Here is a 56449-nt window from a genome sequence, read left to right as displayed (position 1 = left end):
AGTAACATTGTTTAACGTCTTATAGACGTGAAGCGAATACGAAGCCTTCGCAATGGCTCTAATTTGGTTGCTCATTTTACCCCTCTTCGTCTGGTTCGCCTAGTAAGCCTAATGTCTCTTCGTCTTCTTGTTCTAGTTGTTCGTCTAAGTCTTCGTCTATGCTTGTGCTCTCTGGCTCTGTCTCTGCTTTAGGCTCTGTGACTAGACCGATAGCGTTTAGGCTCTCTCTAGAAGGCTCTTCTTTTTCTCTGCTTTCGGTGCTATCCACTCAAAAGGCTTAGAATCTTGCACGAACTTAGGAAACCCGATTAGAGTATCTAGCGCAGTGTAGAGAAAAACGCCTCTAGGCAGATTAAGAACATCTTGTGCATGTTTGCTATGCCTTAGCAGTCTGCGAATCTTAAGTTCGTAATCGTCTAGGCTAACACTACCGATTAGAAGGCGTGTTCTACCTCTAATCTTAGTGTTTAGGTCTTGCAGTCTCTGAGAGCATAGCACGAAGTGAAGTTCTAGGTTACGAGCCACTGAGAAGATTTTTCCAAGTCTGTTAAAGACGTTTTTTGATATGGTGCTACTGTCGAAGACGTTCTGAGACTCTTCGATTATGAAAACTATTCGCTCCTTTTTGCTGTAGTTCTTGTACTTCCGAAGGTATGCCTTACGATAGAAATAGTTAACGACTGAGTAGATAAAGAACGCTTGCCTTTCAATGTCTGATATTTCGCTCGTAAACACTATTCTTTATTGCTCTCTAAGGCTAGGCGAATCTCAGAGCCTCTTCGTACTGCGTAGTCTCGTTCGTGCACTAGGAAATAGTTATTATCGTTAACGCAGTGGTTAGTCTCTAGCACGTCTGAATCGTGCACTCTGAAGTATGGTACAGCGTTAAACTCTAAGGCGAACTTAGGAAAATCTTCGAAGACTATTACACGAGTGTCTTCTAAGGTGCTCAGTGAGAATCATTAGAGCGTTAGTTTTTCCTATGCCTTTATTCGCAATTAAGAGAAGGTCTCCGTACGTTAGCAAATCGTCTGTGAGAATTTTTAGTTCGTTATTTTGTTGCTTCTCGCTCATTGCTCTGCTTGTGGTTGAATGGCTTGATCTATCCATTTGATTTCCCTCATTGAACCAATAGGTTCTATAAATGCCGTTTCTAATAAAGCTATTTTAAGCTCTGTTCAACAAGAAGACGCTCAAAACGAGCCTCTTTTTCTTAAGGTTCTGTATCGCACATAGGCGAGTGTTTTGAGCCTAAAATTTCGGAAGGCTTTTCAACGGATAAGAGGGTCAGCGTCTGAGTGGTTCAATGAGGGTTTCAGAATGGATTAGATTCTAAAACTCTCGCTCAGACGCTAACCGTATATGACATTAGAGCCTAGAGCGTCTTTAAAGCGTTATGCACCATGTGTTCAGCAGTGAAACAAGAAAATTCCAGGCTCTGAAAAAAGTCGAAGTTTCTAAAGTGGTAGGAGAGTATGTTACTCCATTTCCTCTCGTTTCTCTATCCCTGTTTTTCTTCCATACAATATGTTATGCAGAATATAATGGCAATTTGCACATAGAACATACGTTTTCCCTTTTTCAAGCCATTCTATCTCTTTATTTTTGGTAGGTTTGACGATAAATCTTTGATGGTGATTCATCAACGCAATAGGGTTTATATTGTATCCACAAAACTCACATTGTTTCTTTTCTTCTTCAGTCATGTCTTTACCCTTCACGATTCTTAATTAGCTATCTTGGTTCGGCTATAAGACTGCCGCAGTCAAGTTTCTGAAGCGACGGAATAACAAGGCTCTATCTGTTGATTCCTTTTTTCGGTTTCTTGTCTGTTTTTCTCCAATAATAACTCCGCATCTCTTCATCATAAATGTCCAAAATTATTTTTTCTTTCAGAATGTATTCCCATACGTGTCCACATTCAAGACAGAAATATACATCAATGTCTTTCTCTTCGCTCGCCAACAGTGGTTTCACTGTAGCATGGCAATTGATACAAGTGCGATAATCTGCCACAAGTTTGTCTTCATTACTTCTCTTTGTGATTCTCATATTACCTCTTCTCAGTTCTAAATTAGTTCTTCTAGTTCTGCTATAAGTTTTCCGCATTGCCACCAACACATAAGTTTGGTCCGAGTCTATGCTGGCTTGGAAACGCCAAATGGATGTTGAAGGGCATGACGAAAGCGATTACGCACGCAACATGTACATAACGTCTGCTAGGTACGGCTTAGGTGTAGTAAACGCTAACGCTATTCGCCTACTCAATAACTGTTAGGCATAAAGGCGAATACGTTCTACACTCTCTTTTTCTCTATTCCAACACAAACTGTTAACCTAACTTCTCTCTTCTACCATGAGTTAATGCAATACCTAATGTTGCTTAGCGCCCGCTATGACACGAAAAGCCAGAAATACGTGATAGCTGAACATATACATTGGGTTGAAACCATGGGCAAGTGCTGGGGTTGTGGAGCAGAAGACGTTCCTTTGGACCTAGTACGCTCTCAAGATGGATGGTATTGTGGGGTATGCAGGGCTAGGATTAAAGCAGAGCATGCCAAGCAGGAATACTATGAAGAGCAGAAACGAAAATTAGAAGAACGCTAAGCAGTAGGTCCTAGCCGTGTTAATATCGTAAGCGTCTCTCTCTGGTTGTTTTGTTGCTAGCCACTTGTGGAATTCCTCTATAAGTTGCTCGTATCTCTGTGCTCTCTGTTTTGCGCTAACTAGGTCTTCGTTAGGTCTAGGTGTTACGTCTTCTTTTCGCTCTGCTAGAATCGTCTCCATGTCTTTCTTATACCACTCACAAAAAAGCGTTAAGCCACGTCTGTAATTTCGCATAGTCGAAATCCCAACAGAACTAAGGAATTTCTCCACTATTTCACCGCTCATTCTTCTCTCACTCTCCTTTTTAGTTCTGTTGTTACTTCAATGTTGTTCCGTTCTACAAAAGAAGAAGGCGCCATACCCCTTATGCCTTCTTTTTACCATGTTGTGGGCGCGTTGCATGGCTGAGGGCAATGTGGTCGTCGTCGTCAGTCTGTTCCTAGTGACATCCTCATCTAGAACGTTGGCGAGCTGCGGACTGAAAATTCGGAAGAAAGAGAGCATCGCTTATGGTCTTCTTTGTTTGCATAAAACATAACTATGCATGCTGTTACCATTATTGTTGCTATGTGTCCATCATCAACTGGGATTGCAAAGCGTTCCAAGGCTGTGCCTAAGGCTGAGCTCCTTGATGTGCAAGGGGTTAGGAAGGATTTTCCAATTCTGAAATCTGGCGTAATCTATCTGGACAGCACAGCAAGCAGTCTTACTCCTGAACCTGTTTTGGCAAAAATCCTTGAGTTTTACCGTGAGTATCGGGCAAATGTGGAGCGTGGCGTTCACCGTTTATCAGTGAAGGCTAGTGAGGAGTGTGAGCAAGCGAGGAAGAAAGTTGCTGATTTCATCAACGCTAAGTCCACTTCAGAAATTATCTGGACTCGCAACACTACTGAAGGCATTAACCTAGTTGCCAGCGGGTTGAAGTGGAAGAAAGGCGACAAAATTGTGACGACAGTGTTGGAGCATCATTCCAACTTTATTGTGTGGCTTCGTGTCAGAGACAGAAGCGGCGTAACAATCGAGTTAGTGACGCCTCGCAAGCCTGTTGTGAAAGGCATTTTGGATCTGGCTGACTTTGAGAAACTGGTTAATGACAACACGAAACTGGTTGCGGTTGCACACGTGTCGAATGTGTTGGGCGTGGTTCTTCCAATCAGAGAGATCGCGGAGATTGCCCATGAACATGGCGCTTACGTGCTGGTTGATGCAGCACAGTCTGTGCCTCACATGAAGGTTGATGTGCAGAAGCTGGATGTCGATTTCCTAGCGTTTAGTGGACATAAAATGTGTGGACCAACAGGCTCTGGCGCTATTTACATGAAACAAGAGTTGACTGAGAAAGTGGAGCCGCTGATCATTGGTGGCGGCTCAATAAGGGAAGTCGGCACTGATTACTATAAGCTTGATGCGAGTCCCAGACGTTTTGAAGGTGGCACGATCGACATAGCTGCTGTGATTGGTTTAGGCGCTGCAGTCGATTACCTGTCTAAGATAGGGGTGGACAAGATTGAGGCGCATGAAAAGCTGCTTGTCCGCTGCATGTACGACGGTCTGACAGCGTTGCGCAATGTTGAGGTCTACGGTCCTGAGCCTGATAAGCGAGTGGGGATCGTACCATTCAATGTGGGCGACTTGAACCCTCACGATGTGGCTCTGGCACTGGACGTTTCTGCAAATATTATGGTTCGCTCAGGGCACCACTGTGCGCAGCCTTTGACCAAAACTGTGTTATGCAGGCAGGGCACAGCACGAGCTTCATGCTACTTGTATAACACTCTAAATGAAATTGAAGTGTTTGTGTCTGCTGTGAAAGAAATCGCAGACACAATGACGAAGTAATTGCGCAGTCCTTACGCGGGCGACTGCGCGCGTGCTGACGACGCGAAATTCCTCGCAAGTTGTAAATTCTCACATGCTACAAGAACTGAGAAACGTGGTTCACTTGTCTAAGGCTGAGCTGATGGAGAAGATTGCCGGCGAGGTTAGAGTCTGTGTCAAGTGTCCTCTTTGGAAAGGGCGCAAGAAGGCGGTTGCTGGCGAGGGCAATATTGACGCCGCGGTTGTTTTTGTGGGTGAGGCGCCGGGGCATTGGGAAGATGTTAAGGGTTTGCCTTTTGTGGGCGCTGCTGGCAGAGTTCTTGACGGGCTTCTGAAGGGTATAAGTCTTCCACGTGAACGCGTTTTCATCACTAATGTTGTGAAATGCAGGCCGCCTGAAAATCGTGATCCAAGACAGCTAGAGATCGCCACGTGTACTTCGTTGTACCTTGATCGTCAGATTTGCCTGATTGAGCCCAGAGTCATTGTTACCTTGGGCAGGCACTCCACAACCTATGTTCTTTCCAAAGCAGGGTTTAAGGAAACTGACGGCATTTCCAAATTCCGCGGCAAAATCTACAAGGTGAAGTTTCTCAATGTGCCTCTGGTTATTGTGCCAATGTATCATCCTGCGTCTGTTTTGCATAATCCTAGATACAGGGATGAGCTGAAGAAGGATTTTCAGTTGCTTAAGAAGGAGCTTAGGAAGCGTCGCCTTGTCTGATCGTTTGTGCCTCCGATACCCCAGGGAAAATCGCGTCATCTGTTTTCAGATTTGATTTTTCTTCATCGGCAATAACAACGCTTCTGCTCGAATTAATAAGAGTTTGTCTGAAATACGCAAGCCATATAAAGTATGCTCTGATATATTCGGATATGTAAGGGCAGTTGTTGGGAAACATGGCGAAGGAATCAAAGGAGCCTGTTAAGCGCACCACGATAATTTTGGAGGATGACGAACGCAAGTATATAGATACTTTGATCCGAGAGGGCAGAGAGCCCGGCATCAAGCCCTTGATTTCAAAAATGCTCGACATATACCGCAGTATGAGCGTTTATGACTGGCGTTTTCCAGGCGAGTACTATGTGGGCGTCAGCCGCGTTGCCTTTGTTAATGTTGAATTCATCAACACGCTGCTGCAATACGTTCCTGAGAACAAATGGCGCGAGGTAGGACATAAGATGGGTGAAGCCGCACGCGTATCGATGGAAGCCACGCTTGACCTTGAAACCACGTCTAGGGAAAAATGGGACGACGTTCTCAAACGTCTGCGTGTTCAAGGCTTCGGCGACTTCTATCCAAGAGACAAGTACTTTATCGTTAAGGCTCCATTCATAAGCAATGCCGAAGTGTTATGCGGCTTCCTTGAGAAACTTCTGGGCGTCAAGCTTGAAGTCAGAACGCCCGCGGCGCCATTTGTTTTTGCGGTCTTAGAGGAGACTAAAAGCTAACATAAAATAAAAACGCGAAAAACTGTTTTCTTGCAGTAGATATGATTCAGATTTGAGATTCATACTTCTTAAATTATTCACGGGGTCATAACGTTCCCGTAGCGATGCAAAAATAGACTGGACTAGGAGAAAGAATGGCACCAGCGATTCTGCCAGAGTTCTTTATACTCCTCGGCACTGACCTCTTCCTACTGCTAAGCCTGCTAACTTGCCTACTTGACAACCGATTTCCAAAGGCTCTGCCATATGTCTTCCAAGCCGCGGCTGTAATGGGCTTCGGTCACCTACTCATCAGCAAAGAGTTCTTCGCTATCTTCGGCGAGTACATGCGATTCTGGTACAGTTTCTTCTACCTACTCATTGCATTGATCAACATCGTTGCACTCAATGTCTACTTTGCCACTTCGCTGAAAATGTGGACTATGGCCAAAGCTTGGGCTGGAACAGTGACGTTTCCATCGATCATGATCTCTGTGTTCTTTGTTTCCAACTATGGCTATGTCGCCAGCGCTGAGTTTCCATTCCTGCTGCTTCAAGTTGGACTCGTCATCTCCGCCATTGTAATAGGCATTAGTGCAGCTCTGTTCCTCAGCCCAGACCTTTTGCCAAAGCTCAGAAGAAGGAAGGAGGTGAACTAATGGAAGTGAAAAGAATATTGTCAAGCAGATCAGCGAAATTTTTTACCCTAGTACTTACATCAATGCTTATCGCGTCAGCAAGCGCCGCCGTTTACTATTCTTTGAGTATGACGTCAACGATAACTACTGCAACAAACGATGTTTACTTCATAGTCGGCGCGGACGCTACCGAGGCGGGAACTAGCATCTTCAACAACAACAAGAGTGCAACACTGGTAAGCCTTAAGGCCTACCCAAACATGACCACGAGTTACGATGATCCAATCAGAGTGAGGAACAACAACAGTGCTACGACATTCAACGTTAGGCTTAGACCTGTTTCGCTAACCGGTGACGCACAGTACTTCGCCTTCATCAACTTCACACTACAGACTTCAACATTGAGATCGCTGAATTACACGTCAAACGGAGTCAGCTGGACCAGTCCTTCGACGAGTGGTTGGGCGACAGTCAACGCAAACACTAGTTACGCAATCGTCGTTCAAACAAAAGCAAGTGCAACTGCCACATCCGGTCAAACAGCAACTATAGAAATCGCTATTGATGTCGAGCAATAACTTTCCCCTTCTTTTCTTTCTATTCTACGCTAAGGTAAGCGAGCGTCTGACGAATGATAGCTTCTGCTTTTTGTCTTTCTCAGAACGCCTTGCCTGCATATACGCATGAGTTTGCGTTAGGACATACACAAATGAAACAGCACAACTGCCTTCGAGTATCAGAATATTGCAGTTGTAGGTTCTTGCGTTCGATTCTGATTCTGAATTTCGAATTCATATGTCTTAAATCCTCTTGGCATAAGCTCAGTCTAGGAAATCAAGGAGGCTATGACGACGAAGAGTAAGAATGCGCAGTCTCTGAAAAGATCCGTATTTATTACGCTGGTTTTGGCTTCAGCGCTCATCGCCGCTGCTGTTGCTGCAGTCTACTATTCGCTGAGCATGCAACCCGATGTGACCATTACGCCAGCTACGATAAGGTTTGCACAAGGGGCCGATTGGCCCACAGGCTCTACTTTTGGGGCTAACTCGACTTGGGTTCGCTTAGCTCTTAAAGCCTATCCGAACGCAACCTTGGTGTATGACAAGCCGCTGAACATAAGCAACACTGATGGATCCAACTCGCACCAGTTCAGACTGAGGCACGTGTCAATAACTCCCCCGGACGCAAATCAGCAAGTGAGCAATTTCACGTTCATTCGCTTTGTCGTGAAGAACACTGCTGGAGTCTCGCAAGCTTCGTTCAACTACACGACGTCCGGTGACACTTGGACTACGCCCTCAACAACATCGTATCTGACGTTGCCAGCGAATACACAGTGGGTAATCTATGTTGAAACAAAAGCTGCAGCTTATGCTAACGGCAACATAGTGGCTAATATACAAATCGCCGTAGACGTGCAAGAGTAGTTTCCCTCTTGCTTTTCAATTCGCTGCAGTTTAGAGGGCGCCGGCGTGTGGTTGCATAAGTCAAACCGTTTGGACGAACTAGGGAAAGTCCTTTGTTCCTTTTTGTTGGTCGCTGATGTATTTGTTTTGTTAGTTTTCACGGGAATCGCATACGGGGCAAAGGTTTACGCTCCATATTCTGAGGCTGGAACAAATGTTACTTCGCCGCCCGTTTCTCTGCAGACCGGCACTGCTGGCAGCAACACGATTTACGTCAACAACACAAGCGCCAAAGTCAGCGCTGTGTCGCCCAGAAACTGGTTAAACGGCTGGGAAAAACGTGTCAAAATCGCAATTGACAACAATGATGTCGATGCCGATTTGTCTAACTTCCCAGTTTTGATTTATCTGAGCAATTCCTCTTCGGGCCGCAATAATGAGGATATTTCCTTTGTGTTTGATGAACTGCAAAGTAACGCTAACCGAGGGAAGATTGCTGCTACAACAAGTGACGGAATAACTCAGATTAACGTGGAAATTGAAAGATGGAACGCTACAAGAGAGCAAGCGTGGTTGTGGGTTAAGGTTCCAAGCATTAGCAGTGTTGTAGATACGTATCTTTACCTGTATTACGATAAGAATCAGCCTGACAACACTGGTTATGTTGGCGATACAGGTTCAAATGCCGCGAAAAACGTTTGGGACTCTAACTTCAAAGGAGTGTGGCATCTGAGCGAGACAATTGGTGGATCTGGTTCGATAAAGGATTCAACATCAAACAATAATAACGGAACCACCTATGGAACCCCAACTCTTGGAGCCACTGGGCAGATAGATAACGCCATAAATTTTGATGGCGTTGATGACTACATTAGCATTCCAAACTCTGCAAGCCTGCAGTTAACTAGCTCTTTAACTATTGAAGCTTGGATTAAACTAGACTCCTTTGGGTCTGGTTCAGAAGTAGACGCTATACTACGAAAAGGGGAAGCGAATCCAAACGATTATCAGCTTGCAGGCGAGAATCAACAGCTCGCATTAATGATAGAAGAAAACGACGATCAAGGTCTTAACAGCATTAGCAGTTTGTCAGCAAACATATGGTATTTCGTGACTGGAACATGGGATGGGTCAACAAGAAAAGTCTATCTGAATGGTTCTGAAAATGGTTCCGGCTCCAAGACTGGAAGCATCACTCCAGATACGCGAGCGGTATACATCGGAGGAAGATCAGGCGCAGATTTGTCAGATGGTATTATTGATGAGGTACGTGCCTCCAACACCACTAGAAGCGCTGCTTGGATCAGAGCTGGCTACGAAAGTGAACGAGATAATCTGCTTGATTTCGGATCTGAGGAACTGCGAAGCTACTATCCAGCAAACTACAACATACTCACGGGAAATTGGGTTTCAGGTACTGTCCCTGCAAGTGTGCAAACAGTAGACTCCAACTACTTTATCGTTAGAAGCGCAAGCTCAGCAAACTCAACAGCAGTATACAACCCTTCGGGGTACAACCTGATTGGAAGTACCGCTCTTGTTTCAGGAGCAGTTGGAAACTTAAGTTCTAATAATGGCGTTTACATGACTTTTCGGAGCTATGCCAGCGCAACTTCGGGTCAAACACTCTATGCTCATCAGGAGACGACGACGATTGGTGGTTCAAGCTATTATTTTCAGAGACTCACGAGTGCCGACGCTGCGGGAACAACACTTTCAGCCAGCGCTGCAACCACAGGAAGGAAGTTGATGGGCAGATTTGTCCATCAGCTAACAGGCGTTTCCTCCATACCTGCAAGCACTTGGACAATTAATTACCGAGTCTACCGAGATTCAGGAAGCGTGACGGCGCATGGCGACGTAGACATCTTAGTGCGAATGTCAAATGGCACGGTGAGGACAGCCATAGCCACGAATGTAGCAAACTCAAGCAGTCTAGGCACCTCTTGGTCTACGCTTTCAGCAACCTACTCTTGGACAGCTTATACAGTTGTTTCCCAAACCGATTATTTAGAAATTGACTATTACGTTGAAGTCACTGGCTCACAGAGTGGCAGGTCTGTTTATCTCAGAATAGACGACAATACGTTAGCCACAACTGATCAAACAAGAGCCCTCAACATTATTCTGCCAAGCGAGTTCACGTCTGAAGTTGAATTCACCGGTTCAAGTAACACAGAAGTATGGTCTCAACTTGTCAGAACAGTTGATTCAGCCTGGACCACAGGATCAGTGTCAGCCACAATTCAATTATACAACTACACTTTGGGTGCATATCCAACATCGGGCAACGGATATGAAAGCTACACGTCAAGCGCCACAGCCAACACAGACGAAACAAAAAACCAAACCATAACAACAAACCCAACCCAATTCCGAGATGCTTCGGGAAACTGGAGAATAAAAGTCAAAGGCGTGAAGACCACAACTACTCAGTTTGATTTTAATGCGGATTGGGTTGAGTTCAAGTCTTTACAGTCTACCGAATTCACGGCTTCAACCGAGTTCTTGTTCTCATCTACGACGACAAATACACCGACACAGCTCAACTTTACCGTCGTGAGCGAATACGACATTGCAAGCGTTTCAGTGACAATTCAAGTTTGGAACTACTCGTCCTCAGCCTACGTGACAAGCGGTCAAGGCTACCTAACCTATTCGTCCAGCGGCACAGACGAAACTAAATTACTCAGCATAAGCATAAGTCCCCAGTTCTACACATCAAACGGAAATGCAAGAATTCGAGTCACAGGAGTTTTGGTAACCCCCACGCAGTACCAGCAGAAGGCAAATCAGGTTAAACTCGCTTACAGTTACGCTTCTTCCTCAAACTACAACTACGTCCTAAAAGCCATCAACCAGGTCTCCGACACATGGAAGATTCGACTCAGAGGATACTCGCAATCAAACATCGCTCGCCTAAACAACTGCACAATATACTTCCGCAACTCAACCGATGGCACCTCACGACAAATCTACATCCAAAACGGAGCCTACGTAAACCAAACAGGACCATGGTACGACCTGCCAGCCTCACCAGCCGAAAGATATATAGTTGTCACACTTGATGCAAGCAACTCACAAGTTTCATACGTTGACGTCTATCTGGAAATTCTCGTTCCAGACAAAACAACGTACGCCCAGTATATTCTGACCTTTGAATTTACGTAACTGCGATTTCCTTCGTTCTATCTAGACTCCATACATGTACTCATTATGTAGAGTTCATCAAGTCTATATCTAGGCAAATCCGAAATCTTCTAAAGGGAAACATATGCTTTCCTTCGAATTCTCTGTCTTCGACTTAGTACTCTCATTAGGCGTAATCGTCCTCATAGTTCTCTTTGCTACCACGCTGTGGAAGCTCAACCCATCAGGCGAAAACAAACAGCCACAGGACGAGGAGGCTTATAATGATGAACAGGAATTTCCCAGGCTTCCACATGAGCAAAATCCAGCAAATCCGCAGCAAAATGCTCCGCCAAGCCGCGTTGATTCTTGGCAGAGTGGTGGAAAGCCAATTTCTTACAAAACTCAAGAGCCACCCAGACTTGTGGTCGGCGCAACGACCGAGGGCACTTCCCAGACAAGCATGGAGCAGCCGACTAGGTCAAATGAGTATGTGGGGTCGACTAGATCGACAAAGGCGACAACTTCGCCTAAACCGGTTCCCAAGAACTCTAACGGAAAGGACTGCTTCCACTTTTTCGGCTACTTAGGCGGGCTGCCTAAGAATACGCCCATTCCTGGAGAATGCTTTGGCTGTGAAAAAATAGTTGATTGCCTAATCACGAAAAAGAAACAGTGAGGAGACTTGAGCTCATGTCGCTGAAAGTTGAAGACGTGATGGTAACAAACCTCATAACGATTGAAGTCGGAGCAACTGCGAGGAAAGCAGCTGAACTTATGAATCACCACGATATCGGATGCCTAATCGTAATCAGCTCTGACCGACCTGTTGGCATTGTGACCGAACGCGACATGTTGAAAAGAGTAGTGCTTCAACTGCGCGATCCCAGAAGAACGCGTGTCAGCTACATAATGTCCAAGCCGCTGATAACAACCTCGCCTCAAACTGACCTTCGAGACGCCATCAACCTTATGAATGAAAGACGAATCAAAAAACTGCCTGTAGTCGAAGGAGAACAACTGCTTGGACTCTTGTCGATTACCGATATTGTCCGTTCACTTGCTTACTTCGAGCATGTCGTTGGGTCTCTTTGCGCCCGGTGTCAATTTGGAAAGCAACAAGTCGATGTTCCAGTTCCAGCGCAGTGACGCCTTTGGCAGTTTTAGCTCTAATCATTATTCGTTCTTCATACTTGTTAAATATCATCATGACTAGAGCATTTGGGCAGTAGAGGTGGAATTAAATTGAACAAAATGTTGAAAGCTAAGAAAGGGATTTCACCTATCCTAGCAACGCTTCTATTGATAGTAATAGCAGTGGCCGCCGTAATAGTGACTTACGCTTGGGTCATGACGTTCACGACAACCCAAACCCAGCAAGCAGGCGCAATCCTAACAGAGGCCAACACAAGGTTCTACAACATTTCAAGCACAAAATACATTGGAGTCACCTTGCTGAACTCGGGAACAGCTGACGCCAAAATCACTCAAGTCTATTTGGGCACTTCATCTGCGAATCTTGTTGATTTAACAAGCAGCGTTACCTTCACTCCTAGCACAAACATTGTCAAAGCCAACGGTGGATCAATCAACGCCACTTGGACATATGCTTGGAGCTCTGGACAAAGATACTACTTCAAGTTCGTAACTGAAGCAGGACAGCAAGTTCCTTTCGACAGAGTTGCACCATAGCAATCCCAAGCCCCACACTATTTTGAGCATCTTCGCTTTCTGTTTAACTCTTAAATGCCAAGTTCTCATAATCTTGCGTGAGCCACTGTTGAGTGTGCATCACGTTTGAATGAAATCCTAGAGGCCGCACGAGTTATCCTAAGTCTGTCATTCTTGCTATACGCCTCTTGGAGCGACTGGAAACAACGAGAAGTAAGCAACAAAGTCTGGATACTGTTCGCACCCCTAGCTTTTCTGCTAACGATTATTCAGTTCGTGTTCTACTCCCAGCGGTTGCTGTTCAGTTACGCCCTCTCATTTGTCATAACCTCTGCGATGTCCGTAGCGCTGTTTTACGCTGGTGCCTTCGGTGGGGCAGACGCCAAAGCATTGATGTGCCTAGCCTTGGCGTTGCCATCCCCCATTTACCTGATGCCTAGCGTTAGATTGTTCCTTCCTGTCTTTCCGTTTACGGTTTTCAGCAATGCCGTGTTGCTGGCTGCGTTCACCGCGGTCTACGCTCTCGTCCGTAACTCGTTGTGGAGGCTTAGAAACAACGCCAAGCTTTTTGCAGGATTGGAAAACGAATCACTATGGCGCAAGCTAACAGCCCTGCTAACGGGCTACAAAGTCGAACCAACTCAACTGGAAAGAAATCCCCACATTTACCCCTTAGAGGACATAACAGCCGAAAAAAACGGCGAAAACAAACGAATGCTGCTAACATTTCCCAAAGACGAGACTCGAGAAGCAATCGTGGCTAGGATATTGTCGGCTGGACGTGAAGGTAAGATTCGGAACCACATCTGGGTCACGCCCGGTCTGCCTTTGCTGATTTTCATCACGGCGGGTCTTATAATTGCCCTTCTACTTGGCGACTTGATCTGGATACTTCTACGGTTTCTATTGACTCCGCGCTAAACCAGTTTCTGACAGAAGACGACAACAATTCTATAAGCGTAAATCTGAATAAAGCTACGGTTCGGGGTGGAACTCGTTCATGGAGTTGTTGGAAGCCATCAAAACTAGGAGAAGTGTAAGAGAATTTACTGGTCAACGCATCCCAGACGAACACATTGAAATGATTCTGGATGCAGCACGCTATGCGCCTTCGCCAGAAAACCTGCAGATGTGGCGTTACGTCGTCATTCGAGAAGACCAAGAAATGAAGAACTTGATCGCTGAAGTTTCAATGGAAACGGCGCGTGAAGTCTTCGGCGCCCAACCCTACGAGTTGACAGCGGGAAGACTCTGGTATTTACCCGATCACGCAAGACCAACTGAATTCGCAAACATAAGAGACGGTAGCCTTTTCGCGTATCCAAAATACTCCGACACGGTGGTCATCGGCTTTGGCTCAGAATTCTTCCACGATGCTCATCTGCCATATGCAATGGAGCTGTTCGGCTCAGTTGTCGTAGCCATGGGTATGCTTCAAATGTGGCTAACGGCGCACTCTTTAGGCTACGGCTGCGGCTGGATGGCGCTCGCCATATCCGATTACAGACACAAAGAACTGCTATGCGACAAACTCGGAGTGCCCAGAACTTGGGAGCCTATAGGGGTCCTCTGTATAGGCGTGCCAAAGGAGAAACGCATGTTAGGACCGTCGCGTTTTCCAATGGAAGGCGTCATGTACAATGAACGTTGGGGCAACCCGTATCGCCGCTTAGCCTTCAGCAAGGAGCAGGAAAAGAAATGAACATAGAGTTAACATCTGAAGCTAAAGAAAAAATGCGGGAGATAGCCAAAGACTGCAACTTACCTGTTGAACGGGCATGCGAAATCATACTGTCCCAGTTTGCCACTGTAACTGGCGGACGAGTTTACACGGGCAGGTGGCGTGAAGGAAACGGTCTATACTTTGTTGTTCAGTGGCCTTTCCTCACAGGATTAGCTAAAGCCACAGGCGAAGAACTCGTTAAGATGACAGAGGTGAAATAAAGGTGAGCGCAGCGCCAAAGTACCGAAAGCAACCGTCTGGCGAATGGCTTGGCTTCCCCGACCTAAAACTCGAAGACATCGAACACGAATCCTTCAAGTTCACAAAATACGTTTCCCAAGCGCTAGTGGACAACAGAAAAGGAAGAGTCAACCTCATAATGGAACAAGACTTCTACAATCGCTTCCTGCAAGCAATCAGGAGAAAATTCGGAAACATATCACACATCAATGTGGACAAAGCAGCCTTAGAAGCGATCAAAGCCTGGGTTGAAGGAGTGGAAGCAACATGAGCATGGCGGCAAAAAAGCTCTTTGACGCCGTCGCCATGAAGGCCAACAGAAGCAATGATGGACAGAGAATCATGAAAGACTGGGTAGACCATTACCACGGCAAAGTCATTCAGTTCGAGACAGACGCTGAAAAATTCTATTTGGTCGTCCAGAATGGAAAAATGAAGGTCTTAGACGGAGAATATCCCGCGCCCGATCTGACCTTCAAAAGCTCATCGAAAACTCTTTCAGAGGTTTTCACAGGCAGAAAACGCATCGGCGACGCCATGAAAGCATGGGAACTCGTTCTGGTCGGCGCTGGACATGAAGGCTTCGCTTTAGGAAGGCTTGTAACCACAGTAATGCTTGAAGTCTAGAAAATCGCAAGAGCTCAGCAATTCTGGTGTGGCTTGGGTTCAGATACCATGAGCCACACTAGAGCCACACCGATGAAACTGATAACGCCGCAAGCGATGAAAGGAGTTACCGGAGAGTAGAATTCATAGAGAAAGCCTGCAATGAAGGAACCTACAACTAGACCGAGATTCTGAAAACTGTTAAAGACCCCCATGCCTTTTGCCCTCATCGACGAAGGCACAACAGTTGAGAACATTGCGGTTATCGGCGGGCTTGTTGCTCCACGTCCGAAACCTCTTAACATCATGACCAAAAGCAAAGGCCAGAAGCTCCCCGAAAATATGACGAGAAACGCGGAAGCCCCATCGAAGACTTTTCCCATCATAAGCATCGGCTTTCTTCCCGTGTTATCCGCAATCACTCCCATGGGCAAGGTCGCCAGCAAAGTCACGATGCTCATAACTGTGAAGAGCATTCCAACACCGATTTCTGAAATGCCCAACACTTCATTAGCGTACACGGATAGCACAGGCTGAATAAGCGAATTGGAAAAAGCGATTATGAACCGTGCAACGCAAAGGCCACAGAAGATGCGAGGATAAGGTGTCAACTGCCTTATTCCCTGAAGTCTCCCTCGCACATTGGTGCTGGAAGTTAACACTGTTGAAGCATTCTTTCGTGCATGAAACGCGTCATGATTATCGTTTATTGTTGGGATGGTTTCGCGAACTGTGAAAACCATGAGGATTGTTGTCATGAAGGCTAAGCCGCCGCACACGAAGAACGGCACGCTAATTGAGAATAAGCCTGCCAATATGCCTCCTAATGCTGGACCCACTATCATGCCGAGAAACCACATGGTTTCGTAAAGTCCCAGCGCCTTGGCTCTGTCATTCGGCTGCACAATGTCAACAACCATGGTGCTAATAACGGGCCAGACCACCCCGGAAGCCAAGCCTTGAATAGCCCTCAGCAGAATTAGTTGGTTAACGTCTTGAGAAAAGCCGTACAACGCCATTACAACGGAGTACATGAGCAATCCAAATACTATCGGTTTTTTCCTGCCAGCTTTATCGGCAACCCATCCTCCAGGCAAAGTAGCCACTGCCCTGGTCAATGCAAAAGACGCAGTTAACATGCCCAACTGCAACCCCGTTGCTCCAAAATCCCTCGCGTATAAGGGCAAAAGAGGCATCACTAATCCGAAGCCTAGCATGCTCACAAACACCGCGAAGCAGAGCGGAAATAACTGCGAATATTTCAACAGCGCGCCTAAATCAGTCTTGAAAGCGTGGAGCACTATGTCACCGGTGGTTAAACACTTTTGAGAAGCATGTGCTTAAGCGTCACGACAAAAAAACCTTTACCCATTAGAGATGGAGGAACAGCGTATCGCTCAAATCCCGTCGAACTGTGGATAAATATCAATGAAGTCTAGGTAGATGCAACTATTTTCTCTATGGCAACTGAGGGATTGATCACAGATCCAAAGGTTCTTGAATCATTTCCTATAGCCACTATAGAATTCAAGGCTTGGTAAAGGTTTCCCGCCACACTGCATGCCTTGAGCGGATATGCAACCGCGCCGTTCTCTATCTTGAAGGCGTTGTCCGCGGTCACTGAGAAATCGCCAGTAACAACGTTTGAGTGTCCCGCGCCAATCAACGAACCTTTCACCAGCACTCCATTCTTGACTTCACCTATCAATGCTTCTAGGCTGCGTGCTCCAGGCTCTAGTATCATGTTCGAAGGCCTGATCATAGGCTGGTTTGAGTAAGCAGCCACGGGGTCTCTACGCCTGCTTGAATTGCCTGTGCTTTCTCGAGACTCCCGCCTTGCAGAGTAGTTATCATACAGAAAGCTAGTTAACACGCCTTTCTCGATTATTGGAGTCTTTTGTCTGGGAACGCCTTCGTCGTCCATTTTGGCTGTTCCAATGCCTTCGGGCAGTGTTCCATCATCAAGAATTGACACCTTCTCTTCTGCAACCTTTTGGCTCAGTTTATCTTTGAGCACTGAGCGGTTTTCCTGTACATTGTAGCCTGAAATACCGGCGGTGAATATCACAGCGAAGAGCTGAGCCCAACTTTCATTTTCAAAAACAACCGGACCCACATGCTTCTCTGGCAGTGTTCTTTTGCCAAAACATTCAACGGTTCTCTTTGAAGCGCTAACAGCAATTGGTGTCACATTCTCAGTTAGAGTTCTTGAGATAAGAAAGTCGCCGCTAGACACTTCTTCGCCTTTGGACTTCGCCTTTGTTCCAACGTAAGCTGAGAACGCTGTTCCCTTGTCAAACACTTCAATGCCTTTCGTGTTGACTATGCCCCACGTTAACGAGTCAGCTGTAATCATCGACATTGCCTGCATGATTCTTTTATCATAGTCACCAGCCGCCGTGCAGCAGTTAGCGCTCATTTCCAGAATTCGGTCAGCGCTCAAGTCCGCGATCTTGTTGTCGAAGATTCCTCCTTTCTCGTTTGGTGTTTTCGGGTCAGGCAGCGAAATCCAATTAGGGTCAGGCGGTCGGATTTTGGCTATTTTAACGGCTTCTTCCACTGCCTCCAGCACTTTGGTTTCCTCAAGGCTTGACACGCTGGAGAATCCGATCGCCTTATTTATTACGGCTCTTACGCCCACGCCCGCTTTGGTTCCACTACTGACTATTGGAATGCCTTTCTTCTTGATCCATGGCTCAGCAATCCGTGCAAAAGTGCCCTTTAAGCCCTTGATGGCTTTGCTTCTCGAAGCGAAAATGCCTCCGACGAACTTCACAGATGTGTGATTCTCAATGTAAAGGAAGATTTCGGCTTCGAGGGCGCCAAGTTTCTGAGCGTGATTCATTGCTTTGTTTCCAACTGACTTCAGTTGCTCTTCCATCTCACCGTGCACCTCCAAACTGAACGTTCTTTATCCGCATATGCGGTCCACCTGTGCCCACGAATGCGCGCTGTTCGATCTTTCCGCAACCTCCAAAAGGAGTGCTGTGCAGTTCAAGATCGTTACAGACAGCTTCCACATTCTTAAGGAGCTCAAGAATGTTCCCTGTTAACGCCACATCTCGTAGCGGATACTTTTTCTCTCCGTTTTCTACCCAGTAGCCTCTTATCGCTTTGAATAGAAACGTGCCAGTTTCCTGAACTTGTCCGCCTGCAGTGTCAATCGCGTAAATTCCCTGTTTCAGCTCGCTTAAGGCTTCCTCGGGTTTGCGGTCGCCTGAAGCAAAATAGGTGTTTCTCATCCTAACAATTGGTTCAAAGGAGTAATCTTGGCTTCGAGCGTTTCCCGTGGGCTCCATTTTCAAAACTCTCGCGGTGAGCCTGTTCTGGAGAAAATGGGTTAATACTCCGTTCTTTAGAATCTCGACGCGTGAGCACGGGACTCCTTCGTCGTCAAAATGCACACTGTAACCTCCATTTTGTGGAAGACCTTCATCAACAATTGACACGATGTCTGTTCCCAGTTTTTGACCGATTCTTCCTGTTAGCGGTGAACCGCCCACAACCACGAAATCTGCCTCCGACAAGTGTCCAAAAGATTCGTGAGCAAGCACTCCGGCAAGTGATTGATCAATCACTGCGTCGAATTTTCCCGCGGGCGCCGGCTTCGCCTTCAGTTTCTCAAGCGCCCACTTTGCAGCGTTTTCAGCCATTTTTTCTGGTGTGTGCTTTTCTTCCTCGAATGCCGTCAACCCGGCTGTTCCTCCGTGAGCGTCTCGAGCGTCAACTATAAGCTCGCCTTTCTTAGCCACACATGAGACCGTCAAGCCTACTAGAAGGGGCTCGTATGCAACGCTTGTTCCTTCGCTGTTTGCATAGAATATGGTACCATAATATTCTCCGAAAAGACTTCGAACGTTGGCTATCTGCTTACCTGCTTCCATAGCGGTTTGACATTGCCGAAAGCACAGGTCCTTCTTCTCGTCAAGCGAAACATCCTTTGGATGCTTAGCCACGTTTGTTGACCGTTTTTCTTGGACTGCTTTAACTTCTGCGAGTTTCATTTTCATAAGCGTCTTCTTGGAGGAAGCGTTGGCGATTTTCACGGCTGTTTCAGCTGCATGAAAAACATTTTCTTCGTTCAACATGTTTGAGAATGAGAACCCGTTTGCTTTTCCACAGAAGGCTCTGATCCCAATGCCTATGTTGCGGACTTGCGACACTGTCCGCGTCTCTTTGTTCACAGCTTCAATGTTTCGCGTTGTCGTGTCTTCGCCTTTGGCTTCAGCGAAGTCTGCTCCATTCGTCAGCGCATGCTTAATGGTTTTGCCCATCAAGTCTTCGATATGTGAATTCATGCCCCTCAATCCCGTGTGAAGTTACAGACGCTAGGCATTTAAATTTGCCGAAATCCCAATCAAAGAATCGAGTAATAATGTTTTAAGCATAAAAAGGGAAACTAGGCTTCATCTCTCTGGCATCTCTGACTATTGGAGGACCAAGAAACTTGGAAATTAAGAAAGTGGCCGTCATCGGCGCCGGCGCAATGGGGTCAGGCATAGCGTACATCTGTGCGATGAAAGGCTGCGAAGTAGCGATAACCGAAGTAAACGAAGAACTATTGAGACGAGGCGTAACCCGAATTCGACAGATGATAGTGGACGGAGTGAGCCGTGGAAAACTCATGCCCAAAGAAGCTGAAGCGGTAATGAGCAAAGTCAAAGGCACAACAAATATGGCAGATGCCGCCCGAGACGTCGACATTGTCATCGAAGCAGTCAATGAAGACATGAACGTTAAGAAAGAGGTTTTCAAGAAGCTTGATGAAAACTGCCCTGCGCACACTGTTTTAGCCTCTAACACTTCCGCGTTAAGCATAACTGAAATGGCAAAGACCACAGAGCGTCCAGACAAAGTCATTGGTCTGCACTTCTTTAACCCACCCTACGCTATGAAACTGGTTGAAGTTGTCATAGCTGAACAAACTAGCGAGGAAACTAGATTAGCCGCTGACGGTTTCATACGTGGATTGGGCAAAGAAACAGTGACTGTCATGGACTCGCCTGGGTTCATTGTTAATCGTCTGGTTCTGCCCATGCTAAATGAGGCAGTGCAGCTGGTGTTTGAGGAGAAGAAGACTACCATGGAAGACGTGGATAAGGCTGTGACTCTGGGCATGAATTTTCCAGCTGGCCCTTTCCGACTTGCTGACTTTGTCGGGTTGGATGTGGCATTAGCAGTGCTGGAGCATCTGTACGAAGCGTTTGGAGAAAAATTCAAGCCCTGCCCAATCCTAGTTGAAAAAGTGAAGAATGGACACCTGGGAATTAAAACTAGAAAAGGATTCTACGAATACTAAACCCGTAACAAACGCATTACGTAGGCTACGCCTGCAATTATTGACGAATGATATGAGGCGACGACTGGAAGCCTTACAAGCCAATCAGAGCCTGACACACCAGTCAAAGCGAAGCAACACGCAGTCAAAACACAAAACAGAACAAGCGCAACTCTCTGTCTTAACGGAACATTCTGGTAGAAGAAGGCGCTAAGCGATTGTTTCCTTCTTCTTTTGAAATTTCTCTTCCCGCAGAACTCGGCTACATGCCATAATCACGCATAACTATGTTGAACCGCACCACAAACCATGCAGAACCACACCACAAAACACCAGCCAACAGACGCTGAAACGTCAATCCAACGGCAAACAGCACCCAAACCACAAACAGAAACCACTCAACCCAACCTCAAAAATTTTTTCAGCACACATACTAATAGACTCTCCACCCCTAACGTAAACATGAACGTGAATTCTAAATTCATAATTTACTTAAACAGAAACCGTCAAAGCATGCAGTCAAGCGCAATAGGAGATTCGCCTCATGCAAGCAATGGCTTTAACTCAAACACGAAGACAGCAATTGCAAACCAAGATGAGAAAAGTCTTCAAGGATGAAATGAAGAGCCTAAGCCAAGACATGCAGTCCGTGCTAGCAGACGACATCGTCACAGCTTTCCTCAACAGAATAAGCCTATTCATCAAAATAGAGGCGAAAACTGGGCGGTACACCCGCACAAAACGTATTTTGAATCCATAAATCATTTATATGCGAAAACCAAAACAAGATGGAAAGGTGGAAAAAAATCGTGCGAAGATCCAAACTCGAAATGTACATTGATATACTCAAGGTTTTGGCACGACACGGTCCACTGAAACTTACACACATAATGTACAAAGCCAACGTCAACTGCAGCGTCTTGAAAGAATACTTAGACTTCTTAATCGCCAACAATCTAGTTGAAGAAAAAACCGTGGGCAAGAAACGCATAGTCTACGCCATAACCGAACGCGGTTCAACAGTGCTCAAATACTTCAGAGAACTAAGATCCGTGCTACCAATAATCGAGGAAGCAAGGGCAGGAGCAAACGCAATCACTAACAGGCCACTGCCACCAAGCTTATATTAAGGCAGCCGGCTCGTCTTCTTCTATTTTTGAGAATCGAAGTCCCTTAGGGCAGGGTCTCCTCTTTTTTTATGACAGAATTAAACGCAGTTAAAACCTTGCTGCCTTTGTCTTCACTTGTGCGGCACATCTATAGCTATGTAAAGTATGTTGTTTCCCCTAACCAGAACGTTACCATAACTTGCGACTAACGTGTCGTTTACGTGTTCTGAAGCACCATCTAACAACAGGTTCATGTAACCGTCGCACCGCACCATTGTACCATGGTACTCAATACCGTTTTTCAGCGTGATAACCACATAAGTGTTTAAGTTCTTCGTTAGAACGTTCAAGGGCTTTTTGCTAGGTTCCATAAATGCACCGCCAACATTTCAAAGCTAACTAATCACCAAACCATCTTCATATAAAAGCCTTATGAAAATAAACTCTTACCAACAATGGCTAGCTGATCAGCGGTTGCAGACCAAGAAGAGCCTCTCAGAGTCTGGATTAAACTAGACCGGAACGGGCGGCTTCTGAACCGCTCTAGGACTGGAACCCTGCGTAAGCCATCTACAATTTTAAAGGCAAGAGCAAACTCTATTTCAAGTTGAAGGCGCGTGCAATGACTGAGTCAGAAGCTGTGTCATTTGACATTGAGACTGAGGTAACGCCATCGTACTACGAGGAGATTCTGAAATACACGTATCAGAACTACATCCAGCCTCGTCTAGAACTTTTTTCCGACGTTAGGAGAAGCATTGAAGACGGAGAGCCTGTTCTAGATTTCACTTTTTTGGATTCTGAAAACAAGTGGAGCATTAATGTCAAGATGAAGACAGGTGTCCCTGTTAAAGTCTTCATGAGACCGAGTACTGCAGGTGTCCCACAATCAGCTTTGGATCGCCTGAAGGATGACCTTATCATTGTTCTGCAATATTTCGAAGAACAAGTACGGCGTTCAACGCTCTATTTTGCGTGGGTGCAAGGTCGCGAAGTTGTGCCTGAGAAGTCGCCCTTTAGACGTGCAAGAGTACTTGAGAGAATACTCTTCGGCAACATCCTCATCTTATATGTGATGTTCTTTGCCGTAAGCATCTTCTTGGTTTTTGTGATCGGAATTTACGCGACAGCAATTTTCATCGTGGCTTCTCAGTTTGTTACGGTGATTTTTTCTGATAGACTCGTGGGTACTCTAAGCGATTGGCCGATTTCGGTTCAAAATCCTACGGTTCACCTTCTGCAATATCATCTACCAACTCAAGATAGAGAAGCTTTCATGCAGAAATACAGTCGTGAGCAGCTTCTTGCCATGAAAAAAAGGATCTACGACCAAACCATAGCGGTGGGCAAACCGATAGACTGCGCAACAGCACGAGACATTATGTCAGAATCGGGGCTATCATGTTCCTCGGAAAACATGTCAACTAAAACAATCAATGTCTTTGAGCTTGTTCGGAAAACAACCCAGAAATTCAACTTGCCCATTCCAAAGATAGCCCTCTCCAACACAATGATTCCAAATGCTGCAGCAGCAGGTCCAAGTCCAAAACGTGGCGTAATACTTCTAACAACAGGTTTGCTTGTTCAACTGGAGGAAGATGAAATCTTGGGTGTGTTGGGTCATGAACTCAGCCACCTCAATGCACGCGATCCCTTCATATTGTTCGGACTTGTAGGCGGCGAATACCTCTTGAGAATTTTTTTCCTCTGGCCTTACATCCAAGACTTCGGTTTTCTATATTTGATACTCATTCTGGGTTTTATCTATTTTTTTGCCAAGTTCTTTGAAGCTCGTGCCGACCTTGACTCTTCAACGAAAATCGGCAACCCAAAAGTCTTGGCGGCGGCATTGAGGAAGATTGGGTTTCGTAGGCTGCAGTTTGAACGTTCCCCAGGCGGTCGGATTTCGGACTGGATTTCATGGGATCCACATCCCCCAATCTATTTTCGAGTTGAACGTTTGGAAAAACTTGATGCGAATAAGCAAATCAGACACACATTCATTCAGTCTGCAAAAGACTGCATCCGAGGTTTCTTTGCTGCATTCTAAGACTAAGCGTAAAGCAGCGAAGACGCGCAACAGATAAAGGTCGTGGGCTAGAGATACAGTTGGCGCGAGCTTCAATGGAAATTAAAGGCTTTATCGATGTCAGTCTTTCGGACTGGGATGGTAAAGTATCGTCAGTCATATTTCTGCCAGAGTGCAACTTCCGATGTCCTTTCTGCTATAACAAGAGGTTGGTCCTGCAGCCTCAGACAATGTCAACAATAGCTCTGGAACGGGTTGAGAAGCATATTCAGGCAAACAAAAAGTGGATTGACGGAGTTGTCATAACAGGAGGGGAACCAACCCGACACGAGGAGCTGCCCAGTCTCTGCAACAGATTGAAAGCGATGGGCTACTGCGTCAAAGTGGATACCAATGGCACTAATCCATTTATGTTACGTGACTTGGTTGATCGCCAACTCATCAACTATGTCGCGCTAGATGTGAAGTCTCCCCTAACCGAAAAAGACTACTCTTTGGCCGCAGGTGTTAAGGCAGCTTCATTCCTTGAAAAAATCACGGAAACGATCGAGTTTTTGCTTGCAGGCAATGTTGACTACGAGTTTCGAACGACCCTAGTTCCAACGCTGGTTGAAACCGAAAGTGTGGATAGAATCTGCCAAACTATAAAGGGTTGTAGGAAATACATGCTGCAAAACTTCAAATCCGATGTCGAAACTCTAGACCCAAGGTTTCAAGCGTTACGACCGTTCTCCACAGCTCAGATGGAGTCTTTTCTTCGAGCTGCGAAGAAAGCTGTTCCAACCGCGTGTTTGCGGGGCTAGGTCACTCTTACGGTGCTGCCTTCATTTTTTCATGCATCTTCTCCAAAGTCCAGCGTATTGATGATTTGAGTTCCCTGGATCTGTCTGGGCCAATGTTTGCTATGTTAATCTCGCGGATTATGTCACCATCTTTGGTTATTTCGTAGGAAAGAATTTTCTCCGGTGGCATTTCGCCAACGCTTGCGGCCTCGCGGTCTTTTTCCTGCATCTTTGCTAGTACACGCTGGACTAGGAAGGCGGTGAAAGGCGGAGTGTCAGCGGTGAACTGCTTGTCCTTTGCAAGAACTACGCGCATGTTCTCGTCGTCTGTGTACAATTCTGCAAGTAGATCGCCTGCGACTGTTTTGATTGGTATTGCTGGTGTTTGCTCTCCGAGGGGCGGAGTAGTTGTGATTGGTTTCGGCGCAGGTGCGCTTGGTGAAACTGGTTCTCCGGCAACAGGAGCTGGAGCGATGGGTCTGATCTCTGGTTTCTTGAACCCTCTTTCAATCAGCGTCAAATTGACGAAGTCCATAAGTGTCTTGAGCTGCTCCAGTTCAGCTTGTAGCTCACTGGCTCGTTTCTCTAGCGTGGTTCGCAGTTCAGCCATTTTCCGCATTTTGTCTTCGTCTGAGTCTTTTGCTCCCACGGTCAACGCTGGTCACCAGATTCTCTTTAGTGAATGTGTTGCTTATCTGCGTTAGGTCAGACCATAGACTAACGCTGTGATAAAACGAAGTCTTGATGATAAGGTTGACATTATGTGAAAGGGCATAGGTTTGTCGGTCGGACGGATTTTCAGATTTGAGCTGTCACGATGTCTTTGGGCGTTTTGAACTTGGCGCCGAGCTTTCTCTGTAAGAAGCTCTCAAATTCGTTGAAAACCTTGCTTTTTGTTGAATTCAACCTTAAGCAAACTGGTTCACCCGAGTGCAAGCGGCTCAAATCGTAAACCGCAACCTTCTCAGCCAAGTTCCGATCCTCGGTGATCATTTTCCACAATTCCTCTGGTGGTGACTCGGAGAATAGCCAAGCCGTGTACGCAATATCGACCACGTGATAATCGATGCCTTCTCGCATGGCGCATTTGGATGTCTTTGCTATTCTCCTGAACGTGGATGGATGAATGGTTCGTGTCCAGAGGAAATTGTGATATTGGTTGTCCGAATGAATCCAATCCTCATTTTGTGAAGTCTTCCAGCCCTGCGACTCACATTCTTGCTTGAAGGATCGGATCAGATCCCAGAGCCGAGGAACTCCCAATGACTTCACCTTTGAAACAATTGTTCTAGAACAAACTTCTATTCGAAAAATTTAAGCCTATTCGACACTTTGGGCGCAATTCATTCGGTACAGTGATCGATTTTTGAAAAAATGCAGAAGAAAGGAGCCTCTTACGGAGAATTTCCGACAGGCTTAGATTTGGAGATTTTACGGAGAAGTCATCAAATCTCAACATTTTTCCGACAACAAAGGATAAATCGCGGTTCAATCCAATCAGGAGATAACGTCAGGGCTTGTCCTAATGAAGTCAAAAGGTCAAGACTTTGCCATAGACGACTTGGATAGGCAGATTCTTAGGCTTTTGCAGGGAAATGCGAAGCAGACTTATAGCGAGATTGGCAGCAAACTCAGTGTGGCGCACTCAACTGTTTACGACCGGATTCAGAAGATGAAGCAAGGCGGCTTCATAACGAAGTACGAGGCTATGGTTGACACCGAGAGAATTGGCATACCACTGATAATGGCCCATATGATCATCACCTCTGATCCAAAGGAAACTGAGAATATTGCCAAGAAAATGACTAGGTTTGATCAAGTGCTTGAAGTAGCAACTTCGTTTTCTGAGGAACTTGTGATCATCGCCAAAGTTGCTGCAAAGGATCAAGCTGAATTACATTCATTTATAGCTCGGTCCATTGCTCCTCTTCCAGGCGTGCTGAGAATCAGAACTGCGATCGTCACCAAGAAGTTCAAGGAAGAGCGGTTCAGTATCAGTTTCGAACGGAAGTTGCCAAAATCGAAGGAATAGCTTATAAGAAAAGAACGGGCAATATTTTTTCGTTCAGAAACCTAGAAGGGTTTGTACGTGATGGCTTCATCTTCTCGAGTGTTAAGGAGCGTGATGCGGGAGGAAGCCTTTTACTTCTTCACTTCCATCGGCAACTACACCGGTCAAAGCGCGGCTTCTTTGGACGAGTTTCTTCAGAAGATCAAGGATATGGATATCAAGTCCTTGGAGTTTCATCTCTTTCGCGAAGATTTTGAAAAATGGATTGCTCAGACCTTGGGCGACAGCAGACTCGCTGAAGAAATAAGGAACTTGAGAGTTCAGAAAGTCGTTGGAAACGCCCTTCGAGACCGTCTTTACTTTCTTGTTTCTAAACGGTTGAAAGAGTTGAAGGGCTCAGTAGCTCGTTAGACGCTGGGTTCCGAAGGTTGCTCTGTAACTTTCTTTAGCTGACTCTGGTACATCTTAACGATCTCATCGGTTGTAGTGGCATCCTCAGCCGATTTGTCTAGCCGGTAGCTTCCTGTGAACCGTGGAAACCGAATTGCCAGACCGCTTGCTTTTCTTATCTTGTCCATAGCCGCAGTATGAATAGGGCTGAGCGTAATCTCGGCGCCAATGACTTCAATGACGGCTTTAGGTTCAAACCAAACGTCGGCTTCAAGTGCGGAGTTGACTCTTGGGCTTTTGTGTGGCAGCCTGTGTTTCTCCAGCATTTTTGGCAGGTTGGACAAGTCTTCATCTGTGAATCCTGTGCCGCATTTGGTTACGGTTTCGAATTCGTCTTCTTCTGGGTCGTAGGCGGCTAGGAGCAGGGCGCCGTAGGTTCCGCCTCGTTTGCCTCTTCCATGGAAGGCGCCGACTACGACTAGATCGACGGCGTCTGTCATTTCGCTTTTGTAGTCGCGTTTGTATTTTATCCAGAGCCAGCCTCTAGCGCCAGCTTGGTATACGGAGTCTTGGGTCAGTGACTTGCATATTACGCCTTCGCAGCCGTTTTGGATGGCTTCCTCGAAGAATTTCTCGAGTTCGCCAGCATTGTTGGTGATTAGGTATTCGGCGGGTCGGACGCGGTCGCTTTTCTCAATTATTTTTTGTAGCACTTTGTGTCGGCGTGGGTAGGGTTCTTGTGTCAGGTCTTTTCCGTCAACGTATAACGTGTCGAAGATGTGTAGTGAGATTGGGTATTCTTGCATGACCTGTTGTATGCCGTATTTGCGACGCCGGTGCATTAGTTCTTGAAAGGGTCTCATCTCGCCTGTGTCTGGGTCGATGGCTACGATTTCGGCTTCGATTATGGCTTGTTTTGCTTTAACGTGTTTGCTAATCAGTTCAACGGCGTCCGGATACTGCTCAGTTATGTTCTCTAGCCGCCGTGAGAATAGAATAATCAAGGTGTCGTTTTTGTGTGCTTGAACACGTTCGCCGTCGTACTTGTATTCGGCTATGCATTTTCCACCTAGTTTGGCTAGGATTTCATCGGGGTCGCCTAGTCGTTCGGCGAGCATGGGTCGTATGGGCTCGCCTATGCTAACTGTGAAGTTTGTTATTCCTTCTATTCCTTTTTCAGCCACTGTTTTGGCTACTCTGCCCAAATCGCTGCTAATGTTGTAGGCGCGTTCTATTTCGGCTCGAGCATCTTTTCCGCCTCCATATGCTATCGCTAAAGCGTCTAAGACCGTCATGTCGGCTATGCCTAGGCGGAGTTCGCCTGTGACAGTGCGGATAAGGTATTTTGCTTCCTTTGGTGTGGCGTCAGTAAGTAAGGCTGCGAGCAGGTTGATCTTCATGTCCATTGAGCCTGGGCCTGTTGCTCGCGCCATTTTGTCTAGGGTGTCGTAGACTTTTTCGACTGTCAACTGTTGAGTGAAGAAGGTTTGTTGTTTTCTTTTTTCTAGGAATGTTTGGGCTGTGGCGCCGAGGTCACCGGTTTTTTTCACGTCTAGTTCGATTGTGGTTTCGCCGATGCCTGTGGCTTTCGCTATGGCACGTATAGCGAGTTTTTCCGCTACGCCTATTTCGATGCCGACGAAGTCTGGGTACAGTTTGCCCTGTGTTAGGTAGGCCACTTTGTCGATTATGTTTGGTGGCGTTTTCATGAGAAAATCAACGAGGTAATCGGTCATCTCCAACCGTTTTGTTGTTGATTCGATTTTTTTGTAGGCATCGGCCATGAATGAATATTTCATCAATGGGGCACGCTTCTCAAGCGAGTAAATCAGTGATTCTGGTTTAGTATTAAAGCTTGAATGATCAGGTCGAGGCTGGACTTTTACGCCGGTGTTTGTGTTTGACATCGCTTGGTGACACTGACACCTTGATTCATGAAGCTGCAGTGATTGGTGGATGAGAGAGTTAACACTTTTCTTGATTCTACAATCTAGTTCTCTGAGATCTGTGGTTGAGAAGGCTTTAATATTAGATTCTATTTGTTGTTTGACGGTTGAGCAACGTTGGGTCTCAGATCCTTCTTCAGTTCGGCCGCAAAAATGATGAAACTGGCCAAGAAGCCAGGCAGGGATGAGCTGTGGCTGTCGATAAAAATCTGTATTTTGGGCATTGCTGTAATAGGCGTTGTGGGCTTCATCATCAAGTTTCTTTCGGCAACGCTTCAGGTGTGGAGCAATTACTAGAGGGTTCACGCATAATGGCTGGGGAAACGCAGAAAGCGCCTACATCAGTCTTTGCCGTTCGTACAACGGCTGGACAGGAGAAAAACGTTGCAGACATGATTGCCTCAAGGGTGGAGACCACCAAACTGCCGATTAAGGCGGTGCTTGTGCCGGAAATGATGAAGGGCTACGTTTTTGTTGAAGCCCAAGGTCCGCACTTTGTGGAGCAAGTCATTGCAGGCGTTAAACATGTGCGGTCAAGAGTGCCCGGTTTGATAACATTCTCTGAGGTGGAACGCTACATAGTGAGCAAGCCTATTATTGAGGAGTTAGGCACAGACGATGTTGTAGAGATTGTTGGTGGTCCGTTCAAGGGCATGCGAGCCAAAATCACCCGGATAGACAAGACTAAGGAAGAAGTGACTCTTGAATTGCTTGAGGCAACGTTCACCTTGCCAATTACAGTTCACGCTGACTATGTGCGGTTGGTTGAGAGAGCAAAGAAAGAAGGAGAAGTGACGCAGCATTGAGCGAAACCAAGAAAGTTGTAGAGGCTCTGGTCGCAGGTGGACAGGCAACCGCTGGACCACCGCTTGGACCTGCGTTAGGACCATTAGGCGTCAATGTTCTCGCTATAGTGAACAGAATCAACGAGGTCACCAAAGATTATGCCGGCATGAAAGTGCCGGTCAAAGTCATCGTTGACCCTGAGACCAAAGAGTTCGAAGTAACCGTTGGCACACCCACTGCATCAGCATTAATCGTAAGCGAGTTGAAAGTTGAGAAGGGCTCAGGATCGCCAAAAGCCCAGAAAATAGGCAACTTAAGCATGGAACAAGTCGTGAAAATCGCAAAAATGAAACGTATTGAGCTCCTAGCGCCTAACGTGAAGAAAGCGGCAAAGGAAGTTTTGGGCACCTGCGTCAGCATGGGCGTAACGGTCGAAGGCAAGGATCCCAAGGAAGTTCAAGGAGAAATCGACGACGGAAAATACGACTCCATGCTTGCAAAAGAAGCCTAGCGCTTCTAGTTGACATAGCAAGATTTTTATGACTGGGTTCCATACGGTTTGAAGGCACGAGGCTTTCGACGATGTCATTGGACAGCAAGTCGATTCTTGAATCGGTCAGAGAAGCCAAGAGCAAGACTGAGAAAAGGAAGTTTACACAGTCAGTAGAATTGATCATTAACCTGCGGGACATCGATATGAAGAAGCCTGAGAGCAAGATTCAGGAATCCGTTGAACTGCCATATCCAGTTGGCAAGCAAAGCAAAGTGTGTGTCATAGCCTCAGGCGAATTGGCCCTGAAAGCGAAAAGAGCTGGCGCCGACCTCGTCATAGAACGAGCTGATCTAGAAGCACTGGTTGGCGACAAAAAAAGGCAAAAAACCTTGGTCAATGAATACGAGTATTTCATCTCCGAAGCGCCCTTAATGCCCACGGTTGGTCGAGTCTTAGGCGCGGTTTTAGGCCCTAAGGGACGTATGCCGACCCCTGTGCCGCCCAATGTCGATATAGTTGGCGCAATTGAAAAACAACGCAAGATTGTGCAGGTTCGTCTGCGCAGTCAACCAGTTCTACAGTGTCGCATTGGCACAGAAGATATGCCAGACGAGCATATTGCGCAGAACATTGAAGCCGTGATCAGACGGCTTGAAGGCAAATTGAAACGTGGACTAAGAAACATCAGGTCAATTGTCGTGAAAACAGCCATGGGTCCACCTGTCCGACTGAAGATCTAGGCGGAAGAGGCCATGTCCAAGCAAATTGTAGTGCAGAAGGCCGCTCAGGTCGAGGAAATCAGAAAACTGCTAACAGAGTACAAGGCTTTGGGAATAGCCAACCTGCAAAAAGTGCGAGCAGCGCAATTACAGGAAATGAAAAAGAAACTACAAGACATGGCCCACGTTCGCGTGATCAAGAACACGTTGATGAGGCGAGCAGTCGCCGAATCAAAAAGCAAGCCTGGATTGGAAAAGCTCGAGCCGATGCTAAGTGGTTCCAATATTTTTCTGTTCACCAACCTCAATCCTTTCAAACTGTCACTTCTCCTAGAGAAAGGCAGAGTTAGGACCACAGCGAAGGCTGGAGACGTAGCCGCCATAGATGTGCTTGTTCCAGCGGGCAACACAGGCCAACCGCCTGGTCCTGTGATAAGTCAGCTAGGTGCAGTTGGCTTGCCTACACGTATCGAGGCGGGCAGCGTGTGGATAAATAAAGACACCATGGTGGCTAAGAAAGGCGACCTAATCGACGCTCGCTTGGCCGGCGTGCTTTCAAAATTGGGCATCAAACCCGTTGAGGTCGGGCTCAACCTGAAGGCGGTTTACGAAGACGGATTCATAATAACTGATGAGCAGTTGCACATAGATGTCGACGGATTCAGAAAAAGCCTCATCGAAGCCGCATCACGCGCGTTGAATCTATCCTTGAACGCGGCTTATCCCACACTCGAAACCATGTCACTGTTACTGCAGACAGCCCATCGAAGAGCCTTCAACTTGGCCATAAACGCGGGTGTACTCACAAAGGAAACCATCGGCGACCTGTTAAGAAAGGCTCACGCAGAGGCATCGGCTTTGAACGCCAAACTGCCCAAGGCAGAAGAGAAACCATCATCAGAGCCGTCAACTCAGAAAGGTTGAAAAGCAAGAAGCTGTAATTGAGGGAGAGGTGAAAAACAAATGAGTATGGAATACGTCCACGCTGCCATCCTACTGCATAAGGCAGGCAAGCAAATCGATGAAGGCAGCTTAACCCAAGTACTAGCAGCAGCGGGCTTAACAGCGGATCCAGTGAGAATCAAAGCCTTGATCGCTTCGCTAGCCGAAGTCAACATAGAAGAAGCCCTGAAGCAAGCAGCAACCTTCGCACCGATTGCCGGACCAGCCACAACTGCACTAGCACAGGGAGCGGAAGCCAAACCAGCAGCCTCAGCAGAGGACAAGAAAAAGAAAGAGGAAGAAGAAAAGAAGAAAGAAGAGGCAGCAATCGAAGGCTTAGGCGCGCTCTTTGGCTAGAAGTACAAAACTTACCGTTCGCTTCTTTTTCAAAAAGTGGGCGTAGCCCTTCTCCGTCGTTTCTAACCTTGCCACATATCTAGAAGAGATATTGTACCATATGCATTAGCGTTTTAAATGAACCGTCTTAATCACGTAGCCGTGAGTCGGTAGGAGGTGAAGAGTGAATGAGTGAAGGAATGATTTCCAAAAAGACAGTTCCAATAATCGTCTTAACGTGGATTCTATCGTTGATTACGACATTAGCGTTAGTTTATGTTTCGCCCAGCATCTTTCCACCGCTGGGCACAAGTAACATAAGTGACGATGCAATTGCTTCAGAAAAAATATCGGACGGAGCAATAATAACCACTAAACTGGATGACGGTACTGTAACGTCAGCAAAAATTCTAGACGGAACTATAACCGCCACAGACATAGCCGACGGCTCTTTAATAAGCCTGAAAATCCAAGATGGAGCTATCATAACTGGCAAGATAGCGAACGGCTCGGTCACAACAGCCAAACTTGCAGACAGCGCTATAATAACCGTCAAGCTGGCAAACAGCTCCGTCACAACAGCGAAAATAGCAGATGGAAATGTAACTGCAAACGACATTGCAAATAACGCAATTGTGACAATCAAATTGGCTGACGGTGCAGTGACTTCAGCCAAGATACTTGACGGGACTCTAGTAACGGCAGACTTGGCTAATGGTTCAATCAGCGAGGTCAAGATAGCCAACGGTGCCGTGACCACAGTTAAGATAGCTGATTTCGCTGTTACTAACATGAAACTTGCTGCGGGGGCAATTCCATTCAATTCCACGTACAGCACTGGTTCTGATTCGACAACATCAACATCGTTTGCAGACATGCCGGACACATCTGTCGATATTACTTTGAGTAGGACGAGTCATGTGTTAATCATGTTCAGCAGCGAAGCTTGGACAACCACAGCTGGAGAGTATCTCATCGTGCAAGCTTTGGTTAATTCAACCCTAGCCTATCCAAGTGCTACTGGGGCACTTGTGGTTTTGACAAGGGTAACGTTTGACAACAATGGTTCTTTTTCCTACATCTTCTACTTGCCCGAAGTCACAGCCGGTTTCTACACAGTCAAAATGCAATGGAGATCTTGGACTGGAACTTCGGTAAGTGTCTCCGACAGAACTTTAACCGTCTTAGCTTTGCCAGCATAATTCTAGAAAATCCTCAACCACGCTCTCACTGTCTTTTTTTTATATCCTTCTCATAGAACGCGCAGTTTGATATTCAGCTCCTGTGCTCTTCCAGACCTATTGGTGTCGGCGTTTTGATGCATGATTAGTTTGCTAAGTTCTCTTAGGAGCTGAGCTTTGGTTAAACAACGCATTTGCGATTAGACTGGTCTTACTCAGCATACTTTTTCGCCAGTTCAGATTTCCTGAAGCACTTGAGGCAATTCGTCGAGTGACTTGATTGTTCGGGTTGGCTGCTCTTGTGGGGACGCTATTTTTTCGGGGTAGCGTTTATTCCACTTAAGAAGTATGGTTTTCATGCCAATTCTGTTGCCCCCCACAATGTCGGCGCTTATGCGGTTGCCCACCATAACGGCTTCATGAGGCTTGACCTTCAATGCTCTCAAGGCAGTGACAAATATTCGTTCATCAGGTTTTTCATGTCCCACATCAACTGACGTTATGATCAGATTGAAGTATTTTTCAACGTCTATTTTCCGCAGCGCGGTTCGGACATGTTCTTCTCGCGACGTAACTGTGTTCGTTATGATGCCCAGCTTGAAGCCTTGCCTTTTCAGCTCTGTCAAAACCTCGTCTAGGTACGGAAGTTTCTGCAGGGTTGCTTCCCACAAGTGTCTGCCTTCGACCGTCTCCTCAACGATTAATGTGTCGCCGAGGTCAAAGAAGACAGCTCGAATCAACCTTGTCTGCCTCATCAAACGAGCCTATAGCAGTAGCGCTCCCACTTATATTTTCAAGGCGTCGGTGGAAAACCAGTTCAAAAGAAGGAAATAATATACATTACGTCTTCTTCTCCTGGATCAGAAGTTGTTACTACTGTGCGCCCGGAAGTTAATAACTTCTATACAGTATTAGGCGGTAAGGAAGGACCCCAGGCATTTCTAAGTAGTTTCACTGTGCACAAGACCTATGCCTTGACATGGTTTGCCGAGAAACGCATAAGCTTTAATAGACTCTCCATGGGAAGGTAAAAGAAAGTCTAGAGAAAGACGAAAACGGGGTTTTTTCATGACACATTCTTGTCCAGCCATCATTGGTGTTGGCAGAACCAAGTTCGGTGAACACTACGAGCGCGAGCCTGAGAAACTCATTGAAGAAGCATGGCTCAAAGCCTCTGTTTCCGCCGGCTTAGAACGAAAGAATCTAGACGCCGGATACTTGGCTGATTATTTTCTTCCAATAACCAATAAAATCGGGATCGAAGAGGGCTTCTTATCTGAGCTCACTGAGCTCCATATGCCTATGGAGAAAACACGTTCATTCAGTTCAGCCTTACTCAATGCTTGCACAGCCATTCAAGCTGGAAGATACAACCTAGTCCTAGTCGGGGGCGTCGAAAAGATGACAGACCGATGGGACAAAATCCGAGACGACCTTATGCTTCTGGAAGATCCATGGAGCTACTACGCCGGATGCACGCCCGAAGCTAACCATGAACTCATGCTACGGGAATACGTTAAACACTACCATCTTTCAGCAGGTGAACTCGAAACATTCAACATGGCTCTTGCCCAGATCGCAGTTAAGAACCACAAAAACGCGACTCAGAACGAATATGCACAATATCAACGTGAAATCAGCGTGGAAACAGTACTCAAAGAGCGAAAGAAAGCGCAACGCCCGTTAGGACTGTTCGATTTCGCACCTGTATCAGATGGAGCCACTGCCATAATCCTAGGCAGCTTGGAGAAAGCCAAGCAACTGTCGGACAAGCCGATTTGTGTTGCAGCTTCAGCCTCAGCGACGGATTTTGTCACGTATCCTGCTCGAGATGATAGAACAGGTTTTGCAGCCAGCTCAATAGCTATGAAAAACGCTCTCAAAATGGCAGGAATCCCGCTAAGTGATCTTCAAATCGCCGAGCTCTACGACCAGTCTACTTTTCTCGAGATGGTGTCGCTTGAAGACCTGGGCTTCTCCAAACACGGCATGGGTTGGCAAGACATTGCCCAGAGCCTCCGAGAATCGCAACGCTTCTACCGACTCAATGGACAAGAGCTTTATGTAAACACAGATGGTGGATTGAAAGCTGACGGTAATCCGCTTGGTGCCACTGGCGGAGCGCAAATTTATGAGATCGTACAGCAACTCAAGGGCGAAGCAGGCAACCGGCAAGTGAAAACTGACACCGAACTGAAATATGGATGTGCGTCGGAGCTGGAAGGCTTTGGCACAAAAGCTTACATTCACATTTTGAGGAGGGGTGATTAATCGAATGAGCAGTGAGCCAATCGAGAGGCGAGTTTCATACATTGGAGACCGCCTTCGTGGAAGCAAATGTGGAATATGCGGCAAGGAATACTTCCGTCCTCGCGACTATTGCGGCACATGTGGAAGGAAAAGCTTCGGAAAAATGCAGGATGTCGACTTCTTCTACGACAAAGGCGAACTTGAAGTCTGTACGCTGATTAAAGAGCCCACAAACAAGTTCACTAAGCTTGGACCCTACCTCTACGGCATCGTGTCTTTCGACAATGGACGAGTTCGTGTGCCAGGTCGGTTAACCGATAGACTCGTTCAAGATCAAGAAATGGATTTTACTGCGTTCGAAGGCAGAGAAGTTGTTCCACGGTTTAGAAGACGTTACGCCGTCGAGCAAAGCGAGGTCATTCCAACAATTGCGTTGACTTTCACTCTTGCAGACGAGTACTATCCATTCCAAGAACACAACATTGTAAAGCTGGAGAAAGACTATGAAAAACCAGGCATAGTTGGCTACGGAGTATATACATCGAAGTTCAGAATCAAAGAGGGCGCCATAGAGCGAAGCGTACCATTCATTGACGAAGACTCGATTACGGCAGCTGTTGAAGCAGGCAAAATGGCACTTATCCACTCAGGAATAGACCCGTTGATGGTAGCGAAAGTCTATGTTGGCTCAGAATCCAACCCATACGCTGTCAAGCCAATAGCTTCCAAGGTGGCGCAAGTTCTCAAACTCGGCGAAGAAGACAAAGAGATAGGCGTGCAAACAGTTGATGCAGTGGACACTGAATTCGCATGCAAAGCAGCAACATGTATGTTTAAGGACGCTGCAGCGCTGGTGTATTATCCTACAGCACGTGGGCACTACACAATAGTGGTGGGTACAGACAATTCCCAAGCCGCGCCAAGAAACGAGGTCGGTGGCGAGTTGGACTTCTTTGTTGGATACGGCGCATCCGCATTCATATTTGGCATGAGCGATGTTATAGCCGAGATGGAGGACTGGTGCTCCTGCACCTCGGATACGCCGGACTTCTGGAGACGAGACCAAGAATGTTATCCACGGCATGGTGGAAGATTCACAGGTGAACCTGCCTACTTCAAACATGTCACTAAAGCCGCTGAGAAACTCATGGACAAAATGAGATTGCAGCCGAAGGACATCACATATTTTGTTTCACACCAGCCCAATGTGGCTTTTCCAGTCAAAGTGGCGTCGCAATTAGGCTTCAAGGAGGAACAGTTCATGCCTGGTTTGCAGGTTTCCAGGTTCGGCAACACTTATTCAGCCTCATCACCAATCGGGTTGGCAGCGGTGTTGGACATTGCCAAGCCAAATGACAGAATCGTTATTGTGAGCTATGGCTCGGGAGCAGGAAGCGATGCATACTCGTTGATGGTCACGAATCAGATTCTCGGCAAAAGAAGTCGACAGAAGTTCACGATTCGACATCAGGCAGAGAACAAAAACGTCGAGTATGTGGACTACGAAACATACCGAAGACTTAAACTAGGAATGTAAACATACTCTACAACCCATTTCAAATGGAGCACACTGAATAAGTTGAGCGAGAACCCAACGCCAGAACCTCCAGCAGTAAGCCAAGTTCCTGAAGGCTCAACTGTGAAGGACTTAGTTTTGCCTTTCCGAGTTTTGATCATGCCTTTGAGAGCATTTAGCCAGTTGGCTCAAAAACCCACTGCTAAAGGATTGATAACCCTTGCCGCGCTGATCTTGTTGATTACAGCTGCTGCACAATATGCAAGCGCAACAAGGATCATACTGACGATTAGCGGGCAACCCACAAGTTTCTTGGCAACGGATGGCTTCGCTGTCTGGTTTACAGGCACCTTCTCGACAACAATCCTCTACATTGCAATGTACTGGCTTGTACTTGCGGTGGGCTTGGCTTTGTTCGGCAGAGCTTTCGGAGGCAGAGATGCATCATTGCGCAGTTCATTTGTGGTTCTTGGATACTTGCTCTCAGTTTTCCTAGTCCTCTACACTGTAAGAGCAGTGATGTACCTAGGGCTTCCTTCGATAGCCTTCCAAACCACTTCGTGGCCCCCAGTGGAACAAGTCGAAAGAGATGCCGCCTTAATCCTCATAACACAGAACTGGGAGCCTCAACTCATTTATCAATTCGGAAACTATTTCACTTTAATCGCTTTCGCATGGCTTGTACTATTAGGCACAGTAGCAGTAAAGAGCCTGCGCGAAATCAGCTGGGTAAAAGCGAGCATAGTTTCAGTTATTGGATTCGTGTTCACTGTTTTCCTTTTTGGGTTGCCATAATAACCTGAGAATTCAAGGACAACTCAGAAGCTTTGGGCTTTTATTCCATGCAGATGCGGCATGAGCCACTCTCGATCAAAGAATTGGTGCGTTCACACAACTCGCACATCAGTCCCTTTTGCCTTACTGACTCGCAAATCGCGCAAAACTTGAGTATGAGCTGTGTGCCATAGGTTTCTTTGTGTGCTATCCTTGCGGACATGTCATTCATCATGCTTTGGATTTCTGCTGAGTGATCAATTCTGATGGCTTGCCCGCGCACATTGCTGATGTACTTGCTCACGGCTGTTTGTGTTATACCAAGAAGAAGCGCCACATCGGTTTGCTTCATCTTGTATGTCTGGGTCAGCTCTTTGGCGATGTAAGCGCGGATTGCGGGAATCACTGATTTCACCGCTACTTCGCAAGGTGTTAGCATAATGATTCTCCGGATAAGACAGTTGTAATGCTCAGAAACCTATATAAGCATGACGTATGTCATTCTTATCATGACGTATGCCATGGCAACCAAGACAAATGACTGATCGCGATGGTTTTAATCTCCTCTCTCCTCTCGAGGTGAGGGATGTCCGCCCTGACATACGCCTAACTTAATCCTGTCAAAGGAAAAGCCGCATCAAAGGAAACTCTGGATTTGTTTTGTCTTTGATGTGAAACCCGTTTTTCACGTAGAACGCCATAGGCCCAGAAGGATTTTGCGCCTGATTTCTTCGAGCAAAGGTCTCGATGGCTTTGAATCCCCTCCTCCGCAAGTCTTCGACGATGTTCTGAAGCAATAATTTGCCTATTCCTTTGTCACGCATCGTTTCATCAGTCACATACAAGCATGATAGGAAGACTACACCTTCCTCTGGTTTGCCAACAGGTTTCGACTCGTATGCATTAGTGTTAGGCAGTCGGGTTGAAGGAGCATACTGGGCATAAGCTATAGGTTCGCCGTTGTAATACACTATTTTGCCGGAGGTGCCAAATTCCTCCAAGCTCTTCTCGAACCACTCGCGCTTCTTGGTCTCCAGACCGCCTTTTTTCTGCGGAGCGCTTTTGTTCTTTTCAAAATCATCTGGAAATTCCCAGTACACGCAGCCTCTGCAGCTGTTAGGGATGTTTTTCAAGTTGGATTTCCTGATGTCTTCTATGTCGACTTCGATTTTCTCAGGCATGTGTGAAACACCTTAGAGATATCAATTACCGAATAGTTGTTCCTTAATTTTTCCCTTCAACTCTCAATCTCAAAGTGTGAACCTTGTTATTCCTCATATGAAAAGCTGCAAACCTGTTCTCAGTTGTAGAGAAGATAAGCCAGATTGCATCGCCCCACAGTCGCATGAAATGCAAGTCGACCCTTGATGGAACAGCGCTCGCTGGGTGAGAATGAAAGAAACCAAGAAAGACTAAGCCGTCTTTATCAGCTTTTGTGAACGCTTCATAGAAATCCTTGGTGTCGATTTCGAAACGCGTGGTCGATTGAAGAACGTTATTGGTGGCAATGACCCTTTTGACTGTAGCTTCTTCCTGCACGAGCATTCCAAATAGGAGGGCACACGCTTCGACAGGATAGGCTTTGTTAACCTCACTTTCAAGACAGTTCAGCTGTTGCTTAGTTAGCCTAAGAGTCAAGCTGATTCAGTCTCTCTCCCAAACTGAAGGAATTTTCATCATGACTTGCCACAGCTCTTTTTTCAAAGTGGTCGGATATCGGAACGGCTCTTTAAGAGTCGTGAAGGCAAGCGCGCCTGCAATTCGACCGATCGCTGACATGGAATAGACAATTTGAAGTCCCAGCGCTAACCCGAAGATGCCTATGAAATAACTGCCCAAGTATCCGCCAATCAAAGAGCCTGAGAAGAAGACGATTCCTGTAACCAAATTGTAGAAAGCGCTAAGGGTTCCTCTCAACTCTTCAGGCATGACGTCTAAGAGATAGGCGAACATGGCTACATCTCCAAATGCAACCAGAACACCGAAAATCACGTTGGCCATGTAGAGATGATGAACGCTTGTAGACAACGCGTAGAAAACCGGAACAAGTACTAGTCCAAGTCTGTAGATGACCATTAACTCCCTCCTCCCAACTCGGTCCACTAGTCTTCCGCCATAGGGTCGTAGCGCAATTGTAACGGCGCCCTCAATGACGCCTAATAATGCGATTTCAAACATCGAAGCATTCAGGACTTGCACTGTGGTTATTGTGAACAGCGGCCAGCCGAAAGACATGAAGAACCCAAAGATGCAGCTTACGATGCAGAATCGCAGGAAGTTTGGGTTACTCTTTACGTTCTTTGTTACGTCCCTGAGGCTGAAAATGGACTTCGCTGATGAATTGTCTGGATGAGGTTTTTCTTTGACCAGAAGAATCACCAGAGATGACACAGCGCCTAGTAAAGCGGCAACTAACAGTGGGATGAAGAACATCGCTTGCACAGTTCCCACTACAAGAATCATGAAGTAGCCTGCGACAAGCGTTGCAAGTAGACTTCCAATTCCAGCTAAACGGTTTATTGAAGCTGCGATTTTGCCTCTCTTAGACGGATGAACAAGATCTCCGATCAACGCTGTCCACGCAGGTGTAGCCATTGAACCGTATACAGCTTGAACTCCAATGACAACAATCAACTGATTGGCAGAGGTCACAAACATCATTGGAATCCAAAGAACCGAAGCGATGATGCTCCCCAAGACTATCAGCGGAACCCTCCTACCCATCCTATCGCTTAGCTTACCCCAAGGAACCTGCATCAAACTCGGCGCCAAGCTTGATATGGACTGATAGACACCCATCTCAGAAGCAGATGCGCCCAATTTCACAGAATAAGCACTTAGAAAGGGGCTGACTGTGCCCGAACCAAAAGAACTCACAATAGATCTAACGTAAAGCGGCTTCAAGTCTGCGGAGTTTGAAGACTCATCCTCAGATTGACTCTGTTTCATTCAGCCAAGCAGCCCCGCTGTGAGAATTCGAAAAGAAACACAAAGTCGACTTAAAAGCAAATCGATTTTCGATTCACTTTTTCAATTTGGCTAACACGCTTGGGGCGACGTTCTCTTCGCCTACTTTGGACGTCTCAGGTTCATCCACCGTCAGAACTGCGCGGAGCTCCTCAGCTTCTAGGTCCCGCACAAGTCGACGAAGCTCACGTTTAGCAGACTTCACATGTTTTTTGTGAGCTTCCAGATCCTTGTACAGCAGTTCGGCTAAGGGGCAAATTGAATCCTTTTTCAGGAACCATTCAATCTTTCGAGTCTCTCTGTTGATGTCAAATGTGAACGGTCCTGCCACGCACGTTTCTGGCTTCACAAGATGTATTCGACATTTCCTTGTAAAGGGGTCGAAGAATATGCATCGGCCTTCAGATGTTTCATCAGGAAATGCATATTGTTTCTTCTGAAAAGGGTTATCAATGTAGACGCGATTCTCCTTCAAAAAGTTCTCAATTATTTGCATACGCTTCTTCGTGAGCGGGGGTCTGGTCCCGGTGCAACATCCCGAGTGTTGGCATGCGTTGCAGACACTGAAGAAATCGGCTTCTCGAGGTTTGTTATGGGTCCTGACCGACACATCAGTTCACATACGCTTGGTTCTTTTCAAGGCAATCGGCTAACTCCGAGTAGACGGCGAAGATTGCCTGCTGCAAATCTGTTCTCTGGTACTTGGCAGCAATTCTTTTCAAGATTAGGTTGGAAAGGCTTCCATGTTCTACTCGGTTACTAACTAGAGGCAAGTATTCTTTCTCTTCACGTGTTGCATTTTTTGACGCTATCTTAAGCAGGTAGTGGCAAACCTGCTTGGCTGTTCGGCCTTTAGGGTGCTGAACGTGAGCGTTTAAGCCGTCTCTCATTACCTGATGAAAATCCGACACTAGAACATCATGATTGACATGCGGATGCTCTAAATCGTCTAGAATTCCACGCAGGGTAGCGCGGATAAAGCAGCTCAAGGCAACGTCAGACTTGACACTCTCCTGCTCATCTAAGATCCGTATTTCGATAGCTTTTCTGTCATGTCGTATCACGGCTCCTCTGGAGTTCAACCATTCTTTGTTGAGCAAGCAGCGTGGAGCGTTTAGTCTGTCCAAGTCCTTCGAGTACTGCTGCACAGTCGTCCTCTCGTATTCATTGAAGGAGTTCACATATTCTGGAATCAGGTTTCCAGTGATAGACGGCACTTCTAACTGATTCTGCATGTAGAAATGTAAGCGGTTGTCCAAGTAACTGCCTATGTTGGATTCAAAAACTGGAGACGATGCAGCCACCGCGGGCAGATAGGGCAGAATACCTGCTACCGCGTTGTAAAGCCGAACAGCTTCGCTCTTGTCGTTGTAGGGCAAGTTGAGTTGAAAACTCTGGATATTAAGCCATCCATGTTGGTTAAGGTTGAATATTCTACTTAGAGCTGCATAGATTCCCCGGTCTCTGTGAGACCACATTCTGGCATCGCTGAGCCTCAAGAAGGGGTGCATGCCCAAACCGAGCAAGCGCGCCTTGTACTTTTCTTCCAGAAGACTCAAAATAGTTTCTACCGTCGACTGCATGGTTTCCTCAAACACTTTCGGTGAGCCGAAAGGCTTGTTTGCCTTGAATTCAGCCACATGTGCTTGCAGCTCCTTTCCAAAGGAACAAGCGCCTAAAGAGGCACAATTGACGATGCGTCCGTGAACGTCATGGATAACCTTATCCACAATTGGGAGCGGCGTCAATTTTTCATCGATCACAGAGAATTCGTGCTCAGGTCCTAAGACTTCGAGCATCTCGTACATAATATGGCTCTGTACCTGCCAACTAAACCGCTAATTAACAAGCGGAAAAATAAGCCTTTTGGGCATTGCTGGCTCAGGACGGAAATGCCTTTTTTGTTCCAAAAAAATGGAGATCAGAGGAGATTTGTGTTCTTTAGTGTCTGCATCGCCCATTGACCGCTTGACGCTACTTGCGATATGGCTTCGGATAACAGCTTCATGGCTTCATCATACTGGCTGAGTTGTGCCTTGTCTGTGGCGTCTCTGACCTTTGCAGCAGCCGTTTCGAATTCTTTCCTGCCCACTACGTTATATGCGATGTTTATTTCGCCTTCCAATGCTGCAAGAAAGAAGACATAGAGTTTGAGGGCGCCCTTCAACTCATCGCCACCTAGCTCATTTAGCTGATCAAGCATTTTGGCGGCAATTATAAGTTCAGACTTGACTCGCTCTACGTATTGAAAACCCACGATTGCCTTGTCAACTTCGCCTCTGGGTTTTTCTGTGATGTGTCTTTCGCTCCTACAGGGCTAAGTTGCGGATGGAGTTGAAGGCGGTGTAGGTGGACTTGGCGGTCCGGGCAGAAGCATGTTTCGCTGGATCGTTGAGGTAATGGTTGTTCCTGCGAATCTGTCGCTGATTTTTTGATGTGGATCGCCGACTGTCGCCATACCTACTAGGGTGTCAATGAGCAACAATAGCCCGTTGATCTTACTTACGTTTCGAATCAAGGTTCTGTCAAGAGTTGGCAGTTTGCCATCAGTCGTTGTCACTCTTAAGTTCATGATTTGTTTTCCCAGAGTCGCTCCCCACATGGATTCAAGAAGCGCTGCATACAGGAAGAAGAGCAATCCTTGAAGGAAATCAAATGCAGTGAAGAAGAATGGAACGCCCTGAAGCAAGGCGGGCAGCACAATGAATAATGCGATTATCCTAGTCACTATCCACATTATGACACCGTCAATTATGACTGCTATCAGTCTTCGCAACCAATGGTCCTGCAAGGGTCGGTCGGTTCCAATTCTCGTAAAGGTTGTTGACGTTTTCGTTCACTCCCTGAAGTTACTTTGGATTTTCTGTCGCAAGAGGATTTATGTTTATTGTATGATGTAGTTGTGCGACAGCTTCGCGGTTTTCCTTATTGTTGCGCCCACAGAGCAGTATGTGTCTTCAGATAGTTGTATTGCACGTTGCACAGCTTTCTCTTTCAGATTCTGACCCTCTAGTCGATACTCTACGTGAACCTTTCCGTAGACTCTGGGGTGTTCACCGACGCGTTCTCCAGAAACTATGATCTCAAGTGAAGCCAGCTTCTGCCTCTGCTTTCGTAATATATTCACCACGTCGGTTCCTGTGCAGCCGCCTAGTGCAACCAACAATAATTGCATCGGACCGAACGCTGATCCTTCACCTCCATACTCCTTGGAGACATCCATGACCACTGAATGCCCCTTATCGTCGTTCGCCACAAAACGCATGCCGTCTATCCACTTCACCTTGACCACAGTTGGCAAAGACTTCGCTTTCTTATCAACTGCCGATTTCATTGACAAAACGCCCTAGGATAATGTTGTCAGATCTGTGAATATAAAACAGTTCCAATAAAGAAGAAAAAAGGAAATCGACGCTGTCAATTTAGCCTTTTGCCACTGCGATTGGCAGCAATCGGACAACGCGGGTTGCTATACCTACTTTGTCGCTGACTTCAGCAACTTTGTCAACGTTTTTGTATGCAGGATCAGCTTCTTCGGCTAGCACGAGAGCGCTTGCCGCTCGCACAACGATGCCTCTGCTCTCTAGTTCCTTCTTGATTTCTCCGCCCCAATACTTTCGTTTTGCTGCCGTTCGGCTCATCATGCGACCAGCGCCATGTGCCGTTGAGCCAAATGAAACGTCCATGCCCTTGTGTGTGCCTACTAGCACCCAGCTGCTTGTGCCCATGCTTCCCGGGATCAGCACAGGCTGCCCATAAGATCTGTAGTCTGCTGGAACCTCGGGACGATCAGGTCCGAATGCTCTGGTAGCGCCTTTTCGATGAATCCAGACTTTCTTGGTGCCACCGTTTATCTTGTGCTCTTCGATTTTGGCAATGTTATGAGCTACATCATAGACCAGTTTCAAGCCAAAGGTTTCGGCGGGCTGCTTGAACACTTGTTCAAAGCTTTGACGTACCCAGTGAGTTATGGCTTGGCGATTGGCAAAGGCATAGTTAACCGCGCATGACATGGCTTGATAATAGTCTTGAGCTTCTTGACTAGTCCCCGGAGCGCAGGCTAGTTCTCGGTCTGGTAAAGATATCTTGTATTTTTGGGTCGCCCTTTCCATGACGCGCAGATAATCGGAGCAGATTTGGTGTCCGAATCCTCGTGAGCCGCAATGAATCATAACCGTGACCTGGCCAACATCGTTTATGCCAAGGACTTTGGCAATCTTGGGGTCAACGATCTTGTCTACTTTTTGAATTTCGAGAAAGTGATTGCCTGAACCCAGTGTGCCAAGTTGCGGTAGCCCGCGGCTTTTGGCATTTGTGGACACTTTGTCTGGATTAGCGTTTTCCATGTGTCCGTTCTCTTCGCAATGTTCTACATCTTCAGGCCAGCCCAAGCCGCGTTCCACTATGTAGGGGACACCTTCGGCTGCTATGCGGTCCAGTTCGTTTAAGGTAATGTGGAAGTCCTTGCGCCGGCTCCCCAAACCACTGGGCACATTGTTGAAAATCGTGGTTGTCAAATCCACAAGTTTTGGGCGAATGTCTTTTTCTGTCAGGTTTGTGGTTAGTAGGCGTACGCCGCAGTTGATGTCGTAGCCTACGCCGCCTGGGCTTACTACTCCTTCAGTGTAGTCTGTGGCTGCCACTCCGCCGATTGGAAAGCCGTATCCTTCGTGTCCGTCTGGCAAGGTTATCGAATACTTGTAAATTCCTGGCAGGTGGGCGACGTTGGCGCATTGGTCTAGAGTGTGGTCAGTTCTCATTTTGTCCAACAGGTCGTCATCTGCGAAAACTAAGCCTGGAACTCTCATGCCTGACTTGTATTTCTGTGGAATGCGCCAAGTGTAGTTGTCGATTCTCTCTAGCGGAACCTTAGGAGGTGGTCCGCGGTGTTCGCCTGCTTGTTCTCCCATGGAAAATCACCATCAGGTATCTGAAAGGATGGGCGGGCGGGAATATAAGTGATTTTGGTGTTTAAACCAATAATTTTTTCTTGTAGTATTCCACGTAGCCGTGGATGTTTTGCATGACTACGCCTTTGCGTAGCACGAGATGCTTGTTGATGAAGTCGATTGCTGCTTTCATTTGTGGGTCTGTTTTCAGAATTTGTTCGTGAACGCTTTCTTTGGTGTCACCGCGTTTTACAGCTTCCGAAACTACGTTTGCCCAAAGATGCAATTGTGCCTCGTATCGTTTTATTCTTTCAACTGCGTTGTCGACTGGTCCGTAGTGTGTGTAGTAGAGTCGTTTGGGTTGTAGTTGAGTCAGTTTTTCGAGTGATGCTAATGTCATTTCGAACTGGAATGGTGCGGGTGCGGTGGGTATGGTGACGTCGAGGTGTGGGAAATAGATGCCAGCTGCGTCGCCTTGAAAGATGCCTTGGCTGTCTGGGTCATAATATCCTAGGTGGTGTGAAGCGTGGCCAAGTGTTTCTAAGACTTTTACCTGAACTGAGCCGCCTAGGTCGAAGAGTGTCCCGTCCGATGGTGTGATGACCCTGTTTTCTGGGGCTGGTTCGATTTTTCCGTAGGCTGTGGCTACTTCGCCTAATACAAGTTGGGATTGTTCCCAGAGTTTTTGTGGGTTGATTATGTGGGGTGCGCCTCTTGGGTGTACGATTAGTTTGGCGTTGGGCAGGTGCCGCATTAGTGTGCCTGCTCCGCCTGCGTGGTCGATGTGGATGTGGGAGACCATGATGTAGTCGATGTCGTCGTTTTTAACGCGGATTTCATTGAGTCCTGTGAGTAGGTTTGGGATGGAGCATGTTGGTCCTGTTTCGATTATTGCTGTGGCTTTTGGTCCTTTGAGGACGTAGGAGGCGATGAAGTTGTCTACGCCTGTGGGTTTCAGGTCTATGATGTGTAGGTGTTCATTGAGTTGCTTTGTGTGCATAGGCGTTCACGTTGGAGTATGCAATAGCCGTGAAGTGCTATTTATTCTGTAAACCTAACTGGTTGAGGTTGGCTGTGTGGATGTCTTTTATGGTGTTTGGACCAAAGAAGTTTTAATGCTGGCGGCACAGGTGACTTGTTGGATATGGCATGCTGGTCCGTGTGGTTCGAAGGTTAACGTTGGACGAGGTGCAAGTGCGCATTCGAGGTTTTGAGAAGGATCGCGGTGTGTCTTTTGACGAGTTTGAGGAGCTGTTTTGGAAGAAGCAGCTGGACAGGCGGTTCATGGATGAGTATTCTGAGTGGGCTGGTTTGGTTCACGCTTACAGGGCTTATGTGGAAGGTGGCGAGCTAGACTACGTTGTCGAAGAATTGCGCGAGCTCAAACCACGAGAGTCTGCGCTTTTATCGCCGAAACGTCTCGAGTTGCTTTACAGTTTGGCTAGCTTGAGACCTGAGTCGATAAATGATTTGGCGCGCAAGACTAGGCGAGATGTGAAGAACGTTTACCTAGATTTGAAGTTGCTGAAAGCATTGGGTTTTGTGTCGTTCAGGAAACGAGGCAGGAGAAACATTGTTCCCGAGACGTTAGTTGAGGAAATTACGCTGCTGATTCGCTAGTCTTTGACTTTTACTTGAGGTATTTCTTGCTTGACGTTCAGCTCAGCGGCTTTCTTGTTCATGGTCGGCAGCAATCCTAAATGTCTAGAATAAACCTGATTGTTACGCCGCGTTTTTTGTCTTTTGGGATTTCCATGCGATGGTACGTGACCGCTTTTACTCCAACTTTGGACAAATGTCGTTTTGGATCAAAGGTTTCACCCCAGATATGAGCTCTCAACCTTAGCCCAGTGGGCGTCCTTTCGATGTGGGTGATTTTGAACTTGGAGTAAAGGTTGTTCGTGGTTTCGAATTTCACCAATAGCGCCTCTAACCAGTTGTAAAGCAAGGCTTCTTCGTCATGCCCTTCAACCTCAACATTGTCTTCAGTTTGAGCCTTTATCGAATCTAAATCAGTCATGCCTTCAAACATGGCTGCTGCAGCGTTTTCAAATGCCTCTTCTAGGCTGTTGCCGAACGCAGCTATGTAGAGGTCAGCTGTGTGTTCGAGAAACTCAAACCGTTTCTGCAAAGTTCGCCACTATTAGCATTGATGGATGGAGCTGAAAATATAAGGCATTTTGGTGCTAAGACCATTGTCGCTGGCTACGGCTTCTAGAACAGAAAGCAATGCAGTTAGTTGCCTTTTTTCACCAAGTGTTCGTGTATTGCTTTTGCTGCTTTCTTGCCCGCGCCCATAGCGCTGATGACTGTTGCCTCACCGGTCACTATGTCGCCGCCCGCGTAGACGCCTTCCAAGCTTGTTTTGCCCGATTCATCTTTAACAACGATGGTGCCCCACTTGGTTGTCGCCAAACCTTCGGTTGTGCGCTGGATGATCGGGTTCGGCGTGCGTCCTATAGCCACGATTACGCAGTCAACGTCCATAACGAATTCAGAGCCTTTTACGGCGCAGGGTCTACGCCTTCCCGATTCGTCTGGTTGACCGAGTTCCATGCAGATGCATTCCATGGCTTTGACCCAGCCTTTCTCATCGCCGATGAACCGAATTGGCGCTGCTAGGAACTTGCACACCATGCCTTCTTCTTCAGCGTTGGCGATTTCCTCGGCTCTAGCTGGCAATTCTTCTCGACTTCGACGGTAAACTATGCAAACTTCTTCAGCGCCCAAGCGCAGAGCTGAACGAGCCGAATCCATGGCTACGTTGCCGCCACCGATAACTACTACGTGCTTCCCAATGCGAATTGGTGTGTCGTACTCAGGAAAGACGTAGGATTTCATCAAGTTAACCCGTATTAGAAATTCGTTCGCCGAGTAGATTCCGCCCAGGTTTTCGCCGGGCACGCCCATGAATTGAGGCAAGCCAGCGCCTGTTCCAATAAAAGCGGCGTCAAATCCACTCTTCAGAAGCTCAGGAATTGTATATGTTCGTCCGACTAGGCAGTTTGGACGGATTTCAACCCCGATCTTTTTCACGTATTCAGCTTCGGCTTGAACAATGCTTTTGGGCAAGCGAAACTCAGGAATTCCGTACACAAGCACGCCGCCGGGCAGATGAAGCGCCTCAAAGACTACAACTTGGTGCCCTAATCTCGCCAGATCAGCTGCGGCTGACAGTCCGGCTGGACCGGCACCAATGATTGCGACTTTCTTGCCGGTTGGCGACGCTTTCTCGGGAGCTTGAAAACCGTTTTTTCTCTCCCAGTCAGCTAGAAACCTTTCCAGTCTGCCAATGCTGACGGGTTCGCCTATTCTTCCAATCACACAGTTTTTTTGACACTGGTCCTCTTGGGGACATACGCGTCCGCATATGGCGGGCAAGCTGTTCTTCTCTTTGATTTTCTTTATGCCCTCATCAAACCTCTTCTCTTTGAGCAGCTTGATGAACGCTGGAATCTCAATCTCCACGGGGCAGCCTTGCACGCATTTGGGCTGGGGACACTGTACACAACGGTTGGCTTCCGCAATCGCCTGTTCCTCATTGTAACCCAAAGCGACCTCGCCAAAATTATGCCTGCGAACCTCTGGCTTCTGCTTCGGCATTGGCACTGATTCTTTTGGAATTTTTACTTTGGGTTTGGCTTCAGTCAAGGCGTGGTCACCGATATCTCCAAAAGGGACAATTAGGGGACGCTTTTTCTCTTAGTTTTTGACGCGACAAGTCCATCATGACTCTCATGGAACTGGTTGGCTAACTTTTCTTCAGCCTGATACATCCGAAGACGGTTAATCAATTCGTTGAAGTCAACATTATGTCCGTCAAATTCTGGACCATCAACACACGCGAACTTAGTCTGTCCGCCCACGCCTACTCGGCACGCGCCGCACATTCCCATGCCATCCACCATAATGGGGTTAAGGCTTACAATTGTCTTGATGCCGTACGGTCGTGTAACCTCAGTCACAGCCCTCATCATGAGTGGTGGTCCGACAGCGTAGACAGAGTTCAGTTTGGTTCCTTGCGTTATCAGCGACTTCAGCACTTCGCTGACGAAGCCTTTGTGTCCTTTCGAGCCGTCGTCGGTTGAAATATGGAGCTGGTCGGAAACGTTTTTCATTTCACTCTCTAGAATCAGTAAATCCTTATTCCTAGCGCCCATTATTGAGATCACTTCATTGCCTTGGGCTTTGAGCGCTTTTGCTACGGGATAAGCAGCCGCAGTGCCCACGCCTCCGCAGACAACAGCTACAGTGCCTTGGTAATTTGTGTCGCTGGGATTTCCCAACGGACCAAGAACGTGCAGTATTTCATCGCCGACATCAAGTGAGCCCAATTTTCGAGTTGACATGCCCACCTCTTGGAAAACAAGTGTTACGTCACCGTTCTCCTTATTCCAATCCACCAGCGTCAACGGAACTCTCTCGCCGCGCTCGTCCACGATTACTATAACAAACTGCCCCGGTTTGGCCTTTTGGGCGATTGCTGGCGCGCGTACCTTCAAAAGCTTGACTTGAGGAGCAAGGTCCTGCTTAACAAGCACTCTGTACAACATGAGGCGCCTTTGGAATGTTGAAGTCTATAAAAAACAACATTAAGCCTATAAGGCTTTAGGCGCACGGCTAAGGGTCAAGAATGTCGAGTTTCTGATTCTAGGTATTCTAGCTCGCAGCTAGGTGCTTGTTGCTGGGCGACTCTGAAGCTCGTAATACTCAGTCAACAGCAGAACACCTTGGATTATCAAGTAGATGCCCACAACGAAATTCAGCGACCACGGCACGAAAATCACCAAGAGTCCAAAGATCAATGTTATGGCAGCAAGAATAGGCTTGGACACGGTCACACCCATTTTCCTAAGGCCTTTCTCAACAACCTGCGTCATTCTCTGCTTTCACCTCCCAAACCATAAATCGTTCAAAGATGCTTTCAAACCGAATTTAAAACCTTCTAAGGCTCTATGAGATTAACCGTGTGGTTGGCGCCGGGGAATAGGTTTACATCTCGGTTTAAATTCTCGGCGAATTCAAAATCTTAGAACGCAAGCATTCAGTAAGTATTTTATGTTCAGCGCTGAAGAACACGTATCGAATAGAAATGGCAATTGACTACACGGAACACGCGATATTTCGGATGAGGCATAGAATGATATCAGAAGCCAATGTAGAAGGCACCATTCAAAACCCGGATTTCAGTTTTATTGCGCGTCTTGGCAGGTCGGTTGCATTGAAGAAGTATGGCGATAAGTTTCTCAAGGTAATTTATGAAAAGAGTAATGATAAAATAACAGTTGTTACAGTTTATTGGACGAGGAGACCTTTGCGAAGATGATAAGGGTTGAATACGACTCGAAAGCCGACGCGATGTATATCTGGCTTAGAAAAGCCAGATACGAAATTAGCGAAGAGCTTGCGGAAAACGTTATCATAGATCTTGATAAACGTGGGCGTATAATTGGAATAGAGATTCTTGACGCATCAAGAAATTTAGGGAAACAACTTGTGAACAAGATACTAAATACGGAAAAGTTGGCTGTGACAGCTTAATAAAATGAGATATATTTTGGCGCCGGGGATGGGATTCGAACCCATGCGGCCCCGAAAGGCCACAGGCTCTCAAGGCCTGCGCGTTATCCACTCCGCCACCCCGGCATTAAATCAGAGTTTCATTACAAGCTTATTCCCGTGTTTATTAAACTGCTTATCTTCACGCTGGTGAACATTAGGCATTAATACCTCTACATGCCCAACATAATGCTTCTGAGAGAGAAGGGAATTGCGTGGACAGGATCGACAAGGTTCTCTTAGTTTTGCCGCTTCTTCCAGCCGCCGACTTGTTGTCAACGCTTTTCTCGTTAGCGCGGGGTGGGCAGGAAGTAGGAATCTTGGCTCGACCGATGCTAGAGCAATATGGATCTTATGGGCTGTTTCCTCTCGCAGTCTCAGCCTCCGTTATATTCCTAGCTTTCATGTACACCGTGATCCGCATCAAAAAGCTCTTTGTTGAAAAGTGGAAGCTCAGGTGGACAAGACAGATCTTGATGATTCCAATCTACTGGTTTTTCATACTTCAGGGAGTATATGTTTCTACGGTGATCATGAATTTCTTGGTTCCGCTTTCTCCGGCTTTGGCGCAGATATTGTTGTTGAGGATAGCTTTGGGCTGCATGTATTTTGTGGTTGTCAGCATGCTCACCAGGCCTCAGATGAGCCGCCTTTAGGCTGGAAAAAACGAGTACTTGAAGCAGGATTAGAACCGAGTTATCTGCGAAAACATTTTAAAACGCTCCTAGGGTATATGCTAAATCTCTTCGGAGTATGATAACACATGAATTTCAAGCCAAGGGAAGTTGCGGTCATAGGTGGCGGAGTTATAGCGCATTCGAAAGCCAGACCGGATCTCAACATAACTGATCAATGTGTCGAAGCTTACAACATGGCGCGCGAAGACCTCAGCGAACAGATGGGAAAGCCTTTCTCCAACGCATACATCGACGCGCTGGTTGTCTCTTATTTCAGCGACCATTTTGCAGGGCAACTGCTGGGCGAAGCAATGATCGCTGATTCACTTGGACTCAACCCAAAAAGAAGCTACAGAGCCATAGGAGGAGGAGCAACAGGCGGCATCGGCGTTCAAAACGGCTACGCCCTAGTAGCCTCGGGTCTCGCTGACTTGGTTGCTGTTATGGGATTCGAGAAAATGTCGTTAGTCGACACTGCTGAAGGAAACGAGTACATCGCGTTAGCTTCTGACACAGATTGGGACTTTGCAAACGGCGGCTACTACACGGCTTACTATGCTGCGATGGCTGCGGAATACGCCAAAACATTCCAGATACCAGTCGACACCTTTGAGCGCCACATGGCAGAAGTCTCGGTTAAGAACCGAAAGAATGCTCAGTCAAATCCTTTTGCGCAGACAAGCTGGCTTAATCCGTGGTGTGTCAAAGATTCCAAAGAAAACGTCACTGGCGAAATAACAGTTAAACAAGTCCTTGAATCCGGCTATTGTGCTACGCCTTTACGGCTGAGAAACTGCTGCCTCATGTCCGATGGAGCCGCCGTCGTGTTCTTGGCTTCAAAGGAAACAGCTGAGAAACTTGTGGACAAGCCGATATGGATCACCGGAACAGGCATGGGCACAGACACCATGCGACCCGGCGACAGGTACGATACAGTCGGCGGCTTGCACAAATATGACCTGGTTCTGCGTCACGAGGATAAGGCAACGCAGGAACGCTACAAGAAGTTGAGATATCCTGGGCAAAACTCGTTCAGAGCAGGAAGAATGTCGGCGAAACAAGCCTACTACATGGCAGACATCAAGAATCCGCTCAAAGAACTGGACATCATCGAAATTCACGACGCCTTCAGCTCATCTGAGATACAAACCTACGAGGATTTAGGCTTGTGTCCATATGGAAAAGGCGGCGAATTCGTAATGAGCGGCGCAGCTGACCTTGACGGCGAAGTGCCCATAAACCCAAGCGGGGGCTTAATCGGCATGGGACACGGGGTTGGTTCATCAGGCGTGTGGCAAATCTACTTCACATACTTGCAACTGCGCGGCGACGTTGACAAGGTTTTCAAGAAGTGGAATGAAAAATTCAAACCATACAACGGTAACCGTAATGTTCCAAGACCTATTCAGATATCGAATGCTAAGAGAGGCGCAGGGCATTCTCACGCTGGCACGGGTTCTCACGTCACGTACACGATACTGAGCAATGTTGAGAGCGATTTGGAGCGCATGAAACCGCTTGCGGGTTGGGAGTCAGGTTTGATCAGGAGGCCAAACTAAGATGGACACGAAGAAACTCAATGTTAAAGGTATTGTGCAGCCTGGCAGTAAGCGCTTGATGGGACACGACGACTTAGTTGTTTCGATGCGGGATTACACGACTTACCAGTTTAAGGCGTATGGGAAGAATAGTCGATATTTCCGTGCTTTAGCTGAGAAAAAGAAGATTTACGCTACGCGCTGCAAGGAGCACGGAGTCTTTCTGCCACCGCGACCCTTCTGCCCCGACTGTCAGACAACGAATATGGAGTGGGTTGACTACACGAAGCAGCCAGCTCACATAAAGACGTCGTCGATCTGTGCGTTTGCTGGAAGAGCCTTCATAGATGAAGTACCGTTTATCTTGGGCTTTATTCAGATCGGGGAAGCCAAAACCGTCATGTCATCAGTTGTTAAACTGTCAGAAGACCCAGCTGAAAACGCACAGATGCTGGAGAAACTCATGAAGGAACGCAGATACTTTGAACTCAACGGTTTAAAGGTTGAACCCCGATTCGCAGAGAAACCGCTTTACACTGTGCGCGACCTGTGGTTCCAAGTATCAGACAAGAAATTCCTGGACTCACTGAAAGAGAGACACAGAATTAAATGAGTGAATCAAAAAAAGTTGGACCAGCGCTCATTGTGTCTATCCTAAGGGAAGCGAAAAAACCCTTGACCACGAAGGAACTGTCGCTGGAGGTTCATAAACGAGTTCCGCGTTGTATGTCTGACAATATAATTGTATTGAACCTGATGAGACTCCGCGGGACGATTAAAGGAAAGCGCTCCACGGATTCTTGGGTCTGGTGGGTAGAAGACAAGGAAGAAAGCAAATGAAGGCGATTGTTTAAGAAATACGCACTGTGGACAGAATTCTTATGTGCGCCTACAGTAGATTGCCTGCATCAATTTGACATGGACATTATCTTTCGTGCGAAATCTGAAGCCTTTTCAATATCCTCTTGATTAGGATGTTTTTGGGCTTCTCGCATGTACGGTTCCCATTCATCATCCGACTTGATTATTGTAGTGCGTATGAATGTTTGGATTGGGCGGCTGGGTGCACCTTGACAGTGGTAGTATCCTTTGAAAGCGATTTGCTTTTCTTTGCATATGCTCTCGAAGGAGTGTATGCATTTGGATGCCCACTTGTCGAAAAGAGCTTGAGCGCGCGTGCTATGTCCGTCTTGTTCAGGAGTCCATGTTGAGTGTGTGAAGAACCCTGCTAATTTGAACTTTGGCGATTCTGGAAGTGCCCTCAAGATTTTCTTGACTGGCGTTGCCAAATCTGAGGAGTGACAGGCGGAACCCAGAAAAACCAGATCATAATCATTCAACGTGTTTGCGTTGATGTCCTTTATTCTCTTCATGTGCGCGTCATGTTTTTTTGAAGCTTCTGCATATATCGCCTTTGCGATTTTCTCCGTGTTTCCAGTTTCACTGTAGTAGGCAACGAGCACCTTCAATGCGACGCCCTCTTCTGACGTTTCCAAGGCTGCCGCGCTTATTTGTTTTTGGTTGTATTGCATATCATGTGCATCGTGTGCTTGCACAGAAATTCTGTTCTCTTTTCTGCATTTCGTTGTAAAGGCATTCCCATGGAAAATCATTTGAGCGACTAGCTGGGATTTTAATATGGATGGCACGATTGAGGATTAGTGGAACATGTTCTTAGCAATGTTCTCTCTTGTCTACAAGCTGGTTCGCTGGATGAGAAAGCATGACGTTAGGGAGGATGTTTGATGAACATGAGAGTATTTTTTGCTGTTTTAGGAATTGTGTCATTTTCTGTGGGTTTGGGTTTCTATTATTTTGCTTTTTTTGGCTGGAGGAAGCAGAGGGGTGGGAGCTATTGGTCTTTTCATGTATGGTCTTTTTTTCACTATAGGCGGACTGATTTTTCTGTTTTTTGCATTTGTGAAAAGAATTTTGTTTCGGGCTGTTCTGATTGTTGTTATCTTGGTCCCGCATGTTTTGTGGATTGGTGGACCGGTGTATTCTGTTAGTATCAACAAAGAAGTCTATGGCATAGGGGAACCAGTGGAAATTGATTATTCAATATTCTACATGAATGTGATTCCTGTTTCTATACATGTTCCGAGGGGCTTCATGATATACTATGATACCAAACCCAATAGTACTGTAGAATTCAATAAGTATATGGCGGTGTGGTCTGAGAGAGGCGGCAGCGAATACTTAGGAATGTTATTTTACGCTAATACTCATGAAAGATTCGTTTGGAATCAAACTTGTGGGATTGGCTCGGAAGCGCGATATCAGGCTCCTCCTGGCCATTATTATGTTTGGGTTTTTGGGCGTGAGAGAAGTTTCATTATTCAATAATAGACGAGGCGCCGTTTGTCCATGGCTTTGTTCAGATAGGTGAGGCTAAGACCCGTGATGTAGTCAGTTGTGAAGCTTTCTGAAGACCCGGCTGAAAACGCAAGGATGCTGGAGAAGCTTATGAAGGAACGCAGATACTTTGAACTCAACGGATTATAAGGTTGAACCAAGATTCGCAGAGAAGCCACTATACACAGTACGAGACCTATGGTTCCAAGTAACAAACAAGAAATTCCTAGACTCACTCAAAGAGAAACAAGAACTACATTAACCATAAACCATGGTCTTTTCGGCTCGCTGATTTTGTTGGATAGAATTTCTATCCCCAACCCAAATTTTGCGATGCTGCAGAAAAGTTATAGCGGAACCAAAAGTAACCACGTGGATGAGTGGATCAAGTTGCTTGAAGGCAAGAATGTTAGCCTCAGAATAGTCGAGAAACAAGACTTGCCCATCCTCCTCGAATGGGACAACAACGTTGACTTCCGTGGTCAATTTGAGAATCTCAAACAAGAGACGATGGTGGACTTGGAAAGACTCTACGACAATATTAAAGATGCACAATGGTTTTTCATTGAGAAGAAGGATGGAACAAAAATCGGTTTTATTTCCCATTTTCTGTCAGCGGGCGAAACGGAGATAGGCTATAACATCGTGCC

Annotated in this window: 69 protein-coding genes and 1 tRNA gene; 41 read left to right on the top strand and 29 right to left on the bottom strand. The window is 46.7% G+C overall.

The window, feature by feature from the left end:
* Positions 1–76: 76 nt before the first annotated feature.
* The 3 genes from VJ249_12150 to VJ249_12140 all read right to left on the bottom strand — a co-directional run bounded on the left by VJ249_12150 (position 77) and on the right by VJ249_12140 (position 2052).
* Positions 77–268 (bottom strand): hypothetical protein, encoded by a 192-nt coding sequence (locus VJ249_12150; protein HKZ95311.1) that lies wholly within the window; start codon positions 266–268, stop codon positions 77–79.
* A 1210-nt stretch (positions 269–1478) separates the two neighbouring features.
* On the bottom strand, positions 1479–1706 hold the full coding sequence (locus tag VJ249_12145) for a hypothetical protein (protein HKZ95310.1): 228 nt from the start codon (positions 1704–1706) through the stop codon (positions 1479–1481).
* A gap of 91 nt (positions 1707–1797) precedes the next feature.
* Positions 1798–2052: a hypothetical protein gene (locus VJ249_12140; protein HKZ95309.1), complete on the bottom strand. Its 255-nt coding sequence runs from the start codon at positions 2050–2052 to the stop codon at positions 1798–1800.
* A gap of 88 nt (positions 2053–2140) precedes the next feature.
* Between VJ249_12140 and VJ249_12135 the strand changes: the two genes are divergently transcribed.
* Entirely contained in the window at positions 2141–2278 is a 138-nt protein-coding gene (locus tag VJ249_12135) for a hypothetical protein (protein HKZ95308.1), read from the top strand.
* Positions 2279–2595: 317 nt separating this feature from the next.
* On the opposite strand, the gene VJ249_12130 is transcribed toward VJ249_12135, so the two are convergent.
* A complete protein-coding gene (locus tag VJ249_12130; protein HKZ95307.1) occupies positions 2596–2895 on the bottom strand; it encodes a hypothetical protein in 300 nt (99 codons plus the stop codon).
* Positions 2896–3219: 324 nt separating this feature from the next.
* Between VJ249_12130 and VJ249_12125 the strand changes: the two genes are divergently transcribed.
* The 15 genes from VJ249_12125 (at position 3220) to VJ249_12055 (ending at position 15293) form a co-directional block, all read left to right on the top strand.
* Positions 3220–4449, top strand: coding sequence for a cysteine desulfurase (locus VJ249_12125; protein ID HKZ95306.1), 1230 nt, complete (start codon positions 3220–3222; stop codon positions 4447–4449).
* 73 nt (positions 4450–4522) lie between these two features.
* Positions 4523–5152 (top strand): uracil-DNA glycosylase, encoded by a 630-nt coding sequence (locus tag VJ249_12120; protein ID HKZ95305.1) that lies wholly within the window; start codon positions 4523–4525, stop codon positions 5150–5152.
* Positions 5153–5328: 176 nt separating this feature from the next.
* Positions 5329–5880, top strand: coding sequence for a hypothetical protein (locus tag VJ249_12115; protein ID HKZ95304.1), 552 nt, complete (start codon positions 5329–5331; stop codon positions 5878–5880).
* Between the two features lie 134 nt (positions 5881–6014).
* The gene (locus VJ249_12110) at positions 6015–6518 is read left to right on the top strand and encodes a hypothetical protein (GenBank protein ID HKZ95303.1); all 504 of its coding nucleotides are present in this window, start codon (positions 6015–6017) and stop codon (positions 6516–6518) included.
* Positions 6518–7075, top strand: a complete 558-nt coding sequence (locus VJ249_12105; protein ID HKZ95302.1) for a hypothetical protein — start codon at positions 6518–6520, stop codon at positions 7073–7075. The genes VJ249_12110 and VJ249_12105 overlap by 1 nt, the downstream gene beginning before the upstream one ends.
* Positions 7076–7342: 267 nt before the next feature.
* Positions 7343–7924 (top strand): hypothetical protein, encoded by a 582-nt coding sequence (locus tag VJ249_12100; protein ID HKZ95301.1) that lies wholly within the window; start codon positions 7343–7345, stop codon positions 7922–7924.
* A gap of 105 nt (positions 7925–8029) precedes the next feature.
* A complete protein-coding gene (locus tag VJ249_12095) occupies positions 8030–11074 on the top strand; it encodes a DUF2341 domain-containing protein (protein ID HKZ95300.1) in 3045 nt (1014 codons plus the stop codon).
* 103 nt (positions 11075–11177) lie between these two features.
* Positions 11178–11711 carry a hypothetical protein gene (locus VJ249_12090; GenBank protein ID HKZ95299.1) on the top strand — a complete coding sequence of 178 codons (534 nt, stop codon included), beginning with the start codon at positions 11178–11180 and terminating at the stop codon, positions 11709–11711.
* A gap of 14 nt (positions 11712–11725) precedes the next feature.
* Positions 11726–12181, top strand: coding sequence for a CBS domain-containing protein (locus VJ249_12085; protein ID HKZ95298.1), 456 nt, complete (start codon positions 11726–11728; stop codon positions 12179–12181).
* A gap of 105 nt (positions 12182–12286) precedes the next feature.
* Complete coding sequence (locus tag VJ249_12080) at positions 12287–12724, top strand: archaellin/type IV pilin N-terminal domain-containing protein (protein HKZ95297.1); 438 nt, start codon at positions 12287–12289, stop codon at positions 12722–12724.
* 105 nt (positions 12725–12829) lie between these two features.
* Positions 12830–13624, top strand: a complete 795-nt coding sequence (locus tag VJ249_12075) for an A24 family peptidase C-terminal domain-containing protein (GenBank protein HKZ95296.1) — start codon at positions 12830–12832, stop codon at positions 13622–13624.
* Between the two features lie 79 nt (positions 13625–13703).
* Complete coding sequence (locus VJ249_12070) at positions 13704–14405, top strand: nitroreductase family protein (GenBank protein HKZ95295.1); 702 nt, start codon at positions 13704–13706, stop codon at positions 14403–14405.
* Positions 14402–14647, top strand: a complete 246-nt coding sequence (locus VJ249_12065; GenBank protein HKZ95294.1) for a hypothetical protein — start codon at positions 14402–14404, stop codon at positions 14645–14647. Before VJ249_12070 ends, VJ249_12065 begins: the two co-directional genes overlap by 4 nt.
* A 2-nt stretch (positions 14648–14649) precedes the next feature.
* Positions 14650–14937: a hypothetical protein gene (locus VJ249_12060; GenBank protein HKZ95293.1), complete on the top strand. Its 288-nt coding sequence runs from the start codon at positions 14650–14652 to the stop codon at positions 14935–14937.
* Positions 14934–15293, top strand: coding sequence for an SCP2 sterol-binding domain-containing protein (locus tag VJ249_12055; protein ID HKZ95292.1), 360 nt, complete (start codon positions 14934–14936; stop codon positions 15291–15293). Before VJ249_12060 ends, VJ249_12055 begins: the two co-directional genes overlap by 4 nt.
* 14 nt (positions 15294–15307) lie before the next feature.
* Here the strand turns inward: VJ249_12055 and VJ249_12050 are convergent, their stop codons facing one another.
* From VJ249_12050 to VJ249_12040, 3 genes are all read right to left on the bottom strand, one after another.
* Positions 15308–16573 (bottom strand): MFS transporter, encoded by a 1266-nt coding sequence (locus VJ249_12050; GenBank protein ID HKZ95291.1) that lies wholly within the window; start codon positions 16571–16573, stop codon positions 15308–15310.
* 134 nt (positions 16574–16707) lie between these two features.
* Complete coding sequence (locus VJ249_12045; GenBank protein HKZ95290.1) at positions 16708–18153, bottom strand: TldD/PmbA family protein; 1446 nt, start codon at positions 18151–18153, stop codon at positions 16708–16710.
* Between the two features lies 1 nt (position 18154).
* Positions 18155–19570: a TldD/PmbA family protein gene (locus tag VJ249_12040; protein HKZ95289.1), complete on the bottom strand. Its 1416-nt coding sequence runs from the start codon at positions 19568–19570 to the stop codon at positions 18155–18157.
* Positions 19571–19719: 149 nt separating this feature from the next.
* Here VJ249_12040 and VJ249_12035 point away from each other — a divergent pair, with 149 nt between their 5' ends.
* The 3 genes from VJ249_12035 to VJ249_12025 all read left to right on the top strand — a co-directional run bounded on the left by VJ249_12035 (position 19720) and on the right by VJ249_12025 (position 21680).
* Positions 19720–20571 (top strand): 3-hydroxyacyl-CoA dehydrogenase family protein, encoded by an 852-nt coding sequence (locus VJ249_12035; GenBank protein ID HKZ95288.1) that lies wholly within the window; start codon positions 19720–19722, stop codon positions 20569–20571.
* Positions 20572–21094: 523 nt separating this feature from the next.
* A complete protein-coding gene (locus tag VJ249_12030; GenBank protein ID HKZ95287.1) occupies positions 21095–21310 on the top strand; it encodes a hypothetical protein in 216 nt (71 codons plus the stop codon).
* 49 nt (positions 21311–21359) lie between these two features.
* Entirely contained in the window at positions 21360–21680 is a 321-nt protein-coding gene (locus VJ249_12025; protein HKZ95286.1) for a winged helix-turn-helix domain-containing protein, read from the top strand.
* Positions 21681–21790: 110 nt separating this feature from the next.
* On the opposite strand, the gene VJ249_12020 is transcribed toward VJ249_12025, so the two are convergent.
* Positions 21791–22030 carry an LSM domain-containing protein gene (locus VJ249_12020; GenBank protein HKZ95285.1) on the bottom strand — a complete coding sequence of 80 codons (240 nt, stop codon included), beginning with the start codon at positions 22028–22030 and terminating at the stop codon, positions 21791–21793.
* A 251-nt stretch (positions 22031–22281) separates the two neighbouring features.
* Between VJ249_12020 and VJ249_12015 the strand changes: the two genes are divergently transcribed.
* Positions 22282–23709: a M56 family metallopeptidase gene (locus VJ249_12015; protein ID HKZ95284.1), complete on the top strand. Its 1428-nt coding sequence runs from the start codon at positions 22282–22284 to the stop codon at positions 23707–23709.
* A 74-nt stretch (positions 23710–23783) separates the two neighbouring features.
* A complete protein-coding gene (locus VJ249_12010) occupies positions 23784–24491 on the top strand; it encodes an anaerobic ribonucleoside-triphosphate reductase activating protein (protein ID HKZ95283.1) in 708 nt (235 codons plus the stop codon).
* 7 nt (positions 24492–24498) lie between these two features.
* On the opposite strand, the gene VJ249_12005 is transcribed toward VJ249_12010, so the two are convergent.
* Positions 24499–25125, bottom strand: a complete 627-nt coding sequence (locus tag VJ249_12005; protein HKZ95282.1) for a hypothetical protein — start codon at positions 25123–25125, stop codon at positions 24499–24501.
* Between the two features lie 143 nt (positions 25126–25268).
* On the bottom strand, positions 25269–25733 hold the full coding sequence (locus tag VJ249_12000) for a hypothetical protein (protein HKZ95281.1): 465 nt from the start codon (positions 25731–25733) through the stop codon (positions 25269–25271).
* 262 nt (positions 25734–25995) lie between these two features.
* Here VJ249_12000 and VJ249_11995 point away from each other — a divergent pair, with 262 nt between their 5' ends.
* Entirely contained in the window at positions 25996–26502 is a 507-nt protein-coding gene (locus tag VJ249_11995; protein ID HKZ95280.1) for an Lrp/AsnC family transcriptional regulator, read from the top strand.
* 60 nt (positions 26503–26562) lie between these two features.
* Positions 26563–26892 carry a hypothetical protein gene (locus VJ249_11990; GenBank protein ID HKZ95279.1) on the top strand — a complete coding sequence of 110 codons (330 nt, stop codon included), beginning with the start codon at positions 26563–26565 and terminating at the stop codon, positions 26890–26892.
* Here the strand turns inward: VJ249_11990 and VJ249_11985 are convergent.
* Entirely contained in the window at positions 26889–28670 is a 1782-nt protein-coding gene (locus VJ249_11985; GenBank protein ID HKZ95278.1) for an ATP-dependent DNA ligase, read from the bottom strand. The two genes, VJ249_11990 and VJ249_11985, sit on opposite strands and share 4 nt — an antisense overlap.
* Positions 28671–28934: 264 nt before the next feature.
* Here VJ249_11985 and VJ249_11980 point away from each other — a divergent pair, with 264 nt between their 5' ends.
* The 7 genes from VJ249_11980 to VJ249_11950 all read left to right on the top strand — a co-directional run bounded on the left by VJ249_11980 (position 28935) and on the right by VJ249_11950 (position 33295).
* Complete coding sequence (locus VJ249_11980; protein ID HKZ95277.1) at positions 28935–29114, top strand: protein translocase SEC61 complex subunit gamma; 180 nt, start codon at positions 28935–28937, stop codon at positions 29112–29114.
* A 14-nt stretch (positions 29115–29128) separates the two neighbouring features.
* The gene (locus VJ249_11975; GenBank protein HKZ95276.1) at positions 29129–29623 is read left to right on the top strand and encodes a transcription elongation factor Spt5; all 495 of its coding nucleotides are present in this window, start codon (positions 29129–29131) and stop codon (positions 29621–29623) included.
* Positions 29620–30114 carry a 50S ribosomal protein L11 gene (locus VJ249_11970; protein ID HKZ95275.1) on the top strand — a complete coding sequence of 165 codons (495 nt, stop codon included), beginning with the start codon at positions 29620–29622 and terminating at the stop codon, positions 30112–30114. The genes VJ249_11975 and VJ249_11970 overlap by 4 nt, the downstream gene beginning before the upstream one ends.
* Positions 30115–30185: 71 nt before the next feature.
* Positions 30186–30836, top strand: coding sequence for a 50S ribosomal protein L1 (locus tag VJ249_11965; protein HKZ95274.1), 651 nt, complete (start codon positions 30186–30188; stop codon positions 30834–30836).
* Positions 30837–30848: 12 nt separating this feature from the next.
* The gene (locus VJ249_11960; GenBank protein ID HKZ95273.1) at positions 30849–31739 is read left to right on the top strand and encodes a 50S ribosomal protein L10; all 891 of its coding nucleotides are present in this window, start codon (positions 30849–30851) and stop codon (positions 31737–31739) included.
* Between the two features lie 39 nt (positions 31740–31778).
* A complete protein-coding gene (gene rpl12p / locus VJ249_11955; GenBank protein HKZ95272.1) occupies positions 31779–32114 on the top strand; it encodes a 50S ribosomal protein P1 in 336 nt (111 codons plus the stop codon).
* 167 nt (positions 32115–32281) lie between these two features.
* The gene (locus VJ249_11950) at positions 32282–33295 is read left to right on the top strand and encodes a hypothetical protein (protein HKZ95271.1); all 1014 of its coding nucleotides are present in this window, start codon (positions 32282–32284) and stop codon (positions 33293–33295) included.
* A gap of 215 nt (positions 33296–33510) precedes the next feature.
* Here VJ249_11950 and VJ249_11945 read toward each other — a convergent pair whose 3' ends face one another.
* Positions 33511–34029: an HAD-IIIA family hydrolase gene (locus VJ249_11945; protein HKZ95270.1), complete on the bottom strand. Its 519-nt coding sequence runs from the start codon at positions 34027–34029 to the stop codon at positions 33511–33513.
* Positions 34030–34342: 313 nt separating this feature from the next.
* On the opposite strand from VJ249_11945, the gene VJ249_11940 reads away from it, so the two are divergent.
* Genes VJ249_11940 through VJ249_11930 form a run of 3 tightly spaced genes read left to right on the top strand, consistent with a single transcriptional unit; the run spans position 34343 to position 37835 of the window.
* The gene (locus VJ249_11940) at positions 34343–35545 is read left to right on the top strand and encodes a hypothetical protein (protein HKZ95269.1); all 1203 of its coding nucleotides are present in this window, start codon (positions 34343–34345) and stop codon (positions 35543–35545) included.
* A gap of 4 nt (positions 35546–35549) precedes the next feature.
* A complete protein-coding gene (locus VJ249_11935; GenBank protein HKZ95268.1) occupies positions 35550–37061 on the top strand; it encodes a hydroxymethylglutaryl-CoA synthase in 1512 nt (503 codons plus the stop codon).
* Positions 37062–37103: 42 nt separating this feature from the next.
* Entirely contained in the window at positions 37104–37835 is a 732-nt protein-coding gene (locus VJ249_11930) for a YIP1 family protein (protein ID HKZ95267.1), read from the top strand.
* Positions 37836–37875: 40 nt separating this feature from the next.
* Here the strand turns inward: VJ249_11930 and VJ249_11925 are convergent, their stop codons facing one another.
* The 11 genes from VJ249_11925 to VJ249_11875 all read right to left on the bottom strand — a co-directional run bounded on the left by VJ249_11925 (position 37876) and on the right by VJ249_11875 (position 46670).
* Positions 37876–38253 carry a hypothetical protein gene (locus VJ249_11925; GenBank protein HKZ95266.1) on the bottom strand — a complete coding sequence of 126 codons (378 nt, stop codon included), beginning with the start codon at positions 38251–38253 and terminating at the stop codon, positions 37876–37878.
* Positions 38254–38434: 181 nt separating this feature from the next.
* Positions 38435–38995 carry a GNAT family N-acetyltransferase gene (locus VJ249_11920; protein HKZ95265.1) on the bottom strand — a complete coding sequence of 187 codons (561 nt, stop codon included), beginning with the start codon at positions 38993–38995 and terminating at the stop codon, positions 38435–38437.
* Positions 38996–39038: 43 nt separating this feature from the next.
* Entirely contained in the window at positions 39039–39452 is a 414-nt protein-coding gene (locus VJ249_11915) for a M67 family metallopeptidase (protein ID HKZ95264.1), read from the bottom strand.
* Positions 39453–39458: 6 nt separating this feature from the next.
* Positions 39459–40763 (bottom strand): MFS transporter, encoded by a 1305-nt coding sequence (locus tag VJ249_11910; protein ID HKZ95263.1) that lies wholly within the window; start codon positions 40761–40763, stop codon positions 39459–39461.
* 73 nt (positions 40764–40836) lie between these two features.
* Positions 40837–41391: a YkgJ family cysteine cluster protein gene (locus VJ249_11905; protein HKZ95262.1), complete on the bottom strand. Its 555-nt coding sequence runs from the start codon at positions 41389–41391 to the stop codon at positions 40837–40839.
* A 1-nt stretch (position 41392) separates the two neighbouring features.
* Complete coding sequence (locus VJ249_11900; protein HKZ95261.1) at positions 41393–42589, bottom strand: glutamate-cysteine ligase family protein; 1197 nt, start codon at positions 42587–42589, stop codon at positions 41393–41395.
* Between the two features lie 113 nt (positions 42590–42702).
* Entirely contained in the window at positions 42703–43038 is a 336-nt protein-coding gene (locus tag VJ249_11895) for a hypothetical protein (GenBank protein HKZ95260.1), read from the bottom strand.
* Positions 43039–43098: 60 nt separating this feature from the next.
* Positions 43099–43572: an RDD family protein gene (locus tag VJ249_11890; protein ID HKZ95259.1), complete on the bottom strand. Its 474-nt coding sequence runs from the start codon at positions 43570–43572 to the stop codon at positions 43099–43101.
* A gap of 93 nt (positions 43573–43665) precedes the next feature.
* The gene (locus VJ249_11885; protein ID HKZ95258.1) at positions 43666–44115 is read right to left on the bottom strand and encodes an OsmC family protein; all 450 of its coding nucleotides are present in this window, start codon (positions 44113–44115) and stop codon (positions 43666–43668) included.
* A gap of 88 nt (positions 44116–44203) precedes the next feature.
* On the bottom strand, positions 44204–45691 hold the full coding sequence (locus VJ249_11880; protein ID HKZ95257.1) for an RtcB family protein: 1488 nt from the start codon (positions 45689–45691) through the stop codon (positions 44204–44206).
* A gap of 61 nt (positions 45692–45752) precedes the next feature.
* Positions 45753–46670, bottom strand: a complete 918-nt coding sequence (locus VJ249_11875) for an MBL fold metallo-hydrolase (protein HKZ95256.1) — start codon at positions 46668–46670, stop codon at positions 45753–45755.
* Positions 46671–46819: 149 nt separating this feature from the next.
* Between VJ249_11875 and VJ249_11870 the strand changes: the two genes are divergently transcribed.
* Positions 46820–47290: an ArsR family transcriptional regulator gene (locus VJ249_11870; protein ID HKZ95255.1), complete on the top strand. Its 471-nt coding sequence runs from the start codon at positions 46820–46822 to the stop codon at positions 47288–47290.
* 76 nt (positions 47291–47366) lie between these two features.
* Here the strand turns inward: VJ249_11870 and VJ249_11865 are convergent, their stop codons facing one another.
* From VJ249_11865 to VJ249_11850, 4 genes are all read right to left on the bottom strand, one after another.
* Positions 47367–47801, bottom strand: a complete 435-nt coding sequence (locus VJ249_11865; GenBank protein ID HKZ95254.1) for an archease — start codon at positions 47799–47801, stop codon at positions 47367–47369.
* Positions 47802–47905: 104 nt separating this feature from the next.
* Entirely contained in the window at positions 47906–49273 is a 1368-nt protein-coding gene (gltA, locus tag VJ249_11860) for an NADPH-dependent glutamate synthase (GenBank protein ID HKZ95253.1), read from the bottom strand.
* A gap of 80 nt (positions 49274–49353) precedes the next feature.
* Positions 49354–50220, bottom strand: coding sequence for a sulfide/dihydroorotate dehydrogenase-like FAD/NAD-binding protein (locus VJ249_11855; GenBank protein ID HKZ95252.1), 867 nt, complete (start codon positions 50218–50220; stop codon positions 49354–49356).
* 120 nt (positions 50221–50340) lie between these two features.
* Complete coding sequence (locus VJ249_11850; GenBank protein HKZ95251.1) at positions 50341–50550, bottom strand: DUF3096 domain-containing protein; 210 nt, start codon at positions 50548–50550, stop codon at positions 50341–50343.
* A 442-nt stretch (positions 50551–50992) separates the two neighbouring features.
* Here VJ249_11850 and VJ249_11845 point away from each other — a divergent pair, with 442 nt between their 5' ends.
* Positions 50993–51211 carry a DUF2283 domain-containing protein gene (locus VJ249_11845; GenBank protein HKZ95250.1) on the top strand — a complete coding sequence of 73 codons (219 nt, stop codon included), beginning with the start codon at positions 50993–50995 and terminating at the stop codon, positions 51209–51211.
* Positions 51212–51228: 17 nt separating this feature from the next.
* Here VJ249_11845 and VJ249_11840 read toward each other — a convergent pair.
* Positions 51229–51316: transfer RNA gene (locus tag VJ249_11840), tRNA-Ser, on the bottom strand.
* A gap of 128 nt (positions 51317–51444) precedes the next feature.
* Between VJ249_11840 and VJ249_11835 the strand changes: the two genes are divergently transcribed.
* The 4 genes from VJ249_11835 (at position 51445) to VJ249_11820 (ending at position 54284) form a co-directional block, all read left to right on the top strand.
* Complete coding sequence (locus VJ249_11835; GenBank protein ID HKZ95249.1) at positions 51445–51885, top strand: hypothetical protein; 441 nt, start codon at positions 51445–51447, stop codon at positions 51883–51885.
* Between the two features lie 107 nt (positions 51886–51992).
* Positions 51993–53465, top strand: coding sequence for a thiolase domain-containing protein (locus VJ249_11830; GenBank protein HKZ95248.1), 1473 nt, complete (start codon positions 51993–51995; stop codon positions 53463–53465).
* 1 nt (position 53466) lies between these two features.
* Positions 53467–54057: a hypothetical protein gene (locus VJ249_11825; GenBank protein HKZ95247.1), complete on the top strand. Its 591-nt coding sequence runs from the start codon at positions 53467–53469 to the stop codon at positions 54055–54057.
* Entirely contained in the window at positions 54054–54284 is a 231-nt protein-coding gene (locus tag VJ249_11820; protein HKZ95246.1) for a hypothetical protein, read from the top strand. Before VJ249_11825 ends, VJ249_11820 begins: the two co-directional genes overlap by 4 nt.
* Positions 54285–54352: 68 nt before the next feature.
* Here VJ249_11820 and VJ249_11815 read toward each other — a convergent pair whose 3' ends face one another.
* On the bottom strand, positions 54353–54940 hold the full coding sequence (locus VJ249_11815) for a flavodoxin family protein (GenBank protein HKZ95245.1): 588 nt from the start codon (positions 54938–54940) through the stop codon (positions 54353–54355).
* Between the two features lie 319 nt (positions 54941–55259).
* Between VJ249_11815 and VJ249_11810 the strand changes: the two genes are divergently transcribed.
* Together VJ249_11810 and VJ249_11805 are read left to right on the top strand one after the other, a co-directional pair.
* A complete protein-coding gene (locus VJ249_11810) occupies positions 55260–55790 on the top strand; it encodes a hypothetical protein (GenBank protein ID HKZ95244.1) in 531 nt (176 codons plus the stop codon).
* A gap of 381 nt (positions 55791–56171) precedes the next feature.
* Positions 56172–56449: hypothetical protein (locus tag VJ249_11805; GenBank protein ID HKZ95243.1), on the top strand; the 278-nt coding region annotated here is incomplete at its 3' end.

The organism is Candidatus Bathyarchaeia archaeon (genome assembly GCA_035283685.1).
Lineage (GTDB): Archaea > Thermoproteota > Bathyarchaeia > Bathyarchaeales > Bathyarchaeaceae > DATETJ01.
This window is presented reverse-complemented; position numbering and strand designations above follow the sequence as displayed.

Bases quoted from the DNA above. Each gene is read 5' to 3' on its own strand.
- VJ249_12145 (HKZ95310.1), bottom strand. From the start codon at position 1,706: ATGACTGAAGAAGAAAAGAAACAATGTGAGTTTTGTGGATACAATATA.
- VJ249_12140 (HKZ95309.1), bottom strand. From the start codon at position 2,052: ATGAGAATCACAAAGAGAAGTAATGAAGACAAACTTGTGGCAGATTAT.
- VJ249_12135 (HKZ95308.1), top strand. From the start codon at position 2,141: ATGCTGGCTTGGAAACGCCAAATGGATGTTGAAGGGCATGACGAAAGC.
- VJ249_12130 (HKZ95307.1), bottom strand. From the start codon at position 2,895: ATGAGCGGTGAAATAGTGGAGAAATTCCTTAGTTCTGTTGGGATTTCG.
- VJ249_12120 (HKZ95305.1), top strand. From the start codon at position 4,523: ATGCTACAAGAACTGAGAAACGTGGTTCACTTGTCTAAGGCTGAGCTG.
- VJ249_12115 (HKZ95304.1), top strand. From the start codon at position 5,329: ATGGCGAAGGAATCAAAGGAGCCTGTTAAGCGCACCACGATAATTTTG.
- VJ249_12110 (HKZ95303.1), top strand. From the start codon at position 6,015: ATGGCACCAGCGATTCTGCCAGAGTTCTTTATACTCCTCGGCACTGAC.
- VJ249_12105 (HKZ95302.1), top strand. From the start codon at position 6,518: ATGGAAGTGAAAAGAATATTGTCAAGCAGATCAGCGAAATTTTTTACC.
- VJ249_12100 (HKZ95301.1), top strand. From the start codon at position 7,343: ATGACGACGAAGAGTAAGAATGCGCAGTCTCTGAAAAGATCCGTATTT.
- VJ249_12090 (HKZ95299.1), top strand. From the start codon at position 11,178: ATGCTTTCCTTCGAATTCTCTGTCTTCGACTTAGTACTCTCATTAGGC.
- VJ249_12085 (HKZ95298.1), top strand. From the start codon at position 11,726: ATGTCGCTGAAAGTTGAAGACGTGATGGTAACAAACCTCATAACGATT.
- VJ249_12080 (HKZ95297.1), top strand. From the start codon at position 12,287: ATGTTGAAAGCTAAGAAAGGGATTTCACCTATCCTAGCAACGCTTCTA.
- VJ249_12070 (HKZ95295.1), top strand. From the start codon at position 13,704: ATGGAGTTGTTGGAAGCCATCAAAACTAGGAGAAGTGTAAGAGAATTT.
- VJ249_12065 (HKZ95294.1), top strand. From the start codon at position 14,402: ATGAACATAGAGTTAACATCTGAAGCTAAAGAAAAAATGCGGGAGATA.
- VJ249_12055 (HKZ95292.1), top strand. From the start codon at position 14,934: ATGAGCATGGCGGCAAAAAAGCTCTTTGACGCCGTCGCCATGAAGGCC.
- VJ249_12045 (HKZ95290.1), bottom strand. From the start codon at position 18,153: ATGGAAGAGCAACTGAAGTCAGTTGGAAACAAAGCAATGAATCACGCT.
- VJ249_12040 (HKZ95289.1), bottom strand. From the start codon at position 19,570: ATGAATTCACATATCGAAGACTTGATGGGCAAAACCATTAAGCATGCG.
- VJ249_12030 (HKZ95287.1), top strand. From the start codon at position 21,095: ATGCAAGCAATGGCTTTAACTCAAACACGAAGACAGCAATTGCAAACC.
- VJ249_12020 (HKZ95285.1), bottom strand. From the start codon at position 22,030: ATGGAACCTAGCAAAAAGCCCTTGAACGTTCTAACGAAGAACTTAAAC.
- VJ249_12015 (HKZ95284.1), top strand. From the start codon at position 22,282: ATGACTGAGTCAGAAGCTGTGTCATTTGACATTGAGACTGAGGTAACG.
- VJ249_12010 (HKZ95283.1), top strand. From the start codon at position 23,784: ATGGAAATTAAAGGCTTTATCGATGTCAGTCTTTCGGACTGGGATGGT.
- VJ249_11995 (HKZ95280.1), top strand. From the start codon at position 25,996: ATGAAGTCAAAAGGTCAAGACTTTGCCATAGACGACTTGGATAGGCAG.
- VJ249_11990 (HKZ95279.1), top strand. From the start codon at position 26,563: ATGGCTTCATCTTCTCGAGTGTTAAGGAGCGTGATGCGGGAGGAAGCC.
- VJ249_11985 (HKZ95278.1), bottom strand. From the start codon at position 28,670: ATGAAATATTCATTCATGGCCGATGCCTACAAAAAAATCGAATCAACA.
- VJ249_11975 (HKZ95276.1), top strand. From the start codon at position 29,129: ATGGCTGGGGAAACGCAGAAAGCGCCTACATCAGTCTTTGCCGTTCGT.
- VJ249_11965 (HKZ95274.1), top strand. From the start codon at position 30,186: ATGTCATTGGACAGCAAGTCGATTCTTGAATCGGTCAGAGAAGCCAAG.
- VJ249_11960 (HKZ95273.1), top strand. From the start codon at position 30,849: ATGTCCAAGCAAATTGTAGTGCAGAAGGCCGCTCAGGTCGAGGAAATC.
- rpl12p (HKZ95272.1), top strand. From the start codon at position 31,779: ATGAGTATGGAATACGTCCACGCTGCCATCCTACTGCATAAGGCAGGC.
- VJ249_11950 (HKZ95271.1), top strand. From the start codon at position 32,282: ATGAGTGAAGGAATGATTTCCAAAAAGACAGTTCCAATAATCGTCTTA.
- VJ249_11945 (HKZ95270.1), bottom strand. From the start codon at position 34,029: ATGAGGCAGACAAGGTTGATTCGAGCTGTCTTCTTTGACCTCGGCGAC.
- VJ249_11940 (HKZ95269.1), top strand. From the start codon at position 34,343: ATGACACATTCTTGTCCAGCCATCATTGGTGTTGGCAGAACCAAGTTC.
- VJ249_11935 (HKZ95268.1), top strand. From the start codon at position 35,550: ATGAGCAGTGAGCCAATCGAGAGGCGAGTTTCATACATTGGAGACCGC.
- VJ249_11925 (HKZ95266.1), bottom strand. From the start codon at position 38,253: ATGCTAACACCTTGCGAAGTAGCGGTGAAATCAGTGATTCCCGCAATC.
- VJ249_11920 (HKZ95265.1), bottom strand. From the start codon at position 38,995: ATGCCTGAGAAAATCGAAGTCGACATAGAAGACATCAGGAAATCCAAC.
- VJ249_11910 (HKZ95263.1), bottom strand. From the start codon at position 40,763: ATGAAACAGAGTCAATCTGAGGATGAGTCTTCAAACTCCGCAGACTTG.
- VJ249_11900 (HKZ95261.1), bottom strand. From the start codon at position 42,589: ATGTACGAGATGCTCGAAGTCTTAGGACCTGAGCACGAATTCTCTGTG.
- VJ249_11885 (HKZ95258.1), bottom strand. From the start codon at position 44,115: ATGAAATCGGCAGTTGATAAGAAAGCGAAGTCTTTGCCAACTGTGGTC.
- VJ249_11880 (HKZ95257.1), bottom strand. From the start codon at position 45,691: ATGGGAGAACAAGCAGGCGAACACCGCGGACCACCTCCTAAGGTTCCG.
- VJ249_11875 (HKZ95256.1), bottom strand. From the start codon at position 46,670: ATGCACACAAAGCAACTCAATGAACACCTACACATCATAGACCTGAAA.
- VJ249_11870 (HKZ95255.1), top strand. From the start codon at position 46,820: ATGCTGGTCCGTGTGGTTCGAAGGTTAACGTTGGACGAGGTGCAAGTG.
- gltA (HKZ95253.1), bottom strand. From the start codon at position 49,273: ATGCCGAAGCAGAAGCCAGAGGTTCGCAGGCATAATTTTGGCGAGGTC.
- VJ249_11850 (HKZ95251.1), bottom strand. From the start codon at position 50,550: ATGACGCAGGTTGTTGAGAAAGGCCTTAGGAAAATGGGTGTGACCGTG.
- VJ249_11845 (HKZ95250.1), top strand. From the start codon at position 50,993: ATGATAAGGGTTGAATACGACTCGAAAGCCGACGCGATGTATATCTGG.
- VJ249_11830 (HKZ95248.1), top strand. From the start codon at position 51,993: ATGAATTTCAAGCCAAGGGAAGTTGCGGTCATAGGTGGCGGAGTTATA.
- VJ249_11825 (HKZ95247.1), top strand. From the start codon at position 53,467: ATGGACACGAAGAAACTCAATGTTAAAGGTATTGTGCAGCCTGGCAGT.
- VJ249_11820 (HKZ95246.1), top strand. From the start codon at position 54,054: ATGAGTGAATCAAAAAAAGTTGGACCAGCGCTCATTGTGTCTATCCTA.